General features: G+C 69.4%; 59 protein-coding genes and 1 pseudogene (2 of these 60 only partly in view). 34 read left to right on the forward strand and 26 right to left on the reverse strand.

Going from position 1 to position 56080, the window contains the following annotated elements; genetic code table 11:
• The 4 genes from pstC to ACWGKS_RS22070 form a co-directional block, all read right to left on the reverse strand.
• Positions 1-552, reverse strand: partial view of a phosphate ABC transporter permease subunit PstC gene (gene pstC / locus ACWGKS_RS22055; protein WP_452523787.1) — the 5' portion only. It extends 390 nt beyond the left edge of the window; only the first 552 of its 942 coding nucleotides appear in the window; it begins with the start codon at positions 550-552; its stop codon lies off the left edge, out of view.
• The gene (locus ACWGKS_RS22060; protein ID WP_452523789.1) at positions 549-1514 is read right to left on the reverse strand and encodes a PstS family phosphate ABC transporter substrate-binding protein; all 966 of its coding nucleotides are present in this window, start codon (positions 1512-1514) and stop codon (positions 549-551) included. The genes pstC and ACWGKS_RS22060 overlap by 4 nt, the downstream gene beginning before the upstream one ends.
• Before the next feature lie 463 nt (positions 1515-1977).
• Positions 1978-2856, reverse strand: coding sequence for an alpha/beta hydrolase (locus tag ACWGKS_RS22065; RefSeq protein WP_452523791.1), 879 nt, complete (start codon positions 2854-2856; stop codon positions 1978-1980).
• A 47-nt stretch (positions 2857-2903) separates the two neighbouring features.
• Positions 2904-3803 carry a helix-turn-helix domain-containing GNAT family N-acetyltransferase gene (locus ACWGKS_RS22070; protein ID WP_452523793.1) on the reverse strand — a complete coding sequence of 300 codons (900 nt, stop codon included), beginning with the start codon at positions 3801-3803 and terminating at the stop codon, positions 2904-2906.
• A 93-nt stretch (positions 3804-3896) separates the two neighbouring features.
• On the opposite strand from ACWGKS_RS22070, the gene ACWGKS_RS22075 reads away from it, so the two are divergent.
• The 4 genes from ACWGKS_RS22075 (at position 3897) to ACWGKS_RS22090 (ending at position 7940) form a co-directional block, all read left to right on the forward strand.
• On the forward strand, positions 3897-5228 hold the full coding sequence (locus ACWGKS_RS22075) for an FAD-dependent oxidoreductase (protein ID WP_452523794.1): 1332 nt from the start codon (positions 3897-3899) through the stop codon (positions 5226-5228).
• A complete protein-coding gene (locus ACWGKS_RS22080; RefSeq protein ID WP_452523796.1) occupies positions 5225-6463 on the forward strand; it encodes an MFS transporter in 1239 nt (412 codons plus the stop codon). Before ACWGKS_RS22075 ends, ACWGKS_RS22080 begins: the two co-directional genes overlap by 4 nt.
• A gap of 65 nt (positions 6464-6528) precedes the next feature.
• A complete protein-coding gene (locus ACWGKS_RS22085) occupies positions 6529-7578 on the forward strand; it encodes a flavin-containing monooxygenase (RefSeq protein WP_452523798.1) in 1050 nt (349 codons plus the stop codon).
• 62 nt (positions 7579-7640) lie between these two features.
• Positions 7641-7940, forward strand: a complete 300-nt coding sequence (locus ACWGKS_RS22090; protein ID WP_452523800.1) for a hypothetical protein — start codon at positions 7641-7643, stop codon at positions 7938-7940.
• A gap of 558 nt (positions 7941-8498) precedes the next feature.
• On the opposite strand, the gene ACWGKS_RS22095 is transcribed toward ACWGKS_RS22090, so the two are convergent.
• Complete coding sequence (locus ACWGKS_RS22095) at positions 8499-9905, reverse strand: IS1380 family transposase (protein ID WP_452523802.1); 1407 nt, start codon at positions 9903-9905, stop codon at positions 8499-8501.
• A 221-nt stretch (positions 9906-10126) separates the two neighbouring features.
• Here ACWGKS_RS22095 and ACWGKS_RS22100 point away from each other — a divergent pair, with 221 nt between their 5' ends.
• Positions 10127-10465, forward strand: a complete 339-nt coding sequence (locus ACWGKS_RS22100; protein WP_452523803.1) for a four-helix bundle copper-binding protein — start codon at positions 10127-10129, stop codon at positions 10463-10465.
• A gap of 81 nt (positions 10466-10546) precedes the next feature.
• On the opposite strand, the gene ACWGKS_RS22105 is transcribed toward ACWGKS_RS22100, so the two are convergent.
• Complete coding sequence (locus ACWGKS_RS22105) at positions 10547-10954, reverse strand: MerR family transcriptional regulator (protein WP_452523961.1); 408 nt, start codon at positions 10952-10954, stop codon at positions 10547-10549.
• A 115-nt stretch (positions 10955-11069) separates the two neighbouring features.
• Here ACWGKS_RS22105 and ACWGKS_RS22110 point away from each other — a divergent pair, with 115 nt between their 5' ends.
• Positions 11070-11291: a heavy-metal-associated domain-containing protein gene (locus ACWGKS_RS22110; protein ID WP_452523805.1), complete on the forward strand. Its 222-nt coding sequence runs from the start codon at positions 11070-11072 to the stop codon at positions 11289-11291.
• The gene (locus ACWGKS_RS22115; RefSeq protein WP_452523807.1) at positions 11288-13729 is read left to right on the forward strand and encodes a heavy metal translocating P-type ATPase; all 2442 of its coding nucleotides are present in this window, start codon (positions 11288-11290) and stop codon (positions 13727-13729) included. Before ACWGKS_RS22110 ends, ACWGKS_RS22115 begins: the two co-directional genes overlap by 4 nt.
• Positions 13730-14001: 272 nt before the next feature.
• Here ACWGKS_RS22115 and ACWGKS_RS22120 read toward each other — a convergent pair.
• The 3 genes and pseudogenes from ACWGKS_RS22120 to ACWGKS_RS22130 form a co-directional block, all read right to left on the reverse strand.
• Positions 14002-15097: pseudogene (locus ACWGKS_RS22120) on the reverse strand (ArsO family NAD(P)H-dependent flavin-containing monooxygenase).
• A gap of 132 nt (positions 15098-15229) precedes the next feature.
• Positions 15230-16312 carry an ACR3 family arsenite efflux transporter gene (gene arsB, locus ACWGKS_RS22125; RefSeq protein WP_452523809.1) on the reverse strand — a complete coding sequence of 361 codons (1083 nt, stop codon included), beginning with the start codon at positions 16310-16312 and terminating at the stop codon, positions 15230-15232.
• Positions 16312-16596 (reverse strand): ArsR/SmtB family transcription factor, encoded by a 285-nt coding sequence (locus ACWGKS_RS22130; RefSeq protein WP_452523811.1) that lies wholly within the window; start codon positions 16594-16596, stop codon positions 16312-16314. Before ACWGKS_RS22130 ends, arsB begins: the two co-directional genes overlap by 1 nt.
• 99 nt (positions 16597-16695) lie before the next feature.
• Here ACWGKS_RS22130 and ACWGKS_RS22135 point away from each other — a divergent pair, with 99 nt between their 5' ends.
• Positions 16696-17361 (forward strand): arsenate reductase/protein-tyrosine-phosphatase family protein, encoded by a 666-nt coding sequence (locus tag ACWGKS_RS22135; protein ID WP_435107117.1) that lies wholly within the window; start codon positions 16696-16698, stop codon positions 17359-17361.
• A gap of 11 nt (positions 17362-17372) precedes the next feature.
• Positions 17373-17792, forward strand: coding sequence for an arsenate reductase ArsC (locus ACWGKS_RS22140; protein ID WP_452523814.1), 420 nt, complete (start codon positions 17373-17375; stop codon positions 17790-17792).
• A 177-nt stretch (positions 17793-17969) separates the two neighbouring features.
• On the opposite strand, the gene ACWGKS_RS22145 is transcribed toward ACWGKS_RS22140, so the two are convergent.
• From ACWGKS_RS22145 to ACWGKS_RS22160, 4 genes are all read right to left on the reverse strand, one after another.
• Positions 17970-18116, reverse strand: coding sequence for a hypothetical protein (locus tag ACWGKS_RS22145; protein ID WP_452523815.1), 147 nt, complete (start codon positions 18114-18116; stop codon positions 17970-17972).
• Positions 18113-18442, reverse strand: coding sequence for a methyltransferase family protein (locus ACWGKS_RS22150; RefSeq protein ID WP_452523817.1), 330 nt, complete (start codon positions 18440-18442; stop codon positions 18113-18115). Before ACWGKS_RS22150 ends, ACWGKS_RS22145 begins: the two co-directional genes overlap by 4 nt.
• A gap of 43 nt (positions 18443-18485) precedes the next feature.
• Positions 18486-20228 carry a murein biosynthesis integral membrane protein MurJ gene (gene murJ, locus ACWGKS_RS22155; RefSeq protein WP_452523818.1) on the reverse strand — a complete coding sequence of 581 codons (1743 nt, stop codon included), beginning with the start codon at positions 20226-20228 and terminating at the stop codon, positions 18486-18488.
• 97 nt (positions 20229-20325) lie between these two features.
• Positions 20326-20997 carry a GNAT family N-acetyltransferase gene (locus ACWGKS_RS22160; RefSeq protein ID WP_452523820.1) on the reverse strand — a complete coding sequence of 224 codons (672 nt, stop codon included), beginning with the start codon at positions 20995-20997 and terminating at the stop codon, positions 20326-20328.
• A gap of 181 nt (positions 20998-21178) precedes the next feature.
• On the opposite strand from ACWGKS_RS22160, the gene ACWGKS_RS22165 reads away from it, so the two are divergent.
• From ACWGKS_RS22165 to ACWGKS_RS22200, 8 genes are all read left to right on the forward strand, one after another.
• The gene (locus ACWGKS_RS22165) at positions 21179-22174 is read left to right on the forward strand and encodes an ATP-grasp domain-containing protein (protein ID WP_452523822.1); all 996 of its coding nucleotides are present in this window, start codon (positions 21179-21181) and stop codon (positions 22172-22174) included.
• A gap of 3 nt (positions 22175-22177) precedes the next feature.
• Complete coding sequence (locus ACWGKS_RS22170; RefSeq protein WP_452523824.1) at positions 22178-23236, forward strand: hypothetical protein; 1059 nt, start codon at positions 22178-22180, stop codon at positions 23234-23236.
• 103 nt (positions 23237-23339) lie between these two features.
• Positions 23340-23696, forward strand: a complete 357-nt coding sequence (locus ACWGKS_RS22175) for a BlaI/MecI/CopY family transcriptional regulator (protein ID WP_452523825.1) — start codon at positions 23340-23342, stop codon at positions 23694-23696.
• Between the two features lie 2 nt (positions 23697-23698).
• Positions 23699-24577, forward strand: coding sequence for a M56 family metallopeptidase (locus ACWGKS_RS22180; protein WP_452523827.1), 879 nt, complete (start codon positions 23699-23701; stop codon positions 24575-24577).
• A gap of 215 nt (positions 24578-24792) precedes the next feature.
• On the forward strand, positions 24793-27027 hold the full coding sequence (locus ACWGKS_RS22185; RefSeq protein WP_452523829.1) for a heavy metal translocating P-type ATPase: 2235 nt from the start codon (positions 24793-24795) through the stop codon (positions 27025-27027).
• 189 nt (positions 27028-27216) lie between these two features.
• Positions 27217-27474, forward strand: a complete 258-nt coding sequence (locus ACWGKS_RS22190; RefSeq protein ID WP_452523831.1) for a heavy-metal-associated domain-containing protein — start codon at positions 27217-27219, stop codon at positions 27472-27474.
• Between the two features lie 76 nt (positions 27475-27550).
• Positions 27551-27700 (forward strand): hypothetical protein, encoded by a 150-nt coding sequence (locus ACWGKS_RS22195; RefSeq protein ID WP_452523833.1) that lies wholly within the window; start codon positions 27551-27553, stop codon positions 27698-27700.
• 79 nt (positions 27701-27779) lie between these two features.
• Positions 27780-28895 carry a serine hydrolase domain-containing protein gene (locus ACWGKS_RS22200; RefSeq protein WP_452523835.1) on the forward strand — a complete coding sequence of 372 codons (1116 nt, stop codon included), beginning with the start codon at positions 27780-27782 and terminating at the stop codon, positions 28893-28895.
• Between the two features lie 120 nt (positions 28896-29015).
• Here the strand turns inward: ACWGKS_RS22200 and ACWGKS_RS22205 are convergent, their stop codons facing one another.
• Positions 29016-30224 carry an NAD(P)/FAD-dependent oxidoreductase gene (locus ACWGKS_RS22205; protein ID WP_452523837.1) on the reverse strand — a complete coding sequence of 403 codons (1209 nt, stop codon included), beginning with the start codon at positions 30222-30224 and terminating at the stop codon, positions 29016-29018.
• Positions 30225-30718: 494 nt separating this feature from the next.
• On the opposite strand from ACWGKS_RS22205, the gene ACWGKS_RS22210 reads away from it, so the two are divergent.
• Positions 30719-31000, forward strand: a complete 282-nt coding sequence (locus ACWGKS_RS22210) for a metal-sensitive transcriptional regulator (RefSeq protein WP_452523839.1) — start codon at positions 30719-30721, stop codon at positions 30998-31000.
• Positions 31001-31257: 257 nt separating this feature from the next.
• Positions 31258-32010 (forward strand): DUF1326 domain-containing protein, encoded by a 753-nt coding sequence (locus tag ACWGKS_RS22215; RefSeq protein WP_452523841.1) that lies wholly within the window; start codon positions 31258-31260, stop codon positions 32008-32010.
• Between the two features lie 85 nt (positions 32011-32095).
• Here the strand turns inward: ACWGKS_RS22215 and ACWGKS_RS22220 are convergent, their stop codons facing one another.
• From ACWGKS_RS22220 to ACWGKS_RS22240, 5 genes are all read right to left on the reverse strand, one after another.
• Positions 32096-32989 carry a F510_1955 family glycosylhydrolase gene (locus tag ACWGKS_RS22220; RefSeq protein WP_452523843.1) on the reverse strand — a complete coding sequence of 298 codons (894 nt, stop codon included), beginning with the start codon at positions 32987-32989 and terminating at the stop codon, positions 32096-32098.
• 83 nt (positions 32990-33072) lie between these two features.
• Positions 33073-33732: a DUF305 domain-containing protein gene (locus ACWGKS_RS22225; RefSeq protein WP_452523845.1), complete on the reverse strand. Its 660-nt coding sequence runs from the start codon at positions 33730-33732 to the stop codon at positions 33073-33075.
• Between the two features lie 129 nt (positions 33733-33861).
• Positions 33862-34260, reverse strand: coding sequence for a DUF6153 family protein (locus ACWGKS_RS22230; protein WP_452523847.1), 399 nt, complete (start codon positions 34258-34260; stop codon positions 33862-33864).
• A gap of 140 nt (positions 34261-34400) precedes the next feature.
• Complete coding sequence (locus ACWGKS_RS22235; RefSeq protein WP_452523849.1) at positions 34401-35411, reverse strand: C40 family peptidase; 1011 nt, start codon at positions 35409-35411, stop codon at positions 34401-34403.
• Between the two features lie 265 nt (positions 35412-35676).
• Entirely contained in the window at positions 35677-36093 is a 417-nt protein-coding gene (locus ACWGKS_RS22240) for a hypothetical protein (RefSeq protein WP_452523851.1), read from the reverse strand.
• Positions 36094-36304: 211 nt separating this feature from the next.
• Here ACWGKS_RS22240 and ACWGKS_RS22245 point away from each other — a divergent pair, with 211 nt between their 5' ends.
• Complete coding sequence (locus ACWGKS_RS22245) at positions 36305-36541, forward strand: hypothetical protein (protein WP_452523853.1); 237 nt, start codon at positions 36305-36307, stop codon at positions 36539-36541.
• Between the two features lie 446 nt (positions 36542-36987).
• On the opposite strand, the gene ACWGKS_RS22250 is transcribed toward ACWGKS_RS22245, so the two are convergent.
• The 6 genes from ACWGKS_RS22250 to ACWGKS_RS22275 all read right to left on the reverse strand — a co-directional run bounded on the left by ACWGKS_RS22250 (position 36988) and on the right by ACWGKS_RS22275 (position 42721).
• A complete protein-coding gene (locus ACWGKS_RS22250) occupies positions 36988-38928 on the reverse strand; it encodes a heavy metal translocating P-type ATPase (RefSeq protein ID WP_452523855.1) in 1941 nt (646 codons plus the stop codon).
• Complete coding sequence (locus ACWGKS_RS22255; protein ID WP_452523963.1) at positions 38925-39341, reverse strand: ArsR/SmtB family transcription factor; 417 nt, start codon at positions 39339-39341, stop codon at positions 38925-38927. The genes ACWGKS_RS22250 and ACWGKS_RS22255 overlap by 4 nt, the downstream gene beginning before the upstream one ends.
• A gap of 193 nt (positions 39342-39534) precedes the next feature.
• Positions 39535-40530 carry an arsenic resistance protein gene (locus ACWGKS_RS22260; protein WP_452523857.1) on the reverse strand — a complete coding sequence of 332 codons (996 nt, stop codon included), beginning with the start codon at positions 40528-40530 and terminating at the stop codon, positions 39535-39537.
• The gene (locus tag ACWGKS_RS22265; protein WP_452523859.1) at positions 40531-41331 is read right to left on the reverse strand and encodes a MerR family transcriptional regulator; all 801 of its coding nucleotides are present in this window, start codon (positions 41329-41331) and stop codon (positions 40531-40533) included.
• A gap of 98 nt (positions 41332-41429) precedes the next feature.
• Positions 41430-42044 (reverse strand): methyltransferase family protein, encoded by a 615-nt coding sequence (locus tag ACWGKS_RS22270; protein ID WP_452523861.1) that lies wholly within the window; start codon positions 42042-42044, stop codon positions 41430-41432.
• A gap of 32 nt (positions 42045-42076) precedes the next feature.
• Complete coding sequence (locus ACWGKS_RS22275; protein WP_452523863.1) at positions 42077-42721, reverse strand: class I SAM-dependent methyltransferase; 645 nt, start codon at positions 42719-42721, stop codon at positions 42077-42079.
• A 19-nt stretch (positions 42722-42740) separates the two neighbouring features.
• Here ACWGKS_RS22275 and ACWGKS_RS22280 point away from each other — a divergent pair, with 19 nt between their 5' ends.
• The 13 genes from ACWGKS_RS22280 (at position 42741) to ACWGKS_RS22340 (ending at position 55027) form a co-directional block, all read left to right on the forward strand.
• Positions 42741-43130 (forward strand): ArsR/SmtB family transcription factor, encoded by a 390-nt coding sequence (locus ACWGKS_RS22280; protein ID WP_452523865.1) that lies wholly within the window; start codon positions 42741-42743, stop codon positions 43128-43130.
• Positions 43123-45096, forward strand: a complete 1974-nt coding sequence (locus tag ACWGKS_RS22285; protein WP_452523866.1) for a heavy metal translocating P-type ATPase — start codon at positions 43123-43125, stop codon at positions 45094-45096. Before ACWGKS_RS22280 ends, ACWGKS_RS22285 begins: the two co-directional genes overlap by 8 nt.
• On the forward strand, positions 45093-45608 hold the full coding sequence (locus tag ACWGKS_RS22290; RefSeq protein ID WP_452523868.1) for a signal peptidase II: 516 nt from the start codon (positions 45093-45095) through the stop codon (positions 45606-45608). Before ACWGKS_RS22285 ends, ACWGKS_RS22290 begins: the two co-directional genes overlap by 4 nt.
• Positions 45599-46189 (forward strand): cadmium resistance transporter, encoded by a 591-nt coding sequence (locus ACWGKS_RS22295; protein WP_452523870.1) that lies wholly within the window; start codon positions 45599-45601, stop codon positions 46187-46189. Before ACWGKS_RS22290 ends, ACWGKS_RS22295 begins: the two co-directional genes overlap by 10 nt.
• A gap of 185 nt (positions 46190-46374) precedes the next feature.
• The gene (locus tag ACWGKS_RS22300) at positions 46375-46788 is read left to right on the forward strand and encodes a hypothetical protein (RefSeq protein ID WP_452523872.1); all 414 of its coding nucleotides are present in this window, start codon (positions 46375-46377) and stop codon (positions 46786-46788) included.
• A gap of 179 nt (positions 46789-46967) precedes the next feature.
• Entirely contained in the window at positions 46968-47648 is a 681-nt protein-coding gene (locus ACWGKS_RS22305; protein ID WP_452523873.1) for a DsbA family protein, read from the forward strand.
• A complete protein-coding gene (locus ACWGKS_RS22310; protein ID WP_452523875.1) occupies positions 47645-48289 on the forward strand; it encodes a vitamin K epoxide reductase family protein in 645 nt (214 codons plus the stop codon). The genes ACWGKS_RS22305 and ACWGKS_RS22310 overlap by 4 nt, the downstream gene beginning before the upstream one ends.
• Positions 48290-48479: 190 nt before the next feature.
• Positions 48480-49505, forward strand: a complete 1026-nt coding sequence (locus tag ACWGKS_RS22315; protein WP_452523877.1) for a cytochrome c oxidase assembly protein — start codon at positions 48480-48482, stop codon at positions 49503-49505.
• A gap of 381 nt (positions 49506-49886) precedes the next feature.
• Positions 49887-50321, forward strand: coding sequence for a hypothetical protein (locus tag ACWGKS_RS22320; RefSeq protein ID WP_452523879.1), 435 nt, complete (start codon positions 49887-49889; stop codon positions 50319-50321).
• Between the two features lie 177 nt (positions 50322-50498).
• The gene (locus ACWGKS_RS22325) at positions 50499-51650 is read left to right on the forward strand and encodes a PLP-dependent cysteine synthase family protein (protein WP_452523881.1); all 1152 of its coding nucleotides are present in this window, start codon (positions 50499-50501) and stop codon (positions 51648-51650) included.
• Positions 51647-52972 (forward strand): MFS transporter, encoded by a 1326-nt coding sequence (locus ACWGKS_RS22330; RefSeq protein ID WP_452523883.1) that lies wholly within the window; start codon positions 51647-51649, stop codon positions 52970-52972. The genes ACWGKS_RS22325 and ACWGKS_RS22330 overlap by 4 nt, the downstream gene beginning before the upstream one ends.
• Before the next feature lie 141 nt (positions 52973-53113).
• On the forward strand, positions 53114-53521 hold the full coding sequence (locus tag ACWGKS_RS22335) for a hypothetical protein (RefSeq protein WP_452523884.1): 408 nt from the start codon (positions 53114-53116) through the stop codon (positions 53519-53521).
• Positions 53522-53749: 228 nt separating this feature from the next.
• Complete coding sequence (locus ACWGKS_RS22340) at positions 53750-55027, forward strand: Ig-like domain-containing protein (protein WP_452523886.1); 1278 nt, start codon at positions 53750-53752, stop codon at positions 55025-55027.
• Between the two features lie 170 nt (positions 55028-55197).
• Here ACWGKS_RS22340 and ACWGKS_RS22345 read toward each other — a convergent pair whose 3' ends face one another.
• Positions 55198-55584 (reverse strand): ArsR/SmtB family transcription factor, encoded by a 387-nt coding sequence (locus ACWGKS_RS22345; protein WP_452523887.1) that lies wholly within the window; start codon positions 55582-55584, stop codon positions 55198-55200.
• 123 nt (positions 55585-55707) lie between these two features.
• Here ACWGKS_RS22345 and merA point away from each other — a divergent pair, with 123 nt between their 5' ends.
• On the forward strand, positions 55708-56080 hold the start of the coding sequence (merA, locus tag ACWGKS_RS22350) for a mercury(II) reductase (protein ID WP_452523889.1). The gene runs 1028 nt beyond the window's last position; the window shows 373 of its 1401 coding nt (coding positions 1-373); its start codon is at positions 55708-55710; the stop codon falls past the right edge of the window.

The raw sequence follows: 56080 nt of genomic DNA on the forward strand, positions 1-56080 counted from the left end.
GGACAGCGAGGCGACGGTGGGCACGATCATCACGCCCATCACCAGTCCGGCCGCGAGCGCGTTGAAGACCTGCGGTCCTTCGGCCCAGGGCCAGTGCTCCTGGAGGAACGGGGTGATGAACCGCAGGGCGAAGAACCCGTACACCACCGTGGGGACGCCAGCCAGCACCTCCAGGACCGGTTTGACGATGGCTCGGGTGCGCGGGTGGGCGTACTCGCTCAGGTACACGGCCGCGCCCAGACCCACGGGGATGGCCACGCACAGCGCGATCACCGTGATCTGCAACGTGGCGCTCACCAGCGGCAGCACACCGTAGGACGGGTCAGCGAACAGGGGCGTCCATTCGGTGGTGAAGAAGAACTCCTGCCAGCTGACCTGGCGGAAGAACTCCACCGTCGTGGGCACCAGAGAGCCCACGATGCCCACGGTCGTGGCGACCGAGACCAGGGCGGCGACCGCCAGCAGGACCTGGATGGCGGTCTCGCCGTAACGCGGGCGGGACCGCCGCAGCGGCTGCGCCGCTGCGGCGGTCCTCGATGACGTGTCCGTCATGAGTTGGCGCTCTCCTTCAGCGCTTCCAGGTCGGCGTTGAGCTCCTCTTCCTGCTCGGGGTTGAGCGGGATGAACAAGGAGTCCTCGGCGATCTGTGCGTGTTCGGCGACGAAGAACTCCACGAAGGCCAGCGCCTCGGGCCGCTCCAGCGCGGCGGCCGTGGGGTAGATGAACAGCGGACGGCCCAGCGGAGCGTAGGAGCTGTCCTGGACGGCCTCCACGCTCGGCGCCACACAGCCCTCACCGTTGTCGATCTCCACCGCGTTGAGATTTTCGGCGTTCTCCTCGAAGTAGGAGAACCCGAAGTAGCCCATGCCGCCCGGGCTGCCGGACACGCCCTGAACGGTGACGTTGTCGTCCTCGCTGGGGGCGTAGTCGGTGCGGGTGGCGCCCTCCTCACCGTTGACGGCCTCGGTGAAGTAGTCGAAGGTGCCCGAGTCGGTACCGGCCCCGAACAGCTCCAGCGGCTCGTCCGGGAAGGAGTCGTCGACCTGGTTCCAGTTGGTGACCTGCGAGTCCGGCTCCCAGATCTCCTGCAACTGCTCGACCGTCAGGCAGGTCGCCCAGTCGTTCTCCTTGTTGACCACGACGGTGAGGGCGTCGTTGGCGACGTGGAACTCCTCGTAGGTGACACCGTTGGTCTCACAGTTGGCGGCCTCGTCCTCGGCCATGGGCCTGGAGGCGCCGGTGACGTCGAGTTCGTCGTTGCAGAACTTCTCCATACCGCCGCCGGTACCGGAGATGCCCACGGTCACCTGCACACCCGGGTTCTCCTCCTGGAAGAACTCGGCCGCCGCAGTCGACAGTGGTCCGACCGTGCTGGAGCCGTCCACGTTGACCGTGCCGGACAGTCCGTCACCGTCACCCGCGTCGGCGCCTTGGTTTCCACCGCAGGCGGTCAGCGCGGCCACCAGTGCCGTCGCTCCCGCGACGCCAACGAACGCGCGCTTGTGCTTGGTCACAACCTTGCCCCTCATCTTGAGTTCAACCAGCCCGCCATCTCGAACTATGACGTCAAGACGTATGTAAATGTGTCTAAGTGAATCCAAGGTGAACGGGGCGGGTACCTGACTGGAAAGACCGATTTCCCTCGTGGACAACGGACCCACAGGTCAGCGGCGCGCGCATGCGCGAGCACCCAAGGTGAACGAAGATCGGCGGAGGTCTCGCACCACGGGGGCAACCGCTCACTCGACAGGAGGACTCCCCCGCAAGCTCCCGGGTGATCAGCGCGTTGCCTGCGCCGCTGGACCGGCAGAGCCTTCTTCCTCGCGAGGGTCCGTCACGAGGAAGCCGCCGCCTCGGTGTCCGCCCGCCTGACGCGCACCGGCTGGGCGGGTAGGTCGGCGCCGCACGCCAGAGCGAGACAGGCGCACCAGGCGGCGGCTTTGGCGGGCAGGAGGGCATCCAGCGAGAACAGGTGGGTCACCTGGTGCGGTCAGGTTCTGCCGTCAGTGCTTCGCGGACATGCTGAGCAGCGCGGTTGGCGGCGGAGGCCGGGGAGTTCAGATCAGGCTCGCGCCCCAGAAATCCGTGTGCGAGGCCGCGGCCGAAGACGAGGGAAGTGGGCACACAGGCCGCGAGAGTTCGGCGGGCGAATTGCTCGCCTTGGCCGCGTAGGAGGTCGTGTTCGGCGGTGACCACGACGGTGGTCGGTAAGCCTTCCAGGTCGGAGGCCAGGAGCGGGGATGCTTCGGGACGGGTGCGGTCGGTATCGCCCAGGTAGAGGGTGAACATCTGCTCCAGCAGTCTTCTTGTCGGGTCGTTGGCGGAAGGGTTTCCCTCAGGTGTGGAGGGTGCCGCTGTGAGGTCGAGTGCCGGGTAGATGAGCAGTTGCACGGCCAGTCGCGGTGCGTCGCTGCTGGCGGTCAGCCGGAGCGCGGTGGCCGCGGCGATCTGTCCGCCCGCGCTGTCACCTGCGACGCCCACACGGGAGGCGTCCAGGCCGAGAGTTCCCGCTTCAGTGGCTACCCAGCGCACCACGGTTTCGGCGTCGTCCACCGCTGCGGGGAAGGGGTGTTCGGGAGGGCGGCGGTAGTCCACCGAGATCACGGCTGCTCCACAGGCCAGGGCCAGGGTGCGGGCGGCCGGATCGTAGGACTCGACGTCGCCGAGGATCCAGCCCCCACCGTGGAAGTAGACCAGGACCGGCAGGTGGGCGGTGGTGTCGGGCACGTACAGCCGCACAGGCAAACCCGCGATCACGAGGTCGCGCACCTGTGCCAGATCGGGTCTGGGCAGTACGGCCATGTCCTTGACGTGTGCTTGGCGGGCCTCGTACACCCAGTCCGGAGTGGGGGGCACGAGCGTCTTCTCCGGGTCGGGAGCGGGCGGCGGAGCTGGTGCAGGAATCATGCGGGGGCACCGGTGGAGCCGTCGGCGCACGGCACGGCGCCCGGGCCGGTTCCCTCGGCGACGTGACGGCGCTCCAGCAGGACGGTGTCGCGCCAGCGGCCGTGGTGCTGGGCGATGCGCTCGCGTACGCCGACGGTGCGAAAGCCCGCCTGGTGGTGCAGGGCCAAACTCGCCTTGTTCTCGGGGAAGATCGACGTCTGGAGCGTCCACAGTCCGGTGTCGTCGGCCTCCATGACCTGTCGGTACAGCAGCGCCTTGCCCACGCCCCGCCCGCGTGCGTCCTCGGCGACGTAGACGGAGGTCTCGACGACCCCCGCGTAGACATCGCGCGCTGACACGGCGCAGGCCCCGGCCCAGCCGACCACCCTGCCGTCGGCCTCGGCGACCCAGCGGTGCCCCGCGAGCCACTTGCTCCTCAGAGCCTCGATGTCGGGGGCCTCGGTCTCGAAGGTGGCGTCGCCGGTGGCGATGCCCTGGGCGTAGATCTCCCGCACCGGCCCCAGGTCGTCGTCGGTCATGGCTCGGGTGGTGACGTCGGCGGGCAGGTCGGTGGGGCAGCAGGGGCGGGCGCTGAGGACGCCCATGACGATGTCGGCGGCGTGCGGCAGCCCTGTGCAGCAGGCGGGGTTGATCGCCACGCGGGTGGAGGTGCCGACCTTGGTCAGGGTGACGAAGCCGACGTCGGCGAGCTTGCGCAGGTGGTGGGAGACGGTGGGCTGGCGGATATCGACCGTCTCGGCGAGCTCTCCCACACTGATCGACCCCGGGGTGGTGGCGATGACGTGCAGCAGGCGGACGCGGGTGGGTTCGGCCAGGCAGGCGAACCACGCAGCGTAGGTCTCAGCCTCGGCCACGGGGAGGCGGCGAGCGGTGTGTTCGAGCGGCATCACGGTCATACCGCCATTATCGACGAAGATCTATGCTTGCGTCCATAGGCGAGCATCGATAAAGTCTCGTTCCATAGACACCAATCGATGAAAGGGTGTGTCATGGTCGAGGAGCGTCCGGTCGTGGTGATCGGTGCGGGTCCGGTGGGACTCGCGGCGGCGGCGGAGCTGACCGAGCAGGGAGTCCCGGTCCTGGTCCTGGAGAGGGGAGCGGGAGCTGGGGCCGCGGTGGCCGAATGGGGGCACGTGCGCCTGTTCTCGATGTGGCGCGACCTGGTCGACCCGGCCGCGGAAAAGTTGCTCACCGCCGCCGGGTGGCAGCGCCCGGCCGATGATGGATATCCGACGGGGCGGGAGTGGGTCGAGTCGTACCTGGCCCCGCTCGCCGCGGCCCTGGGCGAGTGGGTCCGCTTCGGCGCGGAAGTCACCGGGGTCAGCCGCCTGGGCCGGGACCGGGTGGTCGACGCCGACCGCGACGCGCAGCCCTTCACGGTGCGCATCCGCACCGCCCAGGGGGAGGAGCGCGTCCTGGCCCGCGCCGTCGTGGACGCCTCGGGCACCTGGACCTCGCCCAACCCGGTGGGCGGCGACGGCCTGCCCGCCCTGGGCGAGACCGACGCGGCCGCACACCTGACCCACCGCGTCCCGGACCTGGGCGACGCGAGCACCCGGGCCCGCCACGCCGGACGCACCACGGCCGTCGTCGGGAGCGGCCACTCGGCGCTGACCGCCCTGGTCTCCCTGGCCGCGCTGGCCGAGGAGAACCCGGGGACCAAGGCGGTGTGGGTGCTGCGCCGCGGTGAGATCGGCGATGCCTTCGGCGGAGGCTCGGACGACCAGCTCGCCGCGCGCGGCGCCCTCGGCGAGCGCGCCCGCCAGGCCGTCGAGGCCGGGCATCTCGATGTGGTCACCGGATTCCGCACCGCTGAGGTGCGCCTGGCACAGGAGCGCCTGGTCCTGACCGGTGAGGACGGCCGGAAACTGGAGCCGGTGGACGAGGTCGTGGCGCTGACCGGGTTCCGTCCCGACCTGTCTTTCCTCTCCGAGATCCGGCTTGGCCTGGACCCGGCCCTCCAGGCGCCGGTGGAGCTGGCCCCGCTCATCGACCCCAACGTCCACTCCTGTGGCACCGTCTACCCGCACGGCGCGAGGGAGCTCTCCCACCCGGAGGAGGGGTTCTTCCTGGCGGGGATGAAGTCCTACGGGCGCGCGCCCACCTTCCTCGCGCTCACCGGATACGAGCAGGTGCGCAGCATCGCGGCCCACCTGGTCGGCGACCACGAGGGCGCCCTCCGCGTCGAACTGGTCCTGCCCGAGACGGGTGTCTGCAGCGGAGGAGGTCTGTCCGACGAAGCGGACACGGCCGCGGAGAGCGGCGGCTCCTGCGGCTCGCCCCAGGAGAGCGCGCTGCCCGAGCCGGAACGGGTCGCGTGACCCCTCTGTCCGGCCAGGTCTCCGGCGCGCCCGCACCCACCGTGGTCGGTGCGCGCCGGGGCCTGTGGGCCCTGTGCGTCACCGTCACCACCAGCTACGGAGTGCTGTTCTACGCATTCCCGGTCTTGGCGCCGAGCATCACCGCCGACACCGGGTGGTCGCTGACCACGGTGACCGCGCTGTTCTCCGCGTCCCAGGTCATGGCGGGGCTGGCGGGTGTCCCGGTGGGGCGCTGGGTGCAGGCCCGGGGGCCGCGCCCGGCGATGACGGCAGCAGCGCTGGTCGCGGCTCCCGCCGTGGCGGCCATCGCCCTGGCCCCGAACGTGTGGGGGTTCGCCGCCGCCTGGCTGGTGGCCGGAGCCGCGATGGCCGGACTGTTCTATCCTCCGGCCTTCGCCGCCCTGACCCACTGGTACGGGGAAGGCAAGGTGTGGGCCCTGACCGCGCTGACCCTGGTCGCCGGGTTGGCCAGCACGATCTTCGCTCCCCTGACCGCGCTCCTGGAGGGGGCCTGGGGGTGGAGGAGCGCCTATCTGGTGCTCGCGGCCGTACTGCTCGCCGTGGTGGTGCCCCTGCACGCTTTCGCCCTGCCCCGGGAGTGGATCCCCCACGGCGGCGGGCAGAGAGGCGACCGGGAACGGAGTGTGGACACCGTGTTGCGCAGCCGTGCGTTCTGGGCTCTGACGACGGCTCTGGCCCTGGGGTCCTTCACCGTCTTCGCGGTCGTGGTCAACATCGTCCCCCTGCTGGAGGGACAGGGCTTCGGCACGACGGAAGCGGCCTGGGCCCTGGGTGTGGGCGGTGTGGGACAGGTGCTTGGCCGCCTGGTCTACGCGCCCCTGGAACGGTGGACCGGCCCGGTGCCGCGCACCGCGGCCGTGCTGGCCGCCTGCTCCGTGACCACCCTTCTCCTGGCACTGGTACCGGGCCCCTGGGGGCTGGTCCTGGCCCTGGCGGTGCTGGCGGGCATGGCACGCGGCATCCTCACCCTCCTCCAGGCGACCGCTGTCGCCGACCGGTGGGGCACCCGGCACTACGCCACCCTCAACGGCATCATGCACACCCCGCTCATGCTGGCCATCGCGGTCGCGCCTTGGGCGGGCGCGGCACTGGCCGGGCCGCTGGGCGGGTATCCGGCGGTGTTCGTGGCACTGGGAGCTTTGGCGGCCCTCGGCGCGCTGATCGCCCTGGCCACCCGCACCAGGAGCGAACAGGTTCCCTCCACTCCTTCTTGACCATCGCCCCGGCGCGCTCCCCCGTGCGAGGTTTCGCCTGCACACGAACGAAGGAAATCTCCGTCATGGAAGACGTCCCCCTCATCGTTATCGGTGCCGGTCAGGCAGGTCTGGCCACTGCCTGGGCCGCGAAGCGCAAAGGCGTGCGGCCCCTCGTGTTGGAGGCGGCCGACCAGCCGGGCGGCTCCTGGTCGCACTACTACGACAGCTTGACCCTGTTCTCCCCCGCACGCTTTTCCTCACTGCCCGGACGTGCAATGCCGGGCGACCCAGAGCACTACCCCCGCAGGGACGAAGTGGTGAAGTACCTGCGCGACTACGCCTCCCGGTTGGATGCGGACCTGCGCTACGGCCAGCGGGTGCAGAAGGTCGAACAGGACAGGAGTGGGTTCCTCCTCACCACCGCCTACGGGTCCCGCGTGCGTTCCTCGGTGGTGGTCTCGGCCACTGGTGGGTTCACCCGACCCCACCGGCCCCAGCTACCGGGACTGGAGCACTTCGACGGCACCGTGCTGCACGCCGCCGAGTACCGTGCATCCGAGTCCTTCACCGGTCAGCGTGTCGTGGTGGTCGGCGGCGGCAACTCCGGGGTGCAGATCGCCGCGGAACTCGCTGACGTGGCCCGGGTGAGCCTGGCCACCCGTTCCCCGATGTCCTGGGCGAACCAGCGGCCCCTGGGCCGGGACATCCACTGGTGGTTCACCCACAGCGGTCTGGACGCCGCTCCGCTGCGCGGCGTGTGGGAGAAGGGCCCGACCCTGGTCAACGACGACGGCCGCTACCGTGCGGCCTTCGCCTCGGGCAACCCCGATCGGCGGGAGATGTTCACCCGCTTGGACGGTGACAAGATCACCTGGGCCGACGGCACCGTGGAGAAGGCCGACGCCCTCATCTTGGCCACTGGCTACCAGCCCGCCCTGGACTACCTCTCCTCGACCGACGCACTGGACTCCGGTGGGCGTCCGCTGCACCGGGGCGGAATATCCACCACTGTGCCAGGGCTGGGATACGTGGGGCTGGAGTTCCAGCGCAGCTTCTCCTCGGCAACCCTGCGCGGGGTCGGACGCGACGCTCGCCACGTCGTGCGACGACTTCTCGCCGGAGCACGCCGCTGACGGAAGCGCTCGCACGCGCATGGCCCGTCCGAACCGACTCACGTGAGAGAGAGAAGACAACCATGCGGCAGGTAGAGGCCACCATGTCCGAGATGGACAACGTGGAAGAGGAGAAGACGGTTTCCCTGCGCCACCTCAGCGCGGCCAGGCGCCGGGCACTGAGGACCCTGTGCGACGACGGACCGGCCTCGGCCCAGGACATCGCCGACATGTGGCGGCACAGCACTCCACTCACGGCACGGGCCCACCTCATCGCACGGCTGCTGTGGGTCCTGGAGTCCCTGGAGTACGCCGAACCCACCGAAGTTCCAGGGGTCTACCGCGCCACCGCACTCGGTGCGCGCGCTCTCCAGTGGCACTGAAACCCCGCCCCCCACGCCGTCCCGAGCCGTGCCTCGCGCCCAAGGTTCCGGGTGATCTGCCACTCGGCCTAACGGGCCGACCTGTGGGTGGCCGGACTGATGGGACACGCCGACAGCAACACCGCCCACCGCTATCCACCGAGCTGAACAAAGTGCGGACCGTGGAGGGGCTCATTGTGGACCGGTGAGTGGCCCTGGTCTGGCACCCACTCCGTAGCCCTCGACATGCAGCCCAACCCCGAGTAGCCAGTGACCTCTATCGCCAAGATGCTCGGAGTGAGCCCGGAAACGCTGTACGGCCACATCCCCGACCTCAAGGAGCTGCGCGTCGCAGGCACCTGCCGCGGAGTGCTGGCCCGTGTCGGTCCTTGACCTTGCCCCGGGGACAGGGGCTTAGCCTCGATCCACCGACGTGGTTCAAAAGTGACTTTCTGACTGGTTCGTGAGCCAGGTGCGAAGCGGCGGCTGTGGTTGGGCATGCGGTATCCGCTGGTCTGCCCAGCTTTTCCACGAGTTCGGTTCCGGTCGAGCCCTGGCGGGCGGGTCGCGCAGCGGCTCTCAGGCCACTTCGGGTGGGCGGTGCACGGTGTCGAACAGCTGCGTCCACGCCTGCCACCAAGGCCAGCCACGCGGTAAGTGCAGCGTGATACGCCGTGCAGAGCAGGCAAGGCGGGCCGGGACCTGGATCAGGTGGGCGCGCAGGGTGGCGGTGGTGGCCCTGGCATGGAAGGTAGAGGTCAGAGTGCCGGTGGCCCGCAGCAGGTTGTAGGCCATCGCCCACAGGGTGAGCCAGGCGGCGTTGGCGTTGAAGCGCCCCGAGGGCAGGTGGGCCAGAGCAGAGTGCTTGCTGTCCGCTATGACCTGCTCAACGATGGCGTGGTGGCGGTGCTCCCGCTCGGCCACGAGCATCGGCGCGGGGTTGTCGGTGAAGAACGGGTGGTAGCGCCAGACGGGGAACAACTCGCCCTGCTCACCCACGAGGGCGGGTTTTGCCAGGTCACGGACCCGGCGCACGATCAGCCGGGCCGTGACCCGCTCTGCTTTCTTGCGGCTGGCGAACGCGGCGTAGGCGCCGATCTCGGCGACTTCAGCGCCAAAGATGAGTTCGCCGGTTTCGGGGTCGGGCACCGCTGTGGGGTAGGTGATCTGCTGCCAGGCGTCCTCGTCGATGGCGGCGATGGCCCCTCTGATGGAGGGGTTCATGCCGCAGGTGATGGAGAAGCGGGCGTCGGCCCGGCCACACGCGGCGATCACGTCGGCGTTGTAGAACTGCGAGTCCGCGCGCAGCACACGCATGCCGGTGCAGCCGGCCTCCAGGGCGGTGGCCAGGGCCTCGCTGACAAGCTTGGCCGCGCCGCGGGAGTCGGCCGCTTTGCCGCGGCGCATCCGCACGGTGGCGATCACCGGTCGGGAGGTAGGGGTGCAGATGGTGGCGAGCAGGGGGTGCAGGGGGTGCAGGGTGCGGATGCCCTTGAACCGGCCGTACTCAGCGCCCTGTTTGGTGCGGCCGTAGACGCGTTTGTGGGTGGAGTCGACGTCGATGAACGCCTTGTGGTCGGCTCCGGGCAGCAGAGGGGTGTGTGCGGCCAGTTCCCCGAGGAACCTGCGGTGCACGGCGTGGAGTTGGAGGGCGTGGCCGTGGGTGAAGGCGCGAAGGAAGGTGCCCAGGGTGGAGGGGGCGCGGATGCCGTCGAACACGGTCGCCATGGCACCATGGCGCAGAACGTCGAGGTCGTCGATGCTGTCCGCCCCGGCGACCATCCCCGCCACGATGCTGGTGACCTTGGCGTGGGCCGCCGCGCCCGCTCCGTTCTTCGCCTCGCCCAGTTTCACTTTCTCCGTCACCAGGCGGGCGAGCCCGCACCGCTGGGCCAGCCGCATTACCGGGACCAGCCCGGCGTGCGCGATCAGGTTGGGGTCATCGAACGCGGCGGAGATCGCCGCGGGGGTGTGGGAGGATTTCACTTACGAGGTGCCTTGCTGATCGGGTCGGACGGAAGCGTGAGAACTCCCATCGTCCCCGGTCAGCAGGCACCTTTTTGCGTCATCCCCATCCCAACACGGTCACTGGCCGGTGGATCGAGGCTTAGCGTGCGGATGTGATCGGCTGCGCGTGGGCACGCTTTCGCTACCGGCGGGCAGGCGACCGCGTTGAACAGCGAAAACAATGGTCAAAGGGGATGGTCATGGCAGTGGCAACGGTGGAGGAACGCAACAAGGCGTGCGTGGACGCGTGCAGCGAGTGCCAGCAGGCGTGTGAGGCGTGCGCCTACACCTGCTGCGTCAACGACTCCGAGATGGCCCAGTGCGCGCGGCTGTGCCTGGACTGCGCGGCGATCTGCGCGCTGTGCGTGACGCTGCTGGCGCGGGGATCGCAGTGGGCGGCGCGGGTGTGTCTGCTGTGCGCCGAGATCTGTGAGGCGTGCGCCCAGGAGTGCGATAAGTACGACGCCCAGGCGTGCCGTGAGTGCGCGGCGGCGTGTCGGCGCTGCGCGCAGGCGTGCCGGGAGATGGCCTCGGCCTGAGTCGGCTCGCGCGTCAAGGCGGGGGCGCGGACCGTGCGGTCCACGCCCCCGTTGTCGTTTCCCCGCGTCGGGGTGGGAGCCTCAACCGGCGCGGGGGGCGGTTTCGATGATCTGGCAGATGGCGGCATCCGTGCCCTGGCAGTGGTTCTCATGGGCGGTGCGCCGCGCACTGGTCAGGGTGCTGCGCAGCTGGCGCAGGTCGGCGAGTGTGCGGTCGATGTCGGCGATGTGGGCGTCCAACAGGCCGGTGACCCGCGCACACGGCACATCACCACGACGCCGCAAATCCAGGACGTCCTTGATCTCGGCCAGGCTCAGCCCCAGGGTCTTGGCCTGGCGGATGAAGCACAGCACCTCCACGTCGGCGTCGGTGAACAGCCGGTAGCCGGCCCCGGTCCGCTCGGCCGAGGGCAACAACCCTTTGGACTCCCACAGCCGCACCGCTTTGGCGCTCACCCCCGCGGCCTTGGCGGCGGCCCCCACAGTCATCTCCACGACGGTCTCCTTTTTGCGACGCTATCGACCCTTGACCTTGCCCCTCGGGCAAGGTTCTAGCGTATGTGGTGAACGGTAAAACCGCACGTCAACACAGGGAGATGCGCTGATGGAAACCGTGGTGCTGCAGGTGCAGGGAATGTCGTGCTCCGGATGCGCCAGCCGTATCGAGCAGGCGCTCGAACGTGTGGAAGGGGTACGCGCAGTGGCGGCCGATCACGCGAGCGGGCGGGTCGAGATCCGCCTCGACCCCGCCTCGACCGAGCACGGGGGGCTGGTCGAGCGCATCCGCACGGCCGGCTTCGAGGTCGTGAAGGAGTCGCACAGATGAGCACCGTCAACGAGGAGCAGCCGCGGCTGTGGGGCTCCGAGCCCAGCACCGTGCCGGGGCATCGGCGTATCCGGGCCCGGATCGCGGGTCTGCACTGCTCGCTGTGCACCGGCACGATCGAAAAGGCGCTGGGGCGCATGGACGGCGTGGGCACGGTGGCGGTGAGCCTGACCCACGAACAAGCCCTGGTCGACTACGACCCCGAGCTGGTGGATCCGGAGAAGATCCTGTCCACGCTGCGCGATGTGGGCTATGACCTCTACGACCCGCGCAAGCTGCGCCCGTTCGAGGACGAGGAGGCCGACCTGTTCTTTGAGGGCCGTCGGCTGCTGGCGGCCGTGGCCGCTTCTCTCACGGCGATCGGGCTGATCGCCGAGGTCACCGGCATCTGGTCGGTACTGGTCCCCGCCTCGGTGGTCGTGGTGATGGTGCCGCTGTCCTTCGCGCTGCTGCGCCGGGCCGGGACCGCCACGGCGGCCGCTGGAACCGCAGCGATCGTCGCGCCCGGCGTGGCCGCGCTGGGGCTACGCGCCACCGGCGTGCTGGAGGGGCCGGTGATCGGCTGGCTGGCCGCCCTTTTGGCCTTCGCCGTTGTGCTGGGCATCGCCCAGCACATCCTGCGCATGGCCTACCAGTCAGCGCGCCGGGGGATCTTGAATCAGCACGTGCTGCTGGAAGCCGGTGCCTTCGCCGGTATCGCCGGCGGCCTCATCGGGCTGAGCGGCGTACTGCCCGGCTATCCCACGGCGGCGTTCTTCGCCGTGAGCGTGCTGGTGGTCAACTACCACGTCTTCTCCGAATGGCTCTCACTGCTGGTCAAGACCCGCTCCAGCCAGTCCGTGCGGAAACTGCTGGACCTGCAGCCCGACCTGGCCCGCACGGTGACCGCTGAGGGCACCGAGTCCGAGGTTGCCCTCGACCAGGTCGCGGTGGGTGACCTGGTGCGGGTGCGCCCCGGCGAGCGCGTTCCGCTGGACGGGCGCATCGTCTTGGGCCACTCCGCCGTCGACTTCTCCCTGGTGACCGGGGAGCCGGTCCCATCTGAGCGCGGAGAGGGCGAGGAGGTCGTGGGCGGTGCGATCAACACCACCGGCAGCCTGCTCATCGAGGTCACCGCCACCGGGACCGAGGGGTTCCTGGCCCAGGTGGTGCGCCATGTGGAGGACGCCCGCGCCCTCAAACCCGGCATCTTGCACCTGGTCGACAAGGTCCTGCGCGTCTACACCCCCACCGTGCTGACCCTGTCCGCCCTGGCCCTGGTCGGCTGGCTGACGGGCAGTTGGGTCCTGGCCGGGGAAGTGGATGTGCGCCGCGCCGTCTTCGCCTCCTTGAGTGTGCTGGTGATGGGTTACCCGTGCGCGGTCGGGATCGCCGCACCGCTGGCCATCGTGCGCGGCACCGGCGCCGCCGCCGATGCGGGCATCATCATGCGCACCGGGGAAGCCTTCCAGACCCTGCGCCTGGTGCGGCGCATCGCCCTGGACAAGACCGGCACCCTCACCCAGGGCAAGCCCACCGTGCGGGGCATCGAGGCCGTGGGCGATGAACAGGAGTTGCTCATCCTGGCCTCTGGCGCCGAGAACCCTTCGGAGCACCCGCTGGCCCGCGCCGTCGTGGCCGCCGCGACCGAACGCGAACTGGCCGTGCCCGAAGCCGCGGACTTCACCTCGCTGACCGGCTCAGGCGTGCGCGCCACCGTGAACGGCCGCACCGTGGTGGTGGGGCGTCCCGGACTGCTCACCGACAACGGCGTCGACCTCTCCCCACTGGCCCAGCGCATCGAACAGTGGGAGAGTGCCGGGCACACCGTGATCGCCGTGGCCGCCGATACCACCGCTTTGGGTGTGCTCGCGCTCGGTGACGAGCTGCGTCCCGACGCCGCCCAAGCGGTCGCGGCGATGCGCCGCGCCGGGCTGGAGCCGGTGCTGCTCACCGGCGACAACGAGCGCGCCGCGGCCCATATCGCCGACCAGGTCGGGATCGAACGGGTACACGCTGGTGTGCGGCCCGAGGCCAAGGCGACCATCGTGCGCGAGCTGCAACAAGGTGGCGTCCGGGTGGCCATGGTCGGTGAAGGTATCAACGACGCCCCCGCCCTCATGCAGGCCGACGTGGGCATCGCCGCGGGCGGGGGCACCGATATCGCCGTGGAGTCCGCCGACATCGTGCTGCTGCGCGGCGAGGTCTCAGCAGTCCTGCGGGCCCGCGACATCAGCAGGGGCTCCTACGCGCGCACCCGCGCCAACGTCGTGCTGGCCTTCGCCTTCAACGGCATCGGCGTCCCGCTGGCCGCCACCGGGCTCATCAACCCGGTGTGGGCCATGATCGCCATGGCCGCCTCGGTCACCGCCATCTTCGGCAACTCCATCGGCACCCGCCCCAAGCTGCTCATCGACGCTATCAACAGCGTCGGCCGCGCTCAGTCCACCGGCACATGAGAATAGGAAGATGGCTGTCCGAGTCACGCCTTACCGGAAGCAACTGTCGCACATATCGGGGAACCGGACGCTGTTGCGTGCGATGGCGGCCGTGTCTGGTTTGTACCTCCTGCCTGGATGTGGCTCCGCTCCGATCGGCTAGCCCCATCTCATCGGACGGCTGCTGTGGGTCCTGGAGTCCCTACTACGCCGAACCCACCGATATGCCGGGGGTCTACCGCGCCACCGCGCGCGGTGCGCGCGCTCTCCAGTGGCACTGAACACCCTGCACCTCACGCCGTTTCGGGCCGTGCCTCGCTCTCTAGCTCCCGGGTGATCTGAGCGACGGTCGCCTTGGCCGTGCGCGCCGCGCCGATGAGGGTGGCCGAGGCTGACCCGGTCCAGTCCCCGTATCCCAACAGGTGCAGGCAGGGTTCAGCCACCGCTCGGGGCCCTTCCACCGCGACCCGACCCTGCCCGCCCACGATCCCCAGGGATTCGAGGTGGTTCAGAACCGGCCGGAATCCCGTGCACCACAGGATCACGTCAAAGTCCTGGGCGGAGCCGTCCGCCCAGGCCACGCCGGTGCGGGTGAGTCGGTCGAACATCGGCTCGGCCTTGAGTGCACCACGTTCGCGGGCCTCGCGCACACTCGGCACGACCACGATGTCGCCCAGGTCGCCGATGCTCTTGGGTTTCGGGCCTCCCTGGTTGTCTGCCTTCTGGGTTCCGGTGGCGATGGCGAAGAGAGCCCGTCCGTCGACGTCGTCGGGCAGGAACCGGGGCGGTCGTGAGGTAGTCCAGGTGGTCTGTGCGACCGTGGTCAGCTCGGCGAGGATCTGGGCGGCGGAGTTGCCCCCGCCGACGACCACCACGCGCTGCCCAGCGAACTCGCCGGGACGGCGGTAGTCCACGGTGTGGAGTTGCCTGCCCGCGAAGACGTCCCGGCCCGGGATGTCGGGAGTATACGGAGCCCGCCAGGTGCCGGTGGCGCTGATCACCCGCCGGGCAAGCCAGGTGTCCCCGTTGGTCACCAGGCGCAGCCGGTCATCGGCCCGCTCGACCCGTCGCACGCTGGCAGGGCGGTGGACCGGCAGCTCGTAGCGGCGTTCGTACTCGCCCAGGTACCAGGCCACGTGAGAGGCTGAGGGGTATTCTTGGCCCCTCCTCCTCGGGCATCCACCAGCCGGGGAGCATGCTGTGCGAGGCCGGGGAGAACAGGCGCAGGGAGTCCCAGTACTGGGGCCACTCCCCTCCCGGCCCGTCGTGGTCGTCCAGGATGACGAAGTCGGCCTTGGCGCGACGCAGGAAGTACCCGGCGGCCAGTCCGGCCTGTCCGCCGCCGCCGCCGATGACGGCGACGTCGACGAGGCGTTGCTCGGTGTGCATTCCCGTTCCTTCGTGGGTGTTCGGTGCTCCGCAGTGTGCCGGCGATCGTTGCCTGGGCAACGCGCCGTGCACGAAGGAGCAGGGCCCGTGTCGGATCCTTGCGGGACGTGGCCCTGCTCCTGGAGGTGATTCCTACCTGCGTTCGGGTGCGAACCGTTTGCGCCAGGCCAGCGACACGTACACCAGTCCGATGAGCACGGGCACCTCGATCAGCGGGCCCACCACCCCGGCCAGGGCCTGACCCGAGGTGACGCCGAAGGTCGCGATCGCCACCGCGATGGCCAGCTCGAAGTTGTTGCCCGCGGCCGTGAACGCCAGGGTCGTGGTGCGGTCGTAGTCCATCCCGATCGCCTTGCCGAAGGCGAAGGTGCCGAACCACATGATGACGAAGTAGGCCAACAGCGGCACCGCGATGCGCACCACGTCCAGCGGCTGGCTGGTGATCCGATCCCCCTGGAGGGCGAACAGCAGCACGATGGTGAACAGCAGCCCGTACAGCGCCCACGGGCCGATCCTGGGCAGGAAGTTCGTCTCGTAGCGCTCCCGGCCCATCCGCCGCTCACCGACCCGGCGGGTCAGGAACCCCGCGGCCAGCGGGATGCCCAGGAAGATCACCACGTTCAGGGCGATCAGCCACGGTGAGGCGTCCAGACCCCCGGTGTCCAGGCCCAGCCAACCGGGCAGCAGGTCGAGGTAGAACCAGCCCAGCAGGCCGAACACCAGGACCTGGAAGACCGAGTTGAGCGCCACCAGCACGGCGGCGGCCTCGCGGTTGCCGCACGCCAGGTCGTTCCAGATGATCACCATGGCGATGCAGCGGGCGAGACCCACGATGATCAGCCCGGTGCGGTACTCGGGCAGGTCGGCCAAAAAGATCCACGCGAGCGCGAACATCACCGCCGGGCCGACCAACCAGTTGACGACCAGCGAGGAGATGAGCAGGCGCCGGTCGCGGGTGACGGTGTCAAGGCGGTCGTAGCGGACCTTGGCCAGCACGGGGTACATCATGATGAGCAGACCCAGGGCGATGGGCAGCGAGATCCCGCCGACCTCCATCGCGGCCAGGGCCTCGTTCAGTCCCGGGACCACCCGGCCCAGACCCAGCCCGACCGCCATGGCGAGCAGGATCCACACGGCGAGAAACCGATCCAGAAAGGAGAGTTTCGCGACGACGGTCTCATCTGTACCGCTGGTCGTCTTGTCGGTCGAGGTCATCAGCAGGGCCTCCGGTTCTGTGTGGCATCGGTCGCACGGGCCGTGGCGGCCAGGTCCGCCAGGTGGGAGGCCAGAGCTTCCAAGGCTTCCGGACGCAGTTGGTAGTAGGTGAACCGGCCGCACAGCTCGGTCTCCACCACGCCCGCCTCGCGCAGGATCCGCAGGTGGTTGGACAGGTTGGTCTGCCGCGCCCCGGTCTCCTCGATCAGGTGCGTCGTGCACAGGGTCTCGCGGGAGAGCAGGGTGACGATCCTCAGGCGCAGCGGGTCGGACAGCACTCTCATCAAATCAGTTTCTACTGATATCAGCATGGGCTGATACTATCGCATCAGCTAACACTGATGAGTTGGCCAACGGCTACTTTCTCCCAGGGGGTCCAGAGCATGGCCACGCCCGAACCGCAATCACTCCTGCACGAACGCGTCGATGTGGGAGCCGCACGGCTGGCGGCCCGACACAAGGGCAGCTTCTCCACCGAGACCGTGCAGGCGCTCATCATCGACTCCCGCCAGCGCCTTGCCACCACCGCCCGGGTCACCACCCACCTGGACGTCCTCGCCGAGCGTCTGGCCGCGGAACGCCTGGACGCCCTCGCCGCCATGCACAGCGCACCGAGCTCACGACCGGCGCGCGTGCTGTTCGTGTGCGGCCAGAACTCCGGGCGCTCGCAGATCGCCGCCGCCCTCCTGGCTCACCGCGCCACCGGGTCCGTCACCGTCTCCTCCGCGGGGACCTCGCCCGGCGCCGAGGTAGAGCCCCACCTCGCCGAGGTCCTGGCCGAAGTGGGCGCGGACCTGGGGCCCGCCTACCCCAAGCCCCTCACCGAGGAGATCGTCGAGGCGGCCGACGTCGTCGTGACCCTGGGCTGCGGCGATGCCTGCCCGGTCGTTCCGGGGCGGCGCTACCTGGACTGGCCCACACCCGACCCCCAGGGCGCCTCCCTCGCGGAGCTGCGCCAGATTCGCGACGCCATCGACGCCCACATCGCCGACCTCGTGGCCTTCCTGGCCGCGCCGACCTCCCCCTCCATCACAACTGAGCCGAAGTAGAGGAACCACCAATGACCACCCATGACAAGCCGTCCTTGCTGTTCGTCTGCGTCCACAACGCCGGACGCTCCCAGATGGCCGCCGCGTGGCTCCACCACCTCTCCCAAGGCCGGATCGAGGTCCGCTCGGCGGGCTCGGCCCCCGCCCACACCCTCAACCCCGCCGTCGTCGAGGCCATGGCCGAGGTCGGCATCGACATCACCGACCAGAGCCCCAAGATCCTCACCACCGAGGCCGTCGAGGCCTCCGACGTGTGCGTCACCATGGGCTGCGGCGACACCTGCCCGTTCTTCCCCGGCAAGCGCTACCTGGACTGGGAACTCCCCGACCCCGCCGGACAGGGCGTGGAATCCGTGCGCCCCATCCGCGACGACATCAAAAAGCGCGTCGAGGAACTCATCGCGGAGATCAGCCCTCGTCCTGGCCCCTGATTCCCCTACCATCCACAGCCCAAACAAGTGTTCCCTTGCCTCGCCGAGAGCAGGGGAAACTTTCAACGACCGCGTACACGTCCACTGACACCGGTATCGCAACACCGGACGGAGCGATCGGCGTAGGTGGTGTGCGCAAGTTCCCAGCCGAACCGGCATGCCGACGGCCGAGAACGTTCATGGTCTCGGCAACCCCAAGGCGAGGACGCCAACGGTGGCCAGGGCCGCGACGCTGACAGTGAGGATGACGGCCAGCGCGATCCGGCCGACGCGCTCCTCCTTCGGCGTGGGCTCATGGTCGCCGGGGGCGCAACAGCCGCTCACCGGGGCTCCTCCCCGGTGCCGTCCTGGATGACGAGCCGACCGATCCCAGGCCGGAAACGACCGGTGCGTGCAGCGTAACCGGAGCAGGCGGCGCCGTGGATGCGCAGAAGGTAAGGCTCCTCAATGGCGCGGACCTGCACCTGCACGGCGACGACGAAGACAAGCAGGGCCGCAACCGACAGCGCTGAGGGAACAGCGAGTACCTGCCCGAACAGCAGTGCCCCCCTGCCGGTAAAGACCGGGTTGCGCACGGGCGCGAAGACGCCGTGCGTAATCAGCACCGTGCGCTCGCCCTCGTCCGCACCGATGCGCCAGGAGGTACCCATCGCTGCCTGAGAGACGAGGACCACACCCAGACCGAGCGGGTACCTAGGGCGAGTTCGATCTGCGACGTGACACCGCGCGCGTACGGACGGAGCCCAACAGGTCACGCATCTCCGGAATCCTGAACAGGTATCCCAGCAGGAGGTAGAGGACGCCCGCGACCACGCAGCCCACGAGGGGGCCCGCCACGGTCGCAGCGAGTCCCCAAGCCGGATCATCGAACCAGAACACCTGGATCGCCCATGCGACCGCAGCGCCCGGTAGGGCCGTGAGGTAGAGCCTTGCCACCGTCGCGCCGATACGGGAGGCGTCCACGCTACCGAGGCGACGGCTGAGGATGATTCCACCGAAGACCAGACCGTTGACGTAGGAGAGCATGAACCCGCCCGCGATGCCCATGACGACCTGGGACGGGAGAAGCACGAGGTAGGAGATGACGGCGATGGTGCCGTGCACGGCCACGTTGCCGAGGCTGAGCAGGGCTGGAGTCCTGGTGTCGCCGGTGGCGTAGAAGACCCGCAACAGCAGTTGATAGGCGGTGAACGGAATCAGCCCCGCCGCGAACACCGTGAGCACCCCAGCGATGGCCTGTGCGTCCTCGATCGAGGTGCTGCCCCTGGCGAAGACGGCGACGCACAGCGGCGCCGCGTACACCATGAGCGCCAGCGCGAGGGGGACCAGGACCACCGAGGAGCCCCTCAACCCGCGGGAGAAGTCGTCGCGGACCCGCTCCCAGTCGTGGTCGGCCGCGTGGGCGCTCATCCGGGGGAGCAGAACGGTGATCACCGAGACCGCGATGATCGCGTAGGGCAGCTGGAACAGCTGGTAGGCGTAGTTGTAGGCGGTCAGCCCCGCGCCGACTCCGGATCCCTCGGATGCGGCGGTCGCCCCGGCACGGTTGGCGAGGTTGGCGGTGATGAGGAAACCGGTCTGCATCGTGCAGACCAGGAGGAACATCCATCCGGCGGAGCGCAGGGCCTCGCCCAGTCCGGAACCGCGCAGGTCCAGGCGCAGGCGCCACCGGAACCCGGACCTGCGCAGGGCGATCTGGAGGACAAGCGCCTGGAGCACCACTCCGCCTGCCGTCCCCGCCCCGAGCAGGGCGATCTGGCCCTGGGTGATGCTCTCCGGCGTGCGGCCCGGTCCGGCGATCCACAGGAACGCCGCGCCCACACCGATGATCAGCAGGTTGTTGAGCACCGGTGCCCAGGCCGAGGCGGCGAACCTGCCCCGGCTGTTGAGCATCGCGCTGGACAGGCCGCTCACGCCGATAAAGAGGATCTGCACCAGGAGATAGCGCCCGAACAGCACCGCGACCTCGTGCTGTGCCGGGGTGAAGCCGCCCGCGTACAGGCCGACGATCGGCTTGGCCGCGAGCACGGCGAGGGCCGTGGCAATGAGGAGGAAGAGGAGTGCGGCGCTGAACAGGCGCTGTTCGGTGGCCAGTCCCCCGTCGCGGTCGGCTTTGCGGCACCGCACGAGGAAGGGGACGATGACGCTCGCCATCAGCCCCCCGATGAGCAGGTCGTAGGCGATGAAGGACAGGGTGTTGGCCGTGTTGTAGGCGTCACCGAGGAGCTGGGTCCCCAGCGCCGCGGCCAGGACGACGGTGCGCACGAAACCGGTCGCCCGGGAGACCAGGGTCCCGGCGGCCATCAGAGCACCGGACCTGACCAGCCCGGTACCGCCCTCGGTCGCCACCAGGGGGGATGCGGTGACCTGTGCGGGTGTCGTCGCGCGACTCCTGTGGGCCGGTTCGTCTCGGCCGTCGTCACCGTCGGTGGACATGTGCCTCCGTTCTGCGCACCCGGACGTCACGGGGATCCGAGCGTGCTTCGTGTGGTCGGGGGATCGGGGTGAGGACTGCTGCGGAGGAAGTCGGAACTCACAGGTCGAGGGTGAAGGGCGTCCAGGATTTTCCGTCGATGTCGGTCTGCCAAGGGTGCGGTTGCCAGCCCAGGCGCTGGTAGAACCGCTGCGCGGCGTGGTTGTCGTGGCTCGTGTAGAGGCTCAGGCGCTTCACGCCGTGGACTCGGGCGATGCTCGCGAATCCCTTGACCAGTACCGCCCCGACCCCGCCCCGCCGCAGGGTGGAATCCACCACGATGTGGCTGAGCACCCCCGCTCGGACGGTTCCCCGCGGTCCCTCCTGGGAGGTGGTGGCCCGTTCGGGGGCGCGGCGAATGCCCTTGAGGTAGCGCCGGGCCCTGGTGCGCATGAAGCGGGCGGTCAGCTCGGGCCGAAAGAGCAAGGCCGTTACTCCGGCCCGGGCGAGATCCCACCGGCTGAGATCGATCACGTGGCGATGGTGCACCGCCTCGTCCGTGGAACCCACCAGGAAGCCGACCGCCCGGCCCTCGACCTCGGCGACGAGGGCGACGGCTGCGGGGCTGGTGAGAAATGTTCGGTAGTAGCGGCTCAGGAAGCGGTCCCCGAGTTCGACGAAGAAGCCGGTGGGCAGGTTCGTCCGGTGCAGGTGGACCGCGACCGGGACATCGCTGAGCTCCATGACGCGCAGCGACACCGGGGGCGTCCCCGTGGGCGTGGTGGCAGACATGACCTCAATCTACTACACTTGTAATAGTAGACCGATCACGACATCCGAGAAGGGCATGGAGCTACGCCCAATGGGCCTGATGACCGGATTTGGCCAGTTCAGCGCACACCAAATCATCTACCACTAGTGTAGTAGTTGAGGATGGCGTACAGCCAGATACGGCTGGGGAAAGGGCGATCACATGCCAAGCGACAGAGCGAGCATCCTGGTGACCGCGGCGGGGGCCGAGGGCACGGCGGGCAAGATCCTGGGGCTGCGGGACGCGGGGTATCGGGTGGTCGCGGTGGACACCGACCCCGAGGCGACCGGCCTCTACCTCGCCGACCAGGCCTACGTGGTCCCACCGGGGCAGAGTCCCGAGTACGTTCCGGAGATCACACGGATCTGCGCCGCGGAACGGATCCGTGCGATCGTGCCACTGGTCGACGAGGAACTGGTCGCGGTGTGGGCGCTGGCAAAGCTCGGCATCCAGATCCTGCTCCCCCACGCCGACCTCGTGACCCGGTGCCTGGACAAGCTGACCCTCATGGAGTTCCTGGATGAGACCGGGGTGTCCGTACCACGGACGCGCCTGGCCACGCGTGGAACCGAGGATCTCGCCTTCCCCGTGATCGGCAAGCCGCGCCGGGGAAGAGGAAGCCGGGGCGTCTTCCTCGCGCGCCACCCCTCCGAGCTCAAGGAAGCCATGGGCCGAAGTGCTGCTGATCCCGACCAGATCATCGTGCAGGAGTACGTCACCGGACCGGAGTTCTCAGTGTCGGTGGTGGCTTGGCGGGACCGGCGGATCCAGGCGGTCGTTCCCAAGGAAGTGGTCTTCAAGAACGGCTCCTCGCGCTATGCGATCAGCCGACACGACAGCGTCGTCACCGAGGAGTGCGTCAAGGCCGCCCACGCACTCGACGCCGACGGACCCCTCAACGTCCAACTGCGCGTGGACGCATCGGGGACGCCCTACGTGTTCGAGATCAATCCGCGTTTCTCCGGCAGCGCCATACTCACGGCCGCGGCCGGCGTGGACGAGATCGGCGGGCTCCTGGCCCAGGCCCTGGACGATCACCGCTCCGTGGTCCGTGACTCCTGGCATGAGGGTGTGGCCATGATCCGGCACTCCACCGAGACCTTCGTCGCCGAGCCCACGTTCACCGATCGCCACCGATCGCTCGAAAGGAACAGCTAGTTCATGACCCACAAGAGCCCGCCACGTACTTTCCGTCCGGTTCGTGGAACCTTCGCTCCACGTACGTGGCAGGCGCTGGCGGTGTTGGCCACTGGTTCCCTACTGGTCGCCTGCGGTGGCCCCTCCGGCACGGGCTCCTCCCCCGCCGACAACGAACCGGGGGCGCCCGCGCTGCCCTCGGTGTCGGCCTACGACGTCGCCGACGGAGAGCCCGCACCCGGGGTGAAGCGCTCCGCCGTACGCTTCCTGGAGACCGTCTTCAACTACGAGGCAGGAGAGGGCACCGCCGATGCCGCCCGTGAACGGTTGACCGCAGCCGGGCTCAACTCCGAAGCCGTCACCGACGCCGGACTCTTCCCCGGCGACGGCCACGCGGGGGCGGCCCAGGTGCTCTACCCGCAGTTGGGCGGTCTGACCGACGATCAGGCCTCCATCATGGCCGTCACCGAGATCTCCACCCTGCTCGACGACTCCCTGACCTCCGTCACGCGCGTCATCGACCTGAGACTGGACCGCAGGGGGGAAGCCTGGGAGGTGGCTGAGGTCGCCTCTATAGGAAGCGACCCGGCCTCTCCGGAACAGTCGGACCCGACCGGGACACCGGCCCCCGAAAGCGGGAGCGAGCAGGAATGGGTTGCTGTCGAAGGTGTCGCCGCCCAGGTCTTGGATTCGTCGAAGATCGACCTGCCCAGCAGCGCCCGCTGGGACGTGATCGCCGGGGATATCGACGCACGGGTTCTCCAGATGATGCTGGACATCACCGCGGATCACACCATCTCGGTGGCGGTCCTGTCCACCGGCCACCCCGTCAACGTCTTCGACAGCTCCTCGGTGAGCAACCACACCAATGGGCGGGCCGTCGACATCTGGGCCATCGACGGGATCACCGTCGCCGACCTTCGCCAAGAGGGCCCCCAGGGACCCGCGGGTAGGCTGATGGAGATGGCGCTGGCTGAAGGCGCTACGGAGGTCGGCGGGCCGTGGGCTCTGAGCACGACCAACGGGGCGACCTTCACCGACACCGTGCACGAGGACCACCTGCACATCGGCTTCAAGCAGTGAGGTCCGCACACCGGCTCGCAGAAGGTGTGGCCCCTCGGGTCAACGGAACGCCTGCGGGAGGTACCGGGTTTGCTACGAGAACAAGGAAAAGTTCGAGGATGAGATGTCACGAAGAAGGCTCGGACAGCTAGAGGCCGAGGTGTTGGCGGTGCTCGCGGGGGCCGAGGGCTACCTCTCCGCTGGAGAGCTGCGGGAGATGTTGGAGAGCACCCCCGCCTACACCACGGTCAACACCGTCCTGTTCCGTCTCCTGGACAAGAAGATGGTCGAGCGCTCCCAACAGGGCAGGGCCTTCTTCTACCGGCTGCTCGTCGACGAGTCCGAACTGGCCGCCGGGCGCATGTTCGACCACCTGCGCGTCGCCAGCGATCCCTCCAACGTCCTCAACCAGTTCGTCCACGGGCTCAGCGCTTCGGAGGAGGAGGCACTCCGAACGCTCCTGAACCGACAACAGGAGTAGCCGTGACTTGGCCAACCTTCATCCCCGCAGTCGTCCTGATGGTGTTGAGCCTGGTTCTCGGATGGCGCCCGCTGCCGATCCATCCGTCCTGGGCCTCACGGATCCTGGTGATCTCAGCGGTCACCACTGCCCTGGCCGTCCTGAGCACCACGCTCCTGGTGGCTGCGGTCTTCTTCGCGGGTCTGCTGCCTACGGGTTCGGTCCTGTCCTCGGGGAAGGGCAGGCTCCTCCTCGACCACGGGCCCGTCCCCACCCACTTCGGGTTGATGGCCCTGGGCTTGGTGGTCATCGGTCTCTTCGGGGTCAGTCGCCTGGGCGCCCGCTGGTGGAGGGACATACGCACGGTACGCACCGACGTCACCAGCATCACTGGCCAGGAACGACCCATCGCCATGGCGGTACCCGGGCACCACGGCGGCGTGCTGGTATCCAAGGGGCTCCTGCGCGTCCTCTCACGAGAGCAACTCCAGGTGGTCTTCCGTCACGAGCACTCCCACCTGCGGCACAACCACCACGTGTACACCACGCTGGGCGCCCTCGCCGCAGCGGTCTTCCCTCCGTTGAGGACGCTCAACCAGTCGCTGCGCTTCGCGCTGGAGCGCTGGGCCGACGAGGACGCCGCCACGGCGACGGGTGATCGTGAACTGGTCGCCCACACCATCGCCCAGGTAGCTCTGGCCAACCCGCGCCCCCGAGTCGGCTGGCACCTGGCGCTCGCGGACTCCCACGTCCTGGAACGGGTCCGGGCCCTGCTCGGTGACGCCCCTTCGAGCAACCGTGTGGCAGGTCCGGCGTTGTTGGGCAGTACGGGTGTGGCGTCCAGCGGCATCGCGTCCAGTTGCCTTCAGCTTCACCACCTCTACGCGCTCCTGCTGATCTGAGCCAAGATTCTTTGGCGGTTTCCGTCCCCGCAACGGGCGGGCAGCGGGACGAGGGCCTACTGCGTCACCCCAGATCCAGCTTTGTCGATCGCCCTGTTTGGCAGAGGGATCGTCCGCGTCCGTAGGTGACCCCGCCCCAGGCTCGCGCCCCGCTTCCTTCCCCCGCGCGACACGCACCCTTGCCATATACCCCCCAGGGGTATACTTTGGGCGACATGAACACGACGCCCCACGATCACAACGCGCACTCCGGTCATGAGCACCACGGCACGAGTTCCGGTGAGCCCCCCGTGAAGGCGGAGGGCCACTCCGCCGCGGGGCACGGCAGCCACTCCGGCCATGGAGACCACACCAGCCACGAAGAACACGCGAGCCATGGTGGACACACCGGGCACGGTGGGCACGGTGGGCACGCGGGTCACGGCGGGCACTCGGGGCACGGTGACCACGTGGGGCAGTTCCGGCGGCTGTTCTGGGTCATGCTGGCCATGGCGGTGCCCACGGTCGGCCTGAGCATGATGTTCGCGTCCATCCTCGGCTACACCGTTCCGGACGTGCCCGGCGCGGCCTGGGTCTCCCCGGTACTGGGCACCGTGATGTACCTCTGGGGCGGCTGGCCCTTCCTGACCGGCGCGGTCAGCGAGATCAGGGCGCTCAGGCCCGGCATGATGCTGCTGATCGCCCTGGCCATCACCGTGGCGTTCTTCTCCTCCTGGGGCGCGAGCCTGGGCATCCTGTCCCACGAGTTGGACTTCTGGTGGGAACTGGCCCTGCTGGTGGTGATCATGCTCCTGGGCCACTGGATCGAGATGCGCTCCCTGGCCCAGACCTCCTCCGCCCTGGAGTCCCTGGCCGCACTGCTGCCCGACGAGGCGGAAAGAATCGTCGGCGACGAGGTCGTCACCGTCGCCCCCGCCGACCTGGCCCTGGGGGACACGGTCATCGTCCGCCCCGGCGGCCGGGTCCCGGCCGACGGGCGCATCACCGAGGGCACCGCCGACGTCGACGAGTCGATGATCACCGGTGAGTCCCGCCCCGTCAGCCGGGGCCCCGGCGACCAGGTCGTCGCCGGAACCGTCGCCACGGACACGGCGCTGCGGGTACGGATCACCGCGGTCGGCGAGGACACCGCCCTCGCGGGCATCCAGCGGCTGGTCGCCGACGCACAGAGCTCGTCCTCACGTGCGCAGCGACTGGCGGACAGGGCCGCCGCCTGGCTGTTCTGGTTCGCCCTGGTCTCGGCGGGCATCACCCTCGCCGCCTGGTCGGTCTTCGGATTGGCCGAGGACGCCCTGATCCGCACCATCACCGTCCTGGTCATCGCCTGCCCCCACGCCCTCGGGCTGGCCATTCCGCTGGTGGTCTCCATCGCCACCGAACGCGCGGCCAAGGGCGGCGTGCTGGTCAAGGACCGCATGGCGCTGGAGAGCATGCGCACCGCCGACACCGTCCTGTTCGACAAGACCGGCACCCTGACCAAGGGCGAGCCCACCGTCACCCACGTCGCCCCCGGTGACGGGCTCGGCGAGGACGAGGTCCTGGCCCTGGCCGCCGCGGTGGAGGCCGACAGCGAGCACCCCCTGGCCAAGGCCATCGTGGCCGCCGCCCGCCACCGGGGCGTCGACGTTCCCAGGGCGAGCGACTTCAGGGCGTCCACCGCCGTGGGTGTGGCCGGAACCGTGGCGGGCACGCGGATCAGCGTGGGCGGACCCGGCATGCTCCAGGCGAACGGCGCTGCCGAGATGGCCATCGCGCAGACCTGGAAGGCCCGGGGCGCGATCATCCTGCACGTGCTGGCCGACGGCGAGGTCATCGGGGCGCTCGCGCTGGCCGACGAGGTCCGCGAGGAGTCCAGGCAGGCTGTGAAGGCCCTGCACGCCCTGGACATCAGGGTCGTGATGATCACCGGTGACGCCGAGGCCGTCGCCAACGCCGTCGCCGCCGACCTGGGCATCGACCAGGTCTTCGCCGGGGTGCGGCCCGAGGACAAGGGGGCCAAGGTCGCCGAGCTCCAGAACCAGGGGCGCAAGGTCGTCATGGTCGGGGACGGCGTCAACGACGCCCCCGCTCTGGCCCAGGCCGACGTCGGACTGGCGATCGGTGCGGGCACCGACGTGGCGATCGCCTCGGCCGGGGTGATCCTGGCCAGCGACGATCCCCGGTCCGTGCTCTCGGTCATCGAGCTCTCCCGGGCCGGTTACCGCAAGATGCAGCAGAACCTGTGGTGGGCGGCCGGGTACAACCTGATCTCCGTACCGCTGGCGGCCGGTGTGCTGGCCCCCGTCGGGTTCGTGCTGCCGATGGCCGTCGGCGCGGTGCTGATGTCGCTGTCCACGGTCGTGGTCGCCCTGAACGCGCAGCTGCTGCGTCGGCTCGACCTGACCCCGGAGGCCAGCACGGCCGCCGTCCTTCGGGCAGCCGGTGCTCCGCGCCCGGCGCCGGCCGTTTAGGGCCGATGCTGGCCGGGAGGCCGGGGGGGGCCCGCCCCCGCCCGCGCGCCGGTCACGTGTTGGGGGGTGCCCGGCGCTCGTGGTTTCCCGCCTGAGGTGGAAAACCACTGCTTGACTACCCCCAGGGGGTATGATAAATCTAGTTTCCAGATACCCTTATGGGGTATTTGAGGCACCAGGGAGAGAAACATGTGCGGCACCTGTTCCACTGACGCCACCCCCGCTGCCACCACGGTCACGGACGACGCGTTGGTCTACCAGGTCGAGGGAATGACCTGCGGACACTGCGTCAGCTCCGTCAGCACCGAGGTCGGCAGGATCCCCGGAGTCACCAGCGTGGCGGTCGACCTGGCCGAGGGCCGGGTGACGGTCGACGGCTCGGGCTTCAGCGACGAGTCGGTCCGCGCCGCGGTCGACGAGGCCGGATACCAGGTCGCGAGCGTCTGACGACCCCTCATGTTCCCGCTTCACATCACCCCCTTGGCTCGCCGCGAAGCGGGACCGCGCATCAGAAGACAACCCCATGTCCGCGTCACAGAAGGCGGGTCTGACCTCAGGCATCGTCAACACCTCCTACCCGGTCGACTCCGTCCTGGGCCTGGCCCTGATGCGTTCGGCGAAGTCCACCGACAGCCGGTCCGGCGAGGAGGAGTCCACGAAGACCGGTGTCTGAACCCGCGCGTCATAGCCGGGCCGCCCGAAGGGAGCGGCCCGGCTACGGCCGTGCGGAAGCCACCGAAGGAGACACGACCATGAATGCGAGGAGTGGTGGCATGAAGGTGGAGGGATTCACCGCGGACGGGTTCGAGGCGGTGCGCCGGACCTTCCAGGAACTGGTGGACGACGGCCGGGAGACGGGCGCGGGCCTGTCCGTCTGGCGGCAGGGGCGCGAGGTCGTCCGGCTGAGCGGCGGGTGGGCCGACGCGGAACGGGAACGCCCCTGGCGGTCCGACACGCTCGTCCAGCCCTACTCGGTGTCCAAGCCGTTCGCCGCGCTCGCGGCCCTGGTGGCAGTCCGGGACGGCGCGCTGGCTCTTGACGCCCCGATCGCCGGCTACTGGAAGGAGTACGGGCGCCACGGCAAGGAGCACACCACGCTGCGGCACGTGCTCACCCACCAGGCGGGCCAGCCCCGGTTCCCCGCCCAGGCGGTGGGGCTGGACCTGCTGGACGACGCCGGACTGCGCGGGAGCCTGGCAGGGGCCACGCCCGAGTACACCCCCGGGACGTCGCTGGGCGAGCACGCGCTCACCTACGGGCACCTGATCGACGGCGTCCTGCGTGCGGGGGCCCGAACGTCGTTGGGCGAGGTGTTCAACGACGTGGTGCGACCAGGGTTGGGACTGGACGCCTGGTTCGGGGTGCCAGAACACGCGCTGCACCGCGTCGCCGACCTGGAGTACGCCGATCCGGGCTGGCCCGGGCGGCTTCCCGCCGCGCCGTGGTTGGAGACTCCCCCCGGCGCCCTGGACGTGGACCGGGCCAACTCCCGCCCCTGGCGGCAGTCGGTCTTCGGAGGAGTCAACCTGCACGCGACCGCGTCCGGGCTGGCGGAGTTCTTCTCCGTCCTCACCGATCCGGACGGCCCGGTGAGCGCACTGTTGGGCCCCCGCCTGCACGCAGAGTTCATCGCGCCTCAGGTCACCGGACAGGACGAGGTCTTCGGTACCGCGCTCACCTGGACGCTGGGGCTCCTGCGCGACCGGGCCAAGATCGCCAAGGGCGGTATCGGCGGTTCGGCCGCCTGGTGGTCCATCCGGCACGGCCACGCCTGCGCCTACCTGACGCGTCGGCTGGACGACCACTCCCGCGCCGCCGCGATCGCGACGGTCCTGGGTGATGACCTCACCCCCGTACCGAACGACTGAGGAGACGCACACCCCGAAGGCCGCCACACTCACCTCGCCGAAAGCCCCGTCCTGACAGGTCAGGACGGGGCTCGCTCCGGTGGAGACGCCGCTCACCACCTGGTCTCGGCGCCCCTGTCACTAGACAGCGGCGAGGGTGTCGATTGGCGCCCGATCGGTGAGGGCGGGTTTGTACTTCAGGAGTTGGCGGGCCGAACCGACGGCGACGGCGCCGACGAGGCGGCCCTGGCGGGCGTAGGCGTAGACGAAGCGGCCCTTCTCCTCCGAGCCGTGGACCAGCCGCGCCTCGTCCGCCAGGTCAGGAAGTCCGAGGATCTGGAGTTTGCCGCCATGGACATGCGACCAGAAGGAGGGAAGGGGACCGAACCCCTCCGCCTCCCCCGGGCCGCGCAGCAGGCTGACTGCGGCATGTCGGCCCTGTTCGACGGCGTTCCCCCAGTGCTCCACGCGCGCGGGGCGACCTTCGTAGAGCGGGTTCGGCCACCGGGCGACGTCGCCTGCCGCTACCACGTCGGTCGTTCCCTCGGCGAACAACGCGGCGGTCGTCACCACGCCGCCGTCGAGTGGGAGGCCCGAACTCTCCAGCCAACCGGTGTTCGGTTCCACTCCGAGGGCCAGGAGTAGGAGGTCTGCCTCGACCTCGGATCCATCCGTGAGACGGAGCCGCGCGACCCTGCCGTCCCTCCCCTCAACCGTCCGGATCCCCGTTCCGAAACGGACGTCGACTCCGGCGGAAGCGTGGGTCCGCGCGATCCAGCGTGCGACGGGTTCCCCCAGAGCGGCGACGAGCGGTAGGGGCGAGCTGTCGATGAGTGTCACGTCGATCCCCAGCGTCCGGACCGCTCCGGCGACCTCCGAGCCGATCAACCCCGCCCCCAGTACCGCGACGCGTCGGGGCCGGGTGTCGAGCGCGGCCCGCAGCGCGAGTCCGTCGTCCAGGGTGCGCAGGACGTGGACACCGTCCAGTCCGTTCGTCAGACCGGGCAGGCTCCGAGGCCGCGCCCCCGTGGCGATGACCAGGCCGTCGTAGGGGACAGATGTTCCGTCCTGCACGTGGACCTCGCGGGCGGCGCGGTCGAGGCCGACCGCACGGCCGCCCAGGAGCCACCGTGCGTCCAGGCCCTCGGACCGGGGTAGCTCGATGTGGTCGACGTGGCCGTCCGCGTCGGTCAGCACCCCCTTGGACAGGGGCGGGCGGTTGTAGGGGAGGCGGTCCTCCTCACCGATCACGGTGAGGGTTCCCGCGAACCCCTCCTTGCGCAGGGTCTCGGCCGCACGCAGACCTGCCAGGGAACCACCGACGATGACGATGTCGCGGGGGGCGTTCATGGTTGTCCTCCTCATGAATGGGCGATCCGAGGGTGGGCCGCATCCCCAGTATTAACATACCCCCAGGGGGTATGTAAAGAAATGGAGAGAGCTCGCAAAGCGAGGCTTGTATACCCCTAGGGGGTATGGTATTTCCTAGCTTGTTGGATGGAGCCTTCGCCACGGAGGCCCTTCGCACACGAGCGTCACAAGCCCGCGCCGTTCCCAAGGGGGCCGCCACGAGGAAAGGCCCGAGACGAACGCTCCCGCCAAGCTGGGGCTCTACGGTCTGGGCCTCACCGTGGCCTTCGGAGGAGCCCTGGGAGTCGGCACCGTGGTCGACCCCCTGCTCCCCGCAGCCGACCGCAGGGAGTCCGCCCGCGCGGCCCGAGACACCGCGCCTGCGGTGCCCCGGACCGTGCTGGCCCGGGGCATCGGCCCTCTCACACACCCCGCGACAGGCCAGACCGGACGACCGCCACACACGCCACGCCACCAAGGATGAGAGCGCGCACATGGACACCAGCAGCGACAGGAAGACCCGCAACCTCCAGCGGCTCAACCGCGTCGAGGGACAGGTCCGAGGCATCTCCCGCATGGTCGAGGACGACAAGTACTGCATCGACGTGCTGACCCAGGTCTCCGCCGCCACCCGGGCGTTGCAGGCGCTCGCCCTGGAACTCCTGGACGAGCACATGCACTGCTGTGTGGCCGACACCGCCGCTCGCGGAGGCCCCGAGGCGAGAGAGAAGATCGACGAGGCCTCCGCAGCCATCGCCCGCCTGGTCCGCTCCTGACCCACCGAAGAGCCCGAACAACACCGGTGACACATCTTGCCCCGGGAGAACAGGGCCTCCCTCCGACCATCTTCGACCCCAACAGACACACCCCTTGGCTACCCCCTAGGGGTATAACTACGGTTGATGAATACCCCCCAAGGGTATTTATCGAGAATGAGGGAGTGATAGCGATGTGCGCAGGTACCTGCAACTGCGGCACGGAACGAGGAAACTCCGCAGTCGCAACGGAAGGGGCCCAGCCCACACATCCGCTCATGCGCGCGGGCACCGATCGGTCGCCGGACGGGATCATCTCGGAGGTCGCACCGTCCGACAGCACCGCCTCGTCCACGACGCCGAGTGCCAACTGGCACCTCCGGGGCGAGTGGTTCGACGTCTGTAGCTGTGCCCTGCCCTGCCCCTGCACGTTCGCCCAGGCCCCCACCCACGGGGACTGCCTCTTCACACTCGCCTGGCAGGTCCACGAGGGACACCACGGCGACATCGACCTCAGCGGGCTGGGGGTCGTGGCCCTCGGAGAGTTCGAGGGCAACATGTGGATCAACGACCCCAACGCCATGATGAAGCTGATGTTCTACATCGACTCCAAGGCGGACGAGGCTCAGCGCGATCGCCTCGTGCGCATCTTCACGGGCCACGAAGGGGGCTGGCCGGGCCTGTTCGGCTCCCTCATCAGCGAGCTGAGGGGGATCGAGTACGCCCCGATCACCTTCGAGGCCGCCACGGACCTCGCCTACTGGAAAGCGGAGATCCCCGGGCGGGTCAGGGTCGGCGCCACCGCTCTCACCGGTCCAACGGCCGACCCCGCCCGGCGGGTTCAGCTCGTCAACGCACCAGGCGCCGAGGTCGGCCCCGGACAGGTCGCCACCTGGGGCGTCGTGGCGGATGACCACGCCACCGGCTTCGACTTCTCTCACCCGTACAAGGGCGGCTCCAGCAAGCACTTCCCCTTCGACTGGCGCCCGAAGCGACCTGCGGAACCCGCTCGGCGCGGACCGCTTTGGTAGGGCGCCCGGGCGGAAAGGCCCGTCGGTGTCACGCACGGCCTCCTACGTGACACCGACGGGCCTTGGCCGTCACCAGGACCAGCTCTCACCAGGAACGGAAGGTGGTCCCGGCGTCGGTGGACCGGGTCACCCGGTGGTCGGCGACCACGACGAGCTGTTCGGCGTCGGCATGGAGTGCCTGCGCCTCCCCCTCGATCTGGCCGGTCGACTCCCAGGTCGCACCGGCGTCCTCACTGCGGTGCACTCCCCCGTCCAGCGCGACACCGAAGACGACCTCCGTGTCCGGGACCCAGTCGACCAGCGCCAGAGGTGGCGCCCCCTCGACGGGAGCGAACTCCGCCCCGCCGTCGCTCGAGCGCATCAGCCCACCCTGTGTAGTGGCCACGACGGTTCGGCCGTCATGGGCCATCGACAGGGCGAACGGTTCGATGTCCTCGTCGAGCGTCTCCCAGGAGTTTCCGTCCTCGGTCGCACGAAGGCTCCCGTCGAACCCGACCACGCGCTCGGCGGTCGCGACCAGGGCGTGGAAGTCCGACTCTCCCGCTCTGGACAGGGCCTGCCAGGTCGCCCCGCCGTCGCGGGACTCGATCAGGCCCACCGGATTCGGCATGTCGACGCCCTCATGGGGGTGGCCGCTCGCCACGTAGCGGCCCGGTTCGGCGACCGAGAAGCCCATCAGGTCGATGCCCGGCCCGATCCGTTCCGGCACCACCGACTCCTCTCCCGGCCCCCCTGGAGCGGCCAGGACGTAGAGGCCCTCGTGAGAAGCGACCAGGACGTCACCGGTGTCGGGATCAACCCCTACGCCGTGCACGTGCGACACCTCCGTCGGCAACTCGACGCCCACCACGGCGGACTCCGTGCCCCCGCCTTGTCCCACACCATCCGAATCCGCTGACGTACACCCGGCCGACGCGGCGATCAGGCCCGCGCTCACCCCGACGGCGACCGCCAGCCGAGGCCTCTTGCTCGTGTTCACTTTTCCGTACCCGTCCCTCACCAGACATCGTGCAACGCGGAAGCGGGTGCCGGGCGGGTCGCCCGGCACCCGTGACGGGTCCGTCAGTGCCCGCCGTGGTCCTCGTCGTCGGAGGACGTTTCTCCGTCGTCCTCGCCGCCATCACCGTCATCACCGCCGGTGCCGAGCATGTCGTTCATCTGCTCGATCTCGGTCCGCTGCGCGTCGACGATCTCCTGCGCCAACTCCTGGGCCTCAGGGTTGACGCCCTGTTCGATCTCGGTCTCGGCCATGGTGATGGCACCTTCGTGGTGCTGGACCATCATCTCCAGGAACATCGTGTCGAAGGCGTCGCCCTCGGCCTGCTCCAGGTCGGCCATCTGGTCCTCGGACATCATGCCGTCCATGCCGTCATGGTCCATTCCACCCATGTCGTCCATGGGCTCCTCGCCCCACGACTCCAACAGGCCGGTCATCTGGTCGATCTCGGGGCCCTGGGCCGCCTCGATCTCCGCGGCCAGTCCCCGGACGTCCTCACCGGCCCGGGCCTCGGCCAGCTCCGACATCTCCACGGCCTGCTCGTGGTGCGGGATCATCATCTGCGCGAAGCTGACGTCCGCGTCGTTGAACTCGGCCGTGCTCTGCTCGGAGGACTCCGGCGCGGCGGTCGTGGACTCGTCGTCGGTCCCACCGCACGAGGCCAGGAACACGGCTGCCGCGACGGCGACGGCCGCCGGGGCGAAGGCACGCTTGTACACGTTCATGGTCGAATCATCTCTCTCCGTAGTCATCCCGCCGCACGGACGAACTCGCGTCGGCGCAGCGGCTGTGGTGCACACACCAGGGCGGACATCGCTTCCGGACCCGCCGGTCGACATCCGTCCGGAGGCCTCCTATATGCGCAGCACCTGTAACTGCGCCAGAGAGAGGGCACCGGGTGGAGGAGAGAGGTCCCGGATGGATCGGCGAAGCAGACACACCGCGCTCTGCGGCGCCTGCGGCCAACGGTGGAACGCCACCGCGGCCACGCCCAACAGCGCGATCGCCAAACCCACGATCGCCAGGCACATCAACGTGGGATCCATGGGAGGCGGATCGGTGTCGACGGCGGCGTGGCCCGGCTCCGGCGCCGCGACCATGGCCGTCATCTCCTGGCCGCCGCCGTGCTCGCCGTCATGCGGATGGCCGAGCGTGTGCATGGCGCCCACGCCCAGCACCAGCGCCGCCAGCAACAGGATCCGCGCCCAGGCGAGTCCCACGCGACGGCTGCGCGATGACGTGGACAACGACATAACCGCAGGGTAACACCACTGTCTCCGCTGGCTTCGCGGCCTCGGTGATCGCGGTCCGCCACGAAGCCGGAGGGAGACGCCGACGACCGCGTGAACGTGTTTCACCCTCTCTCCTCCTGTCCCGGTCCGGCCGACACCTGTCAGGGGCGCCGGGCGCCGACGAAGTGCTGCGCCCAGTAGTCGGCGAGCCGCACCTCTGAGACGGTCTTACCGCTGCTGGGAGCGTGGACCATCAGCCCGTTTCCCACGTAGAGGCCGTTGTGGCCCAGGTCGGGGAAGAAGAACAGGATGTCGCCGGGCTGGATGTTCTCCCACGAGACCTGGTTGGGCAGGTCGTACTGGGTGTAGGTGGTCCGGGAGATGCTCACCCCGGCGGCTCCCCAGGAGGCCTGCGTCAGACCGGAGCAGTCGTAGCCGTTGGGACCCGTTCCACCCCACACGTACGGAGTACCGATCTTGCCGTAGGCGAAGTCGATGGCGGCCCGCGCGTTACCCGAAGCCGAACCGGTGTAGGTTGGCGCGTCGCCTCCCCCCGCGGCCGTCTCACCCGCGTTGGCGGGGTTCTCCCCGCCGAACGAGGCCAGGAGTTCCTCCTGCTCGGTGAGGCTGGTGTCCACCTCGTCCTTCTGCTCCTCCAGTTCCTCCAACTGCTCGGCGGCCTCGTCGCGGGCGAGCTCGGCCTCGCCCTTGAGGGCGATCAGGCGCGCGTCGCTCTCGGCGAACGCCTCCAGTTCGCCCCTGCTCGACTCGGAGAGGTAGGACAGGTCGGCGGACTGCTCGTAGATCTCCTCGGGGTTGTCGACGAACAGCGAGGTCCGCACCGAGTCGGGGTCGTTGGACTGGTAACTGGCACTGGCCAGCCGGGCCGCCTTCGTCTGGAGCTCCTCGTAGCGCTCCTCCTCCGAGCCGACCTGGTCGTCGAGCTCCTCGGCCTTGTACTCAGCGGTTTCGAAGGTCTCCTCCGCCTCGTTGTACTCCTGCACGAGGGTGCTCGACTCCTGGAGGAGCTCCTCGATCTGCTCCTCGACCTCCTCACGGGTGGGTTCGGGTTCGGCGTGGGCAACGGCGGAGGGAAGGAGCAGGCTCCCGATGATCGTGAAGGCCAGGCCGGAGAAGATCCGGTTCCTGGCAGTGCGGCGGTCGTTCTTCATGAAGGCCTCATAGTCAGGTCCGCGCTCACCGAAGCGCGGAAATCAGGGGAAAGCTCGATGGGGGCCGACACAGCGGAGCGCTCTGGTGTCGGGGCGGCGCGAGGGCGCCGGAGGCGTGCTGATCAGGCCGGGTCGCCGACCGGTCGGCGAGGGCAGCCGTTCAGAGAACGGTTGGTCCGGACCCGTTCGGGGAACCGGGGATATCGCGCGGATGACAGGCGAACGCGCGGACGCGCGTTCCGACGGGGGTGTTGGGTCGACCGGTCTACACCCGGCGCACGCACAGGGACACGAGTGCCCTGGTGCCGCCGAGCGGAAGGGCGCGGTGGTACCAGGGCGCGCGTTGACCGGCGACCGGGCGCGGCGAGGGAAGGAGCGGGCCGACGAACGCGAAGACGCCGAAGCCCAGCAGCGCAGACGCCGACAGCGATCCCACGCGCTGGTCCGACAGCACGTCCGCGCTGTCATCGCACGCATCGTCCTCGTGGCTGTGCGCGGTGTCGGAGGAACCCATCACATGCTCAGCCGCGTGGCTGGATCCGACCGGGGACGCGACGCCGCCATCGGCCGAAGCCGCGTGGGGGTGGCACAGGGAGACGGCCACGACGCCCAGGGCCAACAGCACGGTGAGGACCGCTCTGATCCAGAGCGGCGTCATTGACGTCGGCGATGCTGTGGGCACGAGTGACAGGCTACCGAAACTGTCAAGGAACCATGACCAGACCGGAAACCGACAACCCCTCTCCCCCTGCCCTTGTCTTCCTCCCCCACACGGCATAGGCTTTTGCAAATACCCCCTAGGGGTATATTCGGAAAAGGGCGCGACGCGGCGGCCAGTGAAGCCATGGACCGGCGTCGCACCGCCCAGACGCCAATCGAACGAGGGAGACCCCATGGACGCGCAGGAGAAGCAGTGTCACGGACACGGCCACGGGCACGAGCCGGACGCCGAACACCTCGAATCAACCGAAGTCGCCGAGTGCCCGGTCATGCGCGGCACGATGGTCGTCAAGTCCGAAGCCGAGGAGAACGATCTCGTGCGGGAGTACGAGGGCACGCTGTACTACCTGTGCTGTGACTCGTGTGGCGTCCTGTGGGACGCCGACCCCACGGAATACGTCGGACGGTGACAACTCAGGGCGGGGGCGACCCATCAAGGTTGGGCTGCCCCTGTTCAGCCAGCCGGGTCAGGCATCCGGCCAGGCAGGCAAGAGCGCCCAAAGCCGCGGGGGTCGCACCACCCTCTGAGTTCGTACCCTGCGCCGCGGCACACCTCTGATCGGCGACAACGACCTCCTGAGCCACCCTGAGCGCGGCGGCCCCGGTGACGCGTACCAGCACCTTGCGATTCCACACGGCGGCCATGAGCTACTCCCCTACTTGTGACTCGAGACCCCCGCAGCCGTGGGGTGCTTCCTTCACATATACCCCCGGGTGTATAAAGAGCAAGCGTGCGAAAAGTGGTGACAGCAAGCCTGAGAGCGAGAAAACGCACGTCAGATGGACACCCGGGACGATGTTCCCCGATCCCCGCCGTCCGTGTAACGAGAGAGCAGCTCGCCCTCCCGTTCAACGCTCAGGAGACATACACCGCCCAGCGGCTCCAAGCCCGTTCGCGCAGCAGACGGATTCCGTTGAGCGCGACGAGGACGGTCGACCCCTCGTGTCCGGCCGCGGCCAGCGGCAGCGGAAGCGTCGCCACCAGATCCCAGGTCACCAGCACCACGATGAACGTGCCCGCGATGCACAGGTTGGCGATCACGAAGCTGCGTGCCCGCCGGGACAGCACGATCAACTGAGGCAGGGTCGACAGGTCGTCGCGCACCACGATCGCGTCAGCAGTGTCCAACGCCAGATCCGATCCCCGCCGTCCCATCGCCACACCGGTGCTGGCCGCGGCCATCGCGGGCGCGTCGTTGACCCCGTCACCCACCAGCAGCACCCGAGTGCCCGCGTCCTCCTTCTCCTTGACCAACGCGGACTTGTCCTGGGGGAGCAGGGCCGCGTGCACATGATCGATGCCGGTGGCCCGACCCACGAGAGACGCGGTGGCGGGATTATCCCCCGTAAGGAGATGTACCGGCTGCACGGTCAGCGCTGCCACCTCCTTCACCGTCTGGGCGGCCTCCGAGCGCAGGGCGTCGGCCAGGGCGATCCTCCCTCGCGCTCGCCTGTCCACGGAGACGAGGACCTGCGTACTCGCCGGGCCCTCGGACTGGGTGGTGGGCCGCTCGACTCGCACCTGGGCTCCATCCACGGAGGCGCTCACCCCGATCCCGGGCAGGGACGTGAAATCCTCCACCCGGGACGTGGATGCCCCACCCCGTTCGTCGGCGCGGGCGCAGATAGCGCGGGCGAGAGGGTGTTCGCTGTAGCGTTCCACGGCCGCGGCCAGCGCCAGGACCTCCTCGGCGCTGTGGCCGGGTTCGGGCACGACCTCGGTGACCTGGGGCTCACCACGGGTGAGGGTGCCGGTCTTGTCGAAGACCACGACGTCAGCGCGACCTATCTGCTCCATGACGGTGACGGACTTGACCAGTACGCCGTGGCGTCCGGCGTTCGCGATCGAGGCCAGCAGCGGAGGCATCGTGGACAGGACCACCGCGCACGGTGATGCCACGATCATGAACACGATCGCGCGCAGCAGCGCCTCCTCAAAGCCGTGGCCCATGAGCAGCACGGGGATGCCCAGGACGAGCAGGGTGGCGACCACCACGAGAGCCGAGTACCGCTGTTCGATCTTCTCGATGAACAGCTGGGTCCTGGCCTTGGTAGCCGAGGCTTCCTCGACCAGGGTCACGATGCGCGCGATCACCGATGCACCGGCGGGGCGGTCCACGCGCACACGCAGAGCCCCGGTGCCGTTCATCGTGCCCGAGAGCACCTCGTCTCCCTGCCCGCGTGGGACGGGGACCGACTCCCCGGTGATGGCCTGTTGGTCGACCTCGCTGAGTCCCTCAATGACCGTGCCGTCGGCGCCCACGCGTTCGCCTGGGCGGACCAGGACGATGTCGCCGACACGGAGCTCGGAGGTGTCGACGGTCTCCTCACGCTCACCCTGCGGGGTCGCGCCCAGACGGACGGCGCGTTCGGGCGCCAGGGTCAGCAGAGCGCTGACCGAGTCGGCGGTCCGCTGGGTGACCACGGCCTCCAGGGCGCCGGAGGTGGCGAAGATGACGATGAGCAGGGCGCCGTCGAAGACCTGGCCGATGGAGGCGGCGGCGATGGCGGCCACGATCATCAGCAGGTCCACGTCCAGGGTGCGCTTCTTGAGGGCACGCAGCCCGGACAGGGTGGGTTCCCATCCCCCGGTGAGATAGCAGGTCAGGTACAGGCCCCACCAGATCCAGTCGGACGCGCCCAGGAGTTGGGTGACCCAGCCGACCAGGAACAGGACCAGAGCTGCCGCGGCCCAGCGCGCCTCGGCCAACCGGAGGCCGGTGGCGAACAACGAGGGGGGTTGGACCCGCCTCCGAGGGCCGGTCGTAGAGGCGGGAGCGGCTGCGGTGGGGGTCATGTCTGACCTTTCCCGGGCTGGTCGGCGGCCTGTCGTGCGGCGGCTCGGGCGCTGTGGTGGGCGGGTTCGACCTCCAGGGCGTGCTCGGCCTGGAAGACCGCGTCAGCGACCAGCTTGCGGGCATGCTCGTTGGCCAGGCTGTAGTACATCCCGTTGCCCTCGCGACGGCAGGCCACCACGCGTCCGATGCGGAGTTTGGCCAGGTGTTGGGAGATCGCGTGCCCAGGCCTGCCGAGTCGTTCGGCCAGCTCGCTGACGGACGACTCGCCGCCGCGCAACGCCAGAATGATGTGTACTCGGGCGCCGCCGCGGGCATTGTCGCCGCGACGCTGGCCGGGTGTTCCAGCGACGCCGTCCAGGAAGGCGCTGACACACGGGTGCTGCGTGTGGGTGCCGCCGGTGCCACCGTCCAGACTCTGAACGTGCCCGTGGCCTCGGCGACCTCGGACTACATCACGATGCGGGAGCGCCCCCGCTCACAGCGACCCTCGTGGTGGCGCCCGCCCTTCTCACCGCGGCCCTCCTCGGGCTCGGCGGCGCACTCGTCTACCCCTTCGGGATGGACACCGTGGTCCGGCTGTCCGGGGACCGGCTGGTCGCGACCCACTACGGCTTGTACAACACCGTCTCGGGCATCGCCATCACGCTGGGCAACCTCGCGATCGGGGCCGTCCTGGGACTCGACGCGCCGATCGCCGCCATCGCGCCTTGGCTCGCCCTGGCCGCGCTCGGCGCGGTGGGCTCGGCGCGGTGGGCTCGGTGAGCCTGGCCGTGATCGGCAGGCCGTCGACCAGCCCGGGAAAGGTCAGACATGACCCTCTGTTCCGCGGGCAGGCGCAGCAGGCGGGACAGTCCAGTCGCGATCAAGGGCAGCAGGACGAAGAAGACGGCCAGCGGCGCCAGCAGCGAGAGCAGCGCGGCGCCGTGGGCGAGAACGGTACGGGCCTGCCAGGCGAACATCGCCAGCACCGCCACGTACAGCAACGGCAGCACCACGTGCCCGGCCGGACCCATCACGTACCGCTGGCGCCAGGCGGCGCCCTTGAAGTGGGCCGAGGCCCAGCGCACCACCAGCGCCAGGGCCAGGGCCAGGGGCAAGACGAGCACCAGCAGGACCGATTCGGCCAGCGTGGCGGCGTCGACCATGGCGGCCTGCCCGCCCAGGAGCAACACGTACACCGGCAGCAGCACCAGTTGCAGGACTAGGTTGACCGGCAGCAGGGCGGCGGCGATGCCGGTGTGCCCGCGCGCCATCGCGGTGAAGACCAGGTACCAGTCGGTGCAGGGGGTCACTAGCAGCAGCAACAGGCCGATGCGCAGGTCCGGCTCGCCGCCGAGCAGCCCGGCGCCCAGTGCCCAGGCCAGGGCCGGGGTGAACACGAAGTTCAAGGCCAAGCTGGTGGCGACCAGGGTCTTGGCCCGGCGCACCTCGCCGACGTGGGCGGCGTTCATCTGCACGAACACGGCGGTGAGCATCACCAGCAGGGCGGGCAGCACCAGATGGCCTGCCACCTCTCCGACTGGCAGCACCAGCCCCAGGCCCAGTCCGGCCAGAGCGGAGGCGGCGACCAGCAGGCCCTGGAGCCGTTCGGCGAGTGACATCTACTGCTCCTTCGCGACGCCGACGGGAGCGTCGTTGAAGGCGCCGAGCAGGCAGGCGGCCTGTTCGGCGCGGCTGCCGGGTTCGGGAAGGCGACGGGGGTCCGCGCTCACGTGCAGGCGCACCCGTTGTGCGGTGAAGTCCAGGCGCAGGCGCAGGAAAGAACAGCACTGGCGCTCGGCCGCGGCCAACTCGGCCAAGGGACCCGCCTGGTCCAAAGGAAGGCTCCAGGTACACCCCTGGGGACCGAAGGTCTGGCGCGCGTCCTGAAGCATCAGACGGCAGCGGTCGATCCTTTGCTGGTAGTCGGCTCCGTCCAGCGAACACGACGGTGCCTCGGTGACCGCCGCGAGCGCCGGGTGTTTCCGTGGGGCGGGCTCTACCGGCGCGGACGGGTTCATGGTGAGGAAGGAGCAGCTGGGGTCGCAGGGGGTCTCACGGTCGGGCAACTGCTCCAGACTCCGCAGCGCGTTACTGAGCAGGTTCCGGAACGCCTCCAGCTCCGCGCTCTTCCGATCGGCCTCGGCGAGCCGGTCGGTGATACGTGGTTTCAGGCTGGCCTTGACCTGGGCGCAGTGGTGGTCGGCCCAGATCGCGGTGAGCTCACCGATCTCGTCCAGGTCCAGACCGAGCTGTTTCGCGGCTGTGACGAACGCCAACCGCTCCAGCGCCCGTTGGTCGTAGAGGCGGTACCCGGCCGGGGAGCGCTGAGCCGGGAGCAGGCCGCGCTCCCCGTAGTAGCGCAGGGTCGAGGCCGGAACGCCGGAGCGTTCGGCCAGCTCAGAGACACGCATCAACACCATGCGCCCAAGGTAGACCTTCGAGTCGACTTGAAGGTCAACCCCGATCCGCGCCCCTGCCGACCGTCGATCAAACGGCGTCCAGTATCCGGACCAGCCTCCTACGGGCGGCCAGGGGCGGATACCAGGCGTCCGAGTACGGGGACGAAGCGCCCGGTGCGGGCGGCGTAGGAGCGGTAGGCGGTGCCGTGTGTGCGCACAAGGTAGGGCTCCTCGATGGCGCGGACCTGCACCTGGACAGCGGCGGCGAAAACCAGCAGAGCCACCGCGGACAGCACCGAGGGAACCACGAGCATCTGCCCGAGGAGCAGTACCCCCATGCCGGTGAAGACCGGGTTGCGCACGAGCGCGAAGACGCCGCTGGTGACCAGCTCCGTGCGCTCGTCCTCGTCCACGCCGATGCGCCAGGAGGTACCCATCGCGCTCTGGGCGACGAGCACCAGGACCAGGCCGAGCAGCATCAGGGCCAAACCAATGGCTCCCACACTCCGGGGCGGGCTCGCCGTGGCCAGGTCGAACAGGGCGGCCACGGGCGCGGCCAGGCCCAGGGCGAGTGCGCCGACGAAGAGCGCGCTCCCCCACCAGGGGGCGGTGAAGGCGGTGGTGTCCGGGCGGCGGAACCCGGTGTCCCCGGTGCGCCGCCACGCGGCCAAGGTGCGCACGCCGAAGGCCAGGGCCAGGCCGAGCAGGTAGAGAGCGAGTGCGGTCACGACCACGGGGGTCTCCGTTCAGGTGGGGCGGACAGTGCTCAGATCCGGGTGGCGACTCCCAGGAGGTAGTCGCCGCCGATGCGGGTGCGCCAGGCCGTGCCGATGTGCAACCCGTGGCGGGGCAGTTCGGCGAGGAACTCACCCGCGTTGAACCGGTCGGCGGTGGGGTGGTCGAACAGGGTCTTGTAGGAGGGTCGGGCCAGGGCGGTGGCGGTGACCTCGTCGAAGAAGAACCGGCCGCCAGGTGTGAGGACGCGGGCGACCTCGGCCAGGGCGTCGCGCCAGTGGGGGACGTGGTGGATGATCGCGAAGTCGAACACAGCGTCGTAGGAGGCGTCCTTCCCGCCGTCGATGGGGGCGAAGGCGGCGGCCAGGTCGGTGGCCGAGCCGCGGGCGAGGTAGACGCGCTCGCCGTGGCGTTCCAACCGCTGCCGGGCCCTGACCAGCATTCTCGGGTCCAGATCGACGGCGTCCACGGAGGCGGCGCCGAAGGTGTCCAGGATGAGTTTGGTGCCGTATCCGGGGCCGCATCCCAGCTCGGCGACGTGGGCGCCGGGGGTGCGCCCGCCCAGTTTGACCAGCAGGTACGCCTCGTAGTGCTGGAGCAGGCGCCGGGGCGGTGAGTCGATCAGCGCCGACTCCACGCGGTTCATGAGCATGCCCACACCTTCCATCATCGCCATTTTGGGATATGATCGTCTTATGACGATGAATAGCACGGATGGATGCCTCGCCACAACCGCGGGCGTGGGCGCCGCCGAGGCCCTCTTCCACAGCCTCTCCGACGGCACCCGGCTGGCCATCGTGCGCCGCCTGGCCCAGGGTGAGGCGCGGGTGGCCGACCTGGTGGCCCAGTTGGGGCTGGCCCAGTCCACGGTCTCCAAGCACGTGGCGTGCCTGCGCGACTGCGGCCTGGTGGACGGGCGGCCCGAGGGACGCCAGGTGTTCTATTCCCTGGCCCGCCCCGAGTTGATGGAGCTGTTGGCCTCAGCCGAGATCCTGTTGGCCGCGACCGGTCAAGCGGTCGCGCTGTGCCCCAACTACGGAACCGACAGCCAGACCACGACGACGATGGAGGTGCGCGGTGAGTGACGCGTGCGGATGCGGCGGCGACGAGCCCCGCACAGGAGAAGAGGCCGAAGAGCACGAGCCGGAAACGCTGTGGCAGGTCGGTGAGATCCGCTTCGCCGCCGTGGCCGCGCTGCTGCTGCTGGCCGGTTACGGCGCGGGCTGGGTCGGTGCCCCCGACCTGGTGGGCTTGGTGCTCAAGACCGCCGCCCTGGCCATCGCGGCCTGGACGTTCGTGCCCGGCACCGTGCGCCGTCTGACCAAGGGCAGGATCGGCGTGGGCACGCTGATGACCATCGCCGCTATCGGTGCCGTGCTTTTGGGCGAGGTGGGCGAGGCCGCGATGCTGGCGGTGCTCTACACCATCGCCGAAGGGCTGGAGGAGTACTCCGTGGCCCGCACCCGGCGCGGCCTGCGCGCCCTGCTGGACCTGGTCCCCGACCAGGCCCGGGTGCTGCGCGACGGAGCTGAGCGCACCGTCGACCCGGCCGAACTGGTCGTGGGCGACACGCTGGTGGTGCGCCCGGGCGAGCGCCTGGCCACTGACGGCGTCCTCGCCTCCGGGCACACCAGCCTGGACACCTCCGCCATCACCGGCGAGTCCGTCCCCGTCGAAGCAGCCCCGGGGGACGAGGTGTTCGCCGGATCCATCAACGGCACCGGCGTGCTGGAAGTGAGGGTGACCACCACGGCCGCCGACAACTCCCTGGCCCGCATCGTGTCCGTCGTGGAGGCCGAGCAGTCCCGCAAGGGCGCCGGACAGCGCCTGGCGGACAGGATCGCCAGGCCCCTGGTGCCCGGGGTGATGGTCGCCGCCGTACTCATCGCCGCCCTGGGAGCCCTGTTCGGCGACCCGCTGACCTGGATCGAACGCGCCCTGGTCGTGCTGGTGGCCGCCTCCCCGTGCGCGCTGGCCATCTCCGTGCCCGTCACCGTCGTGGCCGCGATCGGCGCCGCCTCCAAGCACGGCACCCTGGTCAAGGGAGGAGCCGCCCTCGAAGCCATGGGCCGCATCCGCACCGTGGCCCTGGACAAGACCGGCACCCTGACCCGCAACCGGCCCGCCGTCATCGAAACCGCCCCCGCCCCCGGCCACACCACCGAGCAGGTACTGGCGGTGGCCGCCGCGTTGGAGGAGCGCAGCGAACACCCCCTCGCCCGCGCCATCTTGGCCGCCGCACCCGCCCCAGAACGTATCGAGGACGTCGAGGCGCTCACCGGCGCCGGGCTCACCGGCACCCTGGGCGGCCGAACCGTGCGGCTGGGCCGCCCGGGCTGGATCGACCCAGGCCCCCTGGCCCAGGACGTGGAGCGGATGCAGCACGCCGGGACCACCGCCGTCCTGGTCGAGGACGCAGGCCTCGTGATCGGTGCCATCGCGGTGCGCGACGAGCTACGCCCCGAAGCAGGCGAGGTCGTCTCCTCCCTGCGCGGTGCGGGCTACCGGGTCGTGATGCTCACCGGCGACAACCACGCCACCGCCGCCGCCCTGGCCGCCCAGGCGGGCATCGACCCCGCCGACGTGCACGCCGACCTGCGCCCCGAGGACAAGTCCCGCATCGTCGGCCAGCTCCGCACGCACGGCCCCGTGGCGATGGTGGGCGACGGCGTCAACGACGCCCCGGCGCTGGCCACCGCCGACCTGGGCATCGCCATGGGCGCGATGGGCACCGACGTGGCCATCGAGACCGCCGACGTCGCCCTGATGGGCGAGGACCTGCGCCACCTGCCCCGTGTCCTGGCGCACGCCCGCCGCTGCCGGGCCATCATGTGGCAGAGCGTGGGGCTGTCACTGGCCATCATCATCGGCCTGATGCCCCTGGCCCTGTTCGGCGTCCTGGGCCTGGCCGCGGTGGTGCTGGTGCACGAGCTCGCCGAGGTCGTGGTCATCGGCAACGGCATCCGCGCCGGACGCACCCGCAAGCTGGGTCTGACCCCCGGTGGTCCCGCCACCGCCGCACCGCGCGAGCGCGTGGAGGCCGGGGCGTGACGCCGACGACACCGGCCACGGTCAGCACGCTCTCCCGTTGGGGCGTGCTGGCCGCCGCAGCCGCGCTCGCAACCGCCGACCTGGCCCTGAAGGCCCTGGCCGAGCACCAGCTCACCGGCGGGCCCGGACCGCATCTGTTGGGGCTGCTGGAGTTGCGCCTGACCTACAACCCCGGCGTCGCCTTCAGCCTGGGCGCGACCCTGCCAGCCTGGACCATCGTGGCCGTCACCGGGCTCATCACCGCCGCCGTGGCCGCCTACACCTGGCGCACCGCTCCCACCACCCCGCTCGTGGGCCGCATCGGCCTGACCGGGGTGCTGGGAGGTGCGCTGGCCAACCTCATCGACCGCAGCCTGGACGGCGTGGTCACCGACTACCTGCACACCGGCTGGTGGCCCACCTTCAACCTCGCCGACGCCCTCATCGTCGGCGGCGCGGTGCTCCTCGTGCTCACCGCCGCCCGCCAGCCCGAACCGGCACCGTCGGGCAAGGACCCTGGCCCGTGGGCCTGACCACCATCGCCCAGGCCGTCGGCCTGTTCGCCGTCACCAACATCGACGACATCGTGGTGCTCGCGCTGTTCTTCGCCCAAGGGGCCGGGCACCGCGGGGCCACCGCTCGAATCGTGGCCGGGCAGTACCTGGGCTTCATCGCGATTTTGGCCGCCGCGCTGGCCGCCACCTTCGGCGCGAGCTTCCTGCCCGAAGCGGTGCGCGCCTACTTCGGGCTACTGCCGCTGCTACTGGGCCTGCGCGCGGCCTGGAAACTGTGGCGCGGCGATGACGACGATGACGCCCCCGACAGCAACGGCGGCCCGGCCCTGCTCACCGTCGCCACCGTCACCTTCGCCAACGGCGGCGACAACATCGGCGTCTACGTCCCCGTTTTCGTCACCGTCGGCTACGCCAGCCTGGCCATCTACGCCGCGGTCTTCCTCGTCCTGGTCGGTGTGCTGTGCGCGGTCGGCAAGTTCCTGGCCACCCGCGCCCCCATCGCCCGCGCACTCAGCCGCTGGGGGCACATCCTGCTGCCCCTGGTCCTCATCGTCCTGGGCATCGTCATCCTCATCGAAGGAGGCGCCTTCGGACTGTAGGCACGTTCCACCCGGGCCCGTCACGTACCGGTGGATCCGAACATCCCAGTTCCCGATAGCCACGTCCCTGGCAGAGAAGGACGGGGAGTACCGCATCTTCGAACAAGTGCGCTGCCCTTGACGAGAAAAGCGGGGTCTGACCACGGTCACGCGGTGACCTGGGTATTGTTCGACTCGTGGCCGAGGTGACCAGTACACGACGACAGCGGACCCCCATGCGGGTCCTGCTGCTCTCGGTGCTGGTGTTGGGCCATTTCCTCTGCTCGGTCTGCCACGCCGCCGTCGCCACGGCCGACACCACGACTGAGGTCGGCTCGGCACCCGCTGCTGTCCAGACGACGGGCGCAACGGCCAGCAGTGTGGCACTGCACGGTCTGGATGAGGACGGTCGGTCCGTCTGCGCCACCGAAGGTGACGTCAGCGTCGATCTGCGCCTCACCGCGGCAGAGATGCTCATCCTTCTCATCTTCGGCATGGTTGTCGTCGCCGCGCTCTGGCTGGCACCACCGCGCCCGGGCCCATGGCTCACCCGCCGCCCCCTCATCACCACGCGCAGCGGGCCACCGCTGCTCCTCTCCTTGTGTATCCAGCGGGTATAGGCCGAATCCTCTTTCACGGGCTTCGGCGCTGACGCGCGCGCCCGTGTACGGCCTTCTTCCCTGTGCCCTGGCCCGACCGCCGTCGTGCTCCGCCTGCCGACCGAAGACCTGTCGGACATGGCGGTGAAGCGCGCGGACACGGACCTTTCGCGGCCGACCCGCTCAAGTCTGGATGTGACATGACCAGAAATCTCGCCATCACCCTTGTCCTGCTCACCGGTGCCGTGCTCTCCCTCGGCATCTTCGCCTACAGCGCCAACCGAGGCCCAGCCGCTCCCGAGGGCGCCTCCAACGCCGCCGCTCCGTCTCCTGCCCTCGCGCCTGAGGACCTGCTGGTGCGCGAGAACAGCCACTACCTGTCCCGAGCCGAGAACTCCGAGGTGACGGTGGTGGAGTTCCTCGACTTCGAGTGCGAGGCCTGCCGCGCCCAGTTCCCCGTCATGGAGAAGCTGCGCGCCGACTACGAGGGGCGGATCAACCTCGTCATCCGCTACTTCCCCCTGCCCGGCCACACCAACTCCGAGGCCGCCGCCACCGCTGTGGAGGCCGCGGCCGAGCAGGGCGCGTTGGAGGAGATGTACGTCAGGATGTACGAGACCCAGCCCGAGTGGGGCGAGTCCCAGGAATCCAAGGCCGAGGTGTTCGTCGGCTTCGCCGAGGAGCTCGGCCTCGAGGTGGACGAGTTCACCGCCACCATGGAGGCCCCCGCCACCTTGGAGCGTGTGCGCGACGACTTCGCCGACGGCGTCCAACTGGGCGTCCAGGGCACCCCGACGATCTTCGTCAACGGCCGCCAGACCGCGTCGATGGCCAACTACGAGACGCTGTCGTCGATGATCGACATGGAGCTGGGAGCATGAGCGCCGCACCCGTGCTCCAGGAGACCGACGTCACCGTCCCGGGCGCCGGGGTTCCCGTCATCAGCCGCGCTCTGCCCTGGCTTCTGGCTGTCGGCGGCGCGATCGGACTCGTCGCGGCCATGGCACTGCTGGTCGAGAAGATCCGCGTCCTGGACGACCCCGACCACGTGCCCTCGTGCAGCATCAACCCCGTGCTCTCCTGCGGCACCGTGATGGACACCCCCCAGGCCGCGGCCTTCGGGATACCCAACCCGATCATCGGCGTCGCCGGCTTCGCCATCGTGACCACCATCGGTATGGCACTGATCGCCGGAGCGCGCTTCGACCGCTGGTTCTGGCTCGGGCTCCAGGCGGGCACTCTGTTCGGGGTGGGCTTCGTGCACTGGCTCATCTTCCAGAGCCTGTATCGGATCAGCGCGCTGTGCCCCTACTGCATGGTCGTGTGGGCGGTGACCATCCCGCTCTTCTGGTACGTCACCCTGCACAACCTGCGCTCCGGCCACGTCCCCCTGCCAACCGCTCTGCACCGGCCGATCGACGTGCTCGCCCGCAACCACACCGTGGTGCTCACCCTGTGGGCCCTGGCGATCATCGCGGCCATCACCCAGGCGTTCTGGACGTACTGGACGACGCTGCTGTAGAAGCGGCCGCCCGATACCGCCGATGCGATGGGCGCGTACCCATCGCCATGTGCCGACCAACGGGGCCGGGACCGCGCGAGACGAATCGGCATGCACGTACGCGGCGCGGGCCGGAACGCGCCAGCGGTGTGCACCAGTCGTTTCGAAGCGCGCTCCGACGTCCCAGCCTCGCTGACCTCTTGGAGAAACTGTGAACGACAGTATGAGCATGGACCACGGGATGAGCGGTCCGATGTGGGTGCCCGTGGAACCGCCCACCCTGGAGGGACTGCTCGCCTGGCATCCACAGCCCTATGCGATCTTCCCGATCCTGTGCGCCCTGCTCGCCGGCCTGTACGCGGTCGGCCTGGTCCGCCTGTGGCAGCGCGGCATCCCCTGGCCGATCGGCCGTACCGTGAGCTGGTTGGTGGGGGTGGCCCTGGTGCTGTGGGTGACGGCCACCGGCATCGAGGGCTACGGCATGGCGATGTTCAGCGTCCACATGTTCCAGCACATGATCCTGACCATGCTCGCGCCGGTCTTCCTGCTGATGGGCGCACCCGTGACCCTCATGCTCAGGACGCTGCCCGCTGGCAAGGGGAAGCGGGCGGCGCCGCGGCGAGCACTGGTGTGGCTGCTGCACAGCCCGATCGCCAAGGTGGGCGCGCACCCGGTGTTCACCCTGTCGCTGTTCGTCTTCAGCCTCTACGGCATCTACTTCACTCCGATCTTCGACACCCTCATGAGCAGCGTGTGGGGGCACTACTTCATGCTGCTGCACTTCCTCGTCACCGGGATCATCTTCTTCGGGCCGGTGTTGATGGTGGACCCGTGGCCCGGGACGAAGAACCACCTGATGCGGATGATGCTCATGATGGCCGGGCTACCCTTCCACGCCTTCTTCGCGATCGCGATGATGATGGCCCCGGGTCCCATCGTGCGCTTCTTCGCTTCCCCGCCTCCGTCGTGGAATGTGGACGTCATCGATGACCAGCTCTGGGCGGGCGGCCTCACCTGGGTGTTCGGTGACATCCCCACCATCGTGGTGATGCTTGTGCTCGCCGTGCTGTGGATGCGTTCCGATGACCGGCTCGCCCGGCGCAAGGACCGCCAGGCCGAGCGTGACGGAGACGCAGAACTGAACTCCTACAACGCCTATCTCCAGCGGTTGGCCGACCATGAGGCCGCGGCACGGGAAGCCGGTGGCCGTCCCGCCCCGTTCGTCGTGAGGCGCTGACGGTCAACCCACAGGGCCACGGCGACGAGTCCGCCCAGCATGTTGGCCGCAGCAGGCACGAGCGCCAGTAGTACGACGAGCCGCAGGTTCTCCCTGTGGCCCCCTGTCCCTCACCCCCTCTGGTCGAACACCGGAGAGAGAAGGGGAGGAGCAGAAGCGGACCGGTGGGTCGGCTCAGCGATGCGGACCGCGGACCGAACGTCGTCGCCGTTGAGCCGTGGACGGCTTTCCTCGACGGCACTCGTAGGTCGGTTCCGCCATCGGCACCGACCGCACCACGGACAGATGAACACACCAAACCACAGCCCAGTGACGCAACTCACTCGGACTCCGATCGCAACCCTGGCGCAATCATGTGGTTACTTTAAGTAGTCTTCGTGTGTGCGCGTGGAAAAGGCGGCGATCGTGGAGCGGCGGGGGCTGTGGCCCCTTCTGCTGCTGTCGTTCGTTGCCGTCGCACACGTGCTGTGCTTGGCCGGGCATGCGGCTGACACGGTGGAGGCACCGTCGGTTTCCCCTGCGGTCCACGCGGCGGCCGAGCAGCTGGACAGGGGTGCCGTTTCCACCTCCGCCGCCCCTCACAAGCATTTCGTGGGAGAGCACCACGCCCACGACAGCACTGCCGGTTCCACCGCCGACCAGCGTGGTTCCACCGCGAAGCTGTGGCTGCTGCTGTTCGACACGGGTATGGCGTCCACCGCCGTGCTGTGGTGTCCTCCGCTGCGCGGCCATCTCCGACGGCAGGTCGGAGAGCGGCGGATTCGGCGGCGAAACGCCGCCCGACTCCTGCTCTCACTCTGTGTCTGGCGGGTCTAGAAGGACCTTCTTCTGTTCCGGCCGATCACGTCGGCCCGAACAGGACCTCATCCGTCCTTCACCGTCTTCGCGTCGCGGCCTCCTGCCAGGCGCGGACACGGCGGGCCGCGGCGCCTTCGAGGCGCGCGTCCCGGTGGTTCACGTATCCCGCTGTGACGCAGCGGGTGGGAGAGATCCGTGCAGACCAACACCCTGGGCGAGGCCATGCCCGAAACCAGTCCCGGCCGCCTGCTGGCCACCCCTACCGCGATGGCCCAGCACACACTGGCCGGAGTCGTCGGCAACACGCCACTGCTGTGGATCGGAGAACCGTTCTGCGGTACTGGACAGGGCTTCTGGGCCAAGCTCGAAGGCCACAACCCCGGCGGTATCAAGGACCGGCCCGCGCTGTACATGGTCGATCGCGCCCGCCAACGCGGACAGCTCGCACCGAAGGCGATGATCGTGGAATCCACCAGCGGAACCCTCGGACTGGGACTCGCCCTGGCCGGGATCACCTACGGGCACCCGGTGGCGCTGGTCACCGATCCGGGGATGGAGCCGCTGATGCAACGGCTGCTCACCGCCTACGGCGCGACCGTGCACACCGTCACCGAGCCGCACCCCAGCGGCGGATGGCAGCAGGCCCGGCGGGACCGCGTACGGGAACTCCTCGCGGACGAGCCCGGCGCCTACTGCCCCGACCAGTACAACAACCCCGACAACGTCGGGGCCTACACCTCGCTCGCCCACGAGCTCATCGCCCAGATGGGCCGGATCGACACCCTGGTGACCAGCGTAGGGACCGGTGGCCATTCGGCCGGGGTCTCACGGGCTCTGCGCCGGTTCCTCCCCGATCTCACGGTGGTGGGCGTCGACACGGTCGGCTCCACCATCTTCGGCCAGCCCGCCGGGGAGCGGCTGATGCGCGGCCTCGGCAGCAGCATCCACCCCCGCAACGTCGACTACGCCGCCTTCAACGAGGTGCACTGGGTGGACGCCGCCCAGGCCGTGCAAGGCGTCCGCGCCCTGACGGCCTCCCACTACACCAGCGGAGGATGGAGCGTCGGCGCGGTCGCCACGGTGGCCCGCTGGCTCTCGCGCACCCGACCGGCGACCGAGCGCGTCGTCGCGGTCTTCCCCGACGGACCCCAGCGCTACTTCGACACCGTCTTCAACGACGACTACTGCGTCGCGCACGGCCTGCTCGGACGGCCGGTTCTCGACGATCCCGACGAGATCGCCCACCCGCGCGAACGCGCCGTGACCCGCTGGACCCGCTGCACCCGGGTCACCGATCCGCGTCGGCACGGCGCCGACGCGGCCATGGCGTTGGAGGGACGGCGATGATCGAGACCTGGAGGCGCCTGCGGGGATTCGACCGCAGTGTGAAGCTGTTGATGGTCAACCAGCTGACCATCAACACCGGCTTCTACATGCTCATGCCCTACCTCGCCTTCCACCTCACCGACAGCGTGGGTATGGCCGTGTGGACCGTCGGGCTCGTTCTGGGCATGCGCAACCTCACCCAGCAGGGCATGTTCCTCGTCGGCGGCAGCATCGCCGACCGGCTCGGCTACAAACCAGCGATCCTGGCCGGCTGCGCCCTGCGCACCGTGGGCTTCGCGGCACTCGGCTTCGCCGACTCCCTCCCGGTACTGCTGCTCGCCTCGGCCGCGACCGGCTTCGCCGGGGCGCTGTTCAACCCGGCTGTGCGCGCCTATCTGGCCCAGGACGCCGGCGATCGGCGCGTCGAGGCCTTCGCCCTGTTCAACGTCTTCTACCAGACCGGCATCCTCATCGGACCGCTCATCGGCATGGCGCTCATCGCCGTGGATTTCTCCGTGGTGGCGAGCGTCGCCGCGGCGTTGTTCCTGGCCCTGACCGTGCTCCAGGCCCGGGCTCTACCCGCCCGGCGCGCCCCGTCCGTCCAGCAGCGGGCAGGCGTCCTCGGTGTGTTGGAGGACTGGCGCACAGTGCTGGCCAACCGGGGCTTCGTCGTGTTCACCGTCGCCATGGCCGGGTCCTACGTGCTGAACTTCCAGGTGTACCTGGCGATCCCGTTGGCGGTCCAGGACTCCGCCGCAGCGGTGGGCCTGGGTTCGGACACCGGAAGCGCGGCGGTCGCGGCCCTGTTCGGGGTCTCGGCACTGGTCGCGATCATCGGACAGGTCCGCATCACCGACTGGGCCAAACGCCGCTGGGACGCCGCGCAGGCGCTCCCGCGCGGCCTTGCCGTCATGGCCCTGGCCTTCCTGCCCATTCTCGCGATGCCGCCCGTCACCGGAGCCGTACGCGATTCAACGGCGCCGCCCCTGGCCGTCGCCGCGCTCATCGTGGCGCCTGCGATGCTCACCGTCGTCCTGCTCAGCCTCGGCACGGCGCTCGTCTATCCCTTCGAGATGGACACGGTGGTCCGGCTATCCGGAGACCGGCTGGTCGCCACCCACTACGGCCTCTACAACACCGTCTCCGGAATCGGCATCACGCTGGGCAACCTCCTCGTCGGAGCGGGACTGGAACTCGATCCGCCGGTCTCCACCACGGCTCCCTGGCTCGCCCTGGCGGCGCTGGGAGCGGTGTGCGCGCTGAGCGTGGGGCTGATCGGCCGGACCGGCAGGATTACGGCCGCATCCACGCCTGGTGAACCCGCTGCCTCACCGGTGGACTGACCGGCCGGGCCGCGGTGTGGCACACACCACCGCGGACTGACAGGCACCCACGCTCGGTGGCATGGACAGAGGACGCGTCGGTGGCACACCGGCGCGTCCTCGCGGCCGTCGTCGCCGGACTCTTTGGGTAGGGTTTGTGCCGTGTTGGCGATGATCCCGAGGCTGCGTTGGCGACCCCGAACATGGGCCGTGCTGCTGCCGCTGCTGTTCGTCGCCCACTTCCTCTGCGCCGCCGGCGCCATGGACACCGCTGCGGCGGCGGAGACCAACGGGACCACCGCCGTTGCCGGATCGGCGTCGGCGGGAGTCGGCTCTCCCGTCTCCGACGGCACCGCCGAAGAACACCATCTGTGCCAGGTGGATTCGAGCGCCAGCGCCGATCAGCGCACCTCCCCGGTCGCGAAAGCCGTCCTGCTGGGCCTGGGCACTGGCACAGTCCTGCTGCGAGCGCCCCTTCCACGCGCGCTCCCGTGGCAGCCCTCGACCGCTGCCGCCGTTCCCTGGAGCGGGACGCGCCTGCTCTTCTCGCTCTGCGTGCAGCGGGTCTAACCCCGGTTTCCCCGAACACCCGGCCTGTTCTCCGCGCGGAGTCGCCGCACCATGACCGCGGGCACGGCTTCCTGCTTCGCGCCGGGCACCATCGACGCCCGCCGCCTCGGCCGCCGCGCGACTTGGACGGCACCGCGTCATCACCCTTCCCCACTCCCCCGATTTCCTCCCGGGCCTCCCCTGTTCTCCCGGAACAGAGGTCCCGAAACCCCAGACGGAGCATCCACGATGACGGGCACCACCCCTCCCACTCCGAACAGACGCCTCGCGCTCGGCCTGCTCGCCCTTGGCGTGCTGGGCGCGACCGCGTGCTCGGCCCCCCGAGCCGACACCTCAGGTGGCGAGGAACCGCAGGACACCGCCAGCCAACTCGCTGTCCGCATCTCTCCTGAGGACGGTGCGGCCGATGTCCGCCCCGACCTGCCGATCATCGTCAACGCCGAAGGAGGCACCCTCGCTGACGTGCGGGTCAGGACGGCCGGGCAGGAGGATTCCGGCGCCAACGAGATGACCGGCTCCCTCAACGACGACAAGACCGAGTGGACCAGCGACTGGACGCTGGTCCCCGGCGCCGACGTCACCGTGACAGCCACCGCCGAGACCGCTGATGGCGAGAAGACCGAGGTCACCAGCGCGTTCTCCACGCTCGCCGCCGCCGAGGGCCAGCGCCTGGGACTGCAATCGAACTTCCCCACCAGCGGCCAGACCGTCGGCGTGGGCATGCCCGTCATCGTCAACTTCGACCTGCCCGTGCAGAACAAGGCGCGCGTGGAGGCAACGATGGAGGTGCTCTCCGAGGAACCGGTACAGGGGGCCTGGAACTGGTTCGGCGACCAGGCGGCGGTCTTTCGTCCCGAGGAGTACTGGCAGCCCAACCAGAACGTCACCGTGAACCTGCGCCTGGCCGGCGTCCAGGCGAGCGACGGCGTCTACGGCGTCGAGAACCACCAGCTCGACTTCACCGTCGGCCGATCCCAGATCAGCACCATCGACAGCGACACCAAGCGCATGACCGTCGAACGCGAGGGCGAACAGATCCAGGACTTCCCCACCAGCATCGGCCGGGCCGACGTCGAGAGGTACACCACCACCAGCGGCGTCCACCTCATCATGGAGAAGTACGAGGAGCTGGTCATGGACTCCTCCACCGTGGGCGTCCCGGTCGACGGTCCCGACGGCTACAAGCTCGAAGTCGAGTACGCCGTCCGCTTCTCCGACAGCGGCGAGTTCACCCACGCCGCCCCGTGGAACGACCAGCTCGGCGAGGCCAACCTCAGCCACGGCTGCCCCAACCTGGCCACCGCCGACGCCAGGTGGTTCTACGAGAACTCCTCCATGGGAGACCCGCTGATCGTCACCGGAACCGACCGCGAACTCGAAGTCGACAACGGATGGGGCTACTGGCAGCGCCCCTGGGACAAATGGCTGGCCAACAGCAGCACCGGCACGGCCGACGACACCGGTGAACCCGGCACCCCGGGCTCCCCTCACGGCGAGGCCGAGTAAGGCGTCCTGAACCGGCCGGGGCCCGCGGCCATCCCCGCGGGCCCCGCCTCTGTGCCGGTGCATCGCACGCCTGTCGGCCCGAAGGGACACTCGGTACGCTCGGCCCGGTCCCCAGCCTGGGACAACTGCGTCTTGGCGTTGAACAGGGCCATGGAGAAGGCACCGCCCCTCTAATGGGTGTGGGCGTCGATGCGCTCACAGCACGCCAGGGCGGACCGATTGTCAGCGGCCAGGGCGCGGGCGAGCACCACCAGGTCGGCCACCCGCGGGTCGATCACCCGGTAGTAGGCACGGCGACCCTCACGACGTGCGGCCACGTACCCGCAGTCAGCCAGACATGACAGATGCGTCGACACGCGTCCCTGGGACAGGCCCACATGCTCGACGCACTCGGTGACGGTGTGCTCGGCGTGCGACAGGAACTCCAGCAGCCGCAGCCGCGTGGGATCACCCAGAGCACGGAAGAACTTCGCGACCACCTCCACCCCGGCCCCCGAGTCGGGGAACAGCGCCTGCGGCCCGAGCCGAGCCTGGTCTTCGCTCACGGTGTCGTTCACAGGAACACGTCCCTCCCACTCCCTTGATGCATTTGCCTAAGCGGATACTATATGGGCGAAATGCATTTGCCAAGGCGAATAAAACCAGGTCGGCCGAGTAGCCGAAGTGCAGGAGGAACGGTCATGGCTTTTGATCTGGCGGTCATCGGTTCGGGCGGTGCGGCGTTCGCCGCCGCGATCGCGGCGCGGCGCAAGGACCGCTCGGTGGTGATGGTCGAGCACGCAACCATCGGCGGAACCTGCGTCAACACCGGGTGCGTGCCCTCCAAGGCGCTGCTGGCCGCCGCCGAGGCGCGCCACATCGCCCTCTCCGCGGACCGGTTCCCCGGCATCCGCGCCGGTGCCGAAGAGGTGGACTTCGGTGCGCTGATCGGCGGCAAGCGCGCGCTGGTGGAGGGCATGCGCGCGGACAAGTACGTCGACCTGGCCAAGGAGTACGGCTGGGAGATCGTGGCCGGGCACGCCCGCTTCACCGAGGGCCCGGTACTGGAGGTGG

Source organism: Nocardiopsis sp. NPDC055879 (genome assembly GCF_053615935.1).

Coding starts and splice junctions, on each gene's coding strand:
- ACWGKS_RS22230 (WP_452523847.1), bottom strand. CDS start 34,260: ATGTCGTTGTCCACGTCATCGCGCAGCCGTCGCGTGGGACTCGCCTGG.
- ACWGKS_RS22225 (WP_452523845.1), bottom strand. CDS start 33,732: ATGAACGTGTACAAGCGTGCCTTCGCCCCGGCGGCCGTCGCCGTCGCG.
- ACWGKS_RS22105 (WP_452523961.1), bottom strand. CDS start 10,954: ATGACTGTGGGGGCCGCCGCCAAGGCCGCGGGGGTGAGCGCCAAAGCG.
- murJ (WP_452523818.1), bottom strand. CDS start 20,228: ATGTCCACCGACGGTGACGACGGCCGAGACGAACCGGCCCACAGGAGT.
- ACWGKS_RS22165 (WP_452523822.1), top strand. CDS start 21,179: ATGCCAAGCGACAGAGCGAGCATCCTGGTGACCGCGGCGGGGGCCGAG.
- ACWGKS_RS22260 (WP_452523857.1), bottom strand. CDS start 40,530: ATGTCACTCGCCGAACGGCTCCAGGGCCTGCTGGTCGCCGCCTCCGCT.
- ACWGKS_RS22150 (WP_452523817.1), bottom strand. CDS start 18,442: ATGGGTACCTCCTGGCGCATCGGTGCGGACGAGGGCGAGCGCACGGTG.
- ACWGKS_RS22215 (WP_452523841.1), top strand. CDS start 31,258: ATGCGCGCGGGCACCGATCGGTCGCCGGACGGGATCATCTCGGAGGTC.
- ACWGKS_RS22075 (WP_452523794.1), top strand. CDS start 3,897: ATGGTCGAGGAGCGTCCGGTCGTGGTGATCGGTGCGGGTCCGGTGGGA.
- ACWGKS_RS22280 (WP_452523865.1), top strand. CDS start 42,741: ATGACGATGAATAGCACGGATGGATGCCTCGCCACAACCGCGGGCGTG.
- ACWGKS_RS22305 (WP_452523873.1), top strand. CDS start 46,968: ATGACCAGAAATCTCGCCATCACCCTTGTCCTGCTCACCGGTGCCGTG.
- ACWGKS_RS22110 (WP_452523805.1), top strand. CDS start 11,070: ATGGAAACCGTGGTGCTGCAGGTGCAGGGAATGTCGTGCTCCGGATGC.
- ACWGKS_RS22160 (WP_452523820.1), bottom strand. CDS start 20,997: ATGTCTGCCACCACGCCCACGGGGACGCCCCCGGTGTCGCTGCGCGTC.
- ACWGKS_RS22185 (WP_452523829.1), top strand. CDS start 24,793: ATGAACACGACGCCCCACGATCACAACGCGCACTCCGGTCATGAGCAC.
- ACWGKS_RS22070 (WP_452523793.1), bottom strand. CDS start 3,803: ATGACCGTGATGCCGCTCGAACACACCGCTCGCCGCCTCCCCGTGGCC.
- ACWGKS_RS22175 (WP_452523825.1), top strand. CDS start 23,340: ATGTCACGAAGAAGGCTCGGACAGCTAGAGGCCGAGGTGTTGGCGGTG.
- ACWGKS_RS22170 (WP_452523824.1), top strand. CDS start 22,178: ATGACCCACAAGAGCCCGCCACGTACTTTCCGTCCGGTTCGTGGAACC.
- ACWGKS_RS22130 (WP_452523811.1), bottom strand. CDS start 16,596: ATGAGAGTGCTGTCCGACCCGCTGCGCCTGAGGATCGTCACCCTGCTC.
- ACWGKS_RS22245 (WP_452523853.1), top strand. CDS start 36,305: ATGGACGCGCAGGAGAAGCAGTGTCACGGACACGGCCACGGGCACGAG.
- ACWGKS_RS22195 (WP_452523833.1), top strand. CDS start 27,551: ATGTCCGCGTCACAGAAGGCGGGTCTGACCTCAGGCATCGTCAACACC.
- ACWGKS_RS22090 (WP_452523800.1), top strand. CDS start 7,641: ATGCGGCAGGTAGAGGCCACCATGTCCGAGATGGACAACGTGGAAGAG.
- ACWGKS_RS22265 (WP_452523859.1), bottom strand. CDS start 41,331: ATGGTGTTGATGCGTGTCTCTGAGCTGGCCGAACGCTCCGGCGTTCCG.
- ACWGKS_RS22100 (WP_452523803.1), top strand. CDS start 10,127: ATGGCAGTGGCAACGGTGGAGGAACGCAACAAGGCGTGCGTGGACGCG.
- ACWGKS_RS22340 (WP_452523886.1), top strand. CDS start 53,750: ATGACGGGCACCACCCCTCCCACTCCGAACAGACGCCTCGCGCTCGGC.
- ACWGKS_RS22085 (WP_452523798.1), top strand. CDS start 6,529: ATGGAAGACGTCCCCCTCATCGTTATCGGTGCCGGTCAGGCAGGTCTG.
- ACWGKS_RS22140 (WP_452523814.1), top strand. CDS start 17,373: ATGACCACCCATGACAAGCCGTCCTTGCTGTTCGTCTGCGTCCACAAC.
- ACWGKS_RS22235 (WP_452523849.1), bottom strand. CDS start 35,411: ATGAAGAACGACCGCCGCACTGCCAGGAACCGGATCTTCTCCGGCCTG.
- ACWGKS_RS22200 (WP_452523835.1), top strand. CDS start 27,780: ATGAATGCGAGGAGTGGTGGCATGAAGGTGGAGGGATTCACCGCGGAC.
- ACWGKS_RS22210 (WP_452523839.1), top strand. CDS start 30,719: ATGGACACCAGCAGCGACAGGAAGACCCGCAACCTCCAGCGGCTCAAC.
- ACWGKS_RS22310 (WP_452523875.1), top strand. CDS start 47,645: ATGAGCGCCGCACCCGTGCTCCAGGAGACCGACGTCACCGTCCCGGGC.
- arsB (WP_452523809.1), bottom strand. CDS start 16,312: ATGACCTCGACCGACAAGACGACCAGCGGTACAGATGAGACCGTCGTC.
- ACWGKS_RS22135 (WP_435107117.1), top strand. CDS start 16,696: ATGGCCACGCCCGAACCGCAATCACTCCTGCACGAACGCGTCGATGTG.
- ACWGKS_RS22250 (WP_452523855.1), bottom strand. CDS start 38,928: ATGACCCCCACCGCAGCCGCTCCCGCCTCTACGACCGGCCCTCGGAGG.
- ACWGKS_RS22115 (WP_452523807.1), top strand. CDS start 11,288: ATGAGCACCGTCAACGAGGAGCAGCCGCGGCTGTGGGGCTCCGAGCCC.
- ACWGKS_RS22190 (WP_452523831.1), top strand. CDS start 27,217: ATGTGCGGCACCTGTTCCACTGACGCCACCCCCGCTGCCACCACGGTC.
- ACWGKS_RS22330 (WP_452523883.1), top strand. CDS start 51,647: ATGATCGAGACCTGGAGGCGCCTGCGGGGATTCGACCGCAGTGTGAAG.
- ACWGKS_RS22275 (WP_452523863.1), bottom strand. CDS start 42,721: ATGGCGATGATGGAAGGTGTGGGCATGCTCATGAACCGCGTGGAGTCG.
- ACWGKS_RS22205 (WP_452523837.1), bottom strand. CDS start 30,224: ATGAACGCCCCCCGCGACATCGTCATCGTCGGTGGTTCCCTGGCAGGT.